Here is a 55253-nt window from a genome sequence, read left to right on the forward strand (position 1 = left end):
GCGCTACCGGCACCTGGGCGCGCTGGATGCGCGGCTCGGCATGCTGTTCGCCCGTACCGTGCAAGCCCTGCTGGACCAGACCGGTCTGGCGCCGAGCGCGATCCGGGCGATTGGCAGTCACGGCCAGACCGTACACCACGCCCCCGACGCCGATCCGCCCTTCACCTGGCAAATCGGCGATCCCTTCCGCATCGCAGAGGCCACCGGCATCGACACCGTGGCGCAGTTCCGGCCGCGCGATATTGCTGCCGGCGGCGAGGGGGCACCACTGGCCTGCGGCTTTCACGCGACGCAGTTCGGATCCACGGACGAGACCCGCGCGGTCCTCAATCTAGGCGGCATCGCCAACATCACCTGGCTGCAGCCGGGTCAGCCCGTGATCGGCTTCGACTGCGGCCCGGCGAATACGCTGATGGACGACTGGAATCGGCGCCACCATCAGACGCCGTTCGATCATGACGGCGCATGGGCCCGCAGCGGCACGCCCGACCCCGAACTGCTGACCCGGCTGCTCCAGGATTCGTTCTTCCAGCGCCCTCCGCCAAAAAGCACCGGGCCCGAATACTTTTCGCCGGCCTGGCTCCGTGCCGGGTCTGGCGACCGCCTGGACCGAGCCCGGCCCGAGGACATTCAGGCCACCCTGGCAGAACTGACCGTGGAGGGCGTGCGGCACGCGCTGGAGCATCTGCACATGCAGCCGCCCGCCCGCTTGCTGGTGTGCGGCGGCGGCGCACACAACCGCCACCTGATGAAGCGCCTCGCCAAGGCCCTGCCCGCGACCCTGGTGGAGACCACCGAACGCCACGGGGTCCCCCCACAGCAGGTGGAGGGTGCCGCCTTTGCCTGGCTGGCCGCGCGAACCCTGGCCGGCGAGCCCGGCAACCTGCCGGAAGTGACCGGCGCGCGCGGCCCACGCGTACTTGGGTGCATCATCCCCGGTGGCCCCCGGGCACCCGGGGGCCACTAGCGCGGGCCGTTCACCCCGACCCGAAACAAATAAGGGCCCGATCCGGAATGCCGGATCGGGCCCTTTCTTAACCGCTTTTCAGCGTCTCTTTAGACCGAGAAGCTGGAACCGCAGCCGCAGGTCGTGGTGGCATTCGGATTGCGGATCACGAACTGCGCGCCCTCAAGACCTTCGGAGTAGTCGATCTCGGCACCCGCCAGATACTGAAAGCTCATCGGGTCGATCAGCAGGGTCACCCCACCATTCTCCACGAGGGTATCGCCATCGCCGACGGTCTCGTCGAAGGTAAAGCCGTATTGAAAGCCGGAACAACCGCCCCCGCTAACGAATACGCGCAGCTTGAGGTTGTCGTTGTTCTCTTCCTCGATCAGCCCCTTCACCTTGGTGGCCGCGGCATCGGTAAAGATCAACGGGCTGGGCATTTCGATGTCCAGTTCCGCTTCGGACGTCATGGGCTCGGACATTCGGGGCCTCCTGTAATAATCATTTTCATTCACGCTACGGAAGACTGAGCCCCGGAGTCAAGAATGCTCATCTTCCGTGGGATTGGTCAGGGCCTGGGTCTCACCCGTCCCCTCCAGCTCGCCCTCGAGGGGATGCTCCACCCGCTTGAGCAAGCCGTCGATCTGCGCGCCCTCTGCCATCTGCAGCACGGTGTAGTAGAGGTTACCGGCCAGACGGGCCGTCTCGCCAAGCTCCACGTGCTCCCCGACATGGACATCGCCACGCACCTCGCCGTTCATCAGCAGGTGCGGAACCGCGACATGGCCCTCGACCACACCCCCGCCCGCGACAATCAGAACGGCCGACGAATCGGTCGCGGCCCGGATATCCCCGATCACGTGGCCTTCGATATGCAGCCCGCCTCCAAACTCGATATCCCCGTGGACCACTGTATGGCGCCCCACCAGGGTATCCACTTTCCGCGCGCGGCGGCCTCGTTTGCGTCCCATCATTGCGTACTCTCCAGCAGGCGATCCCAGTCGGCCCATTCCGAAACCGGTTCAAGATCCTCGTCGTTCGCGGCGCTCGCCCTCAACGTCAACCCGACCGGCTCGAAGCCCTCCGGAAGATGGATCCGGGCGCGCTGATTGCGCAACAACCGAAACCCCTCGACCAGGCGATCGTTCTCCAGCCCCAGCGCGTCGGTCTCCAGGGTGGACAGCGCCTCTTCCCCGCTGGCATAGCCTTCGACCTCCAGCGCCCAGCGCAAATCCACCGAACGACTCAAACCCGGGCGGTAGAGCTGGAACACGACATCAAACACGCCCGACTGCCCCGTGCGCTGCAACTGCAGCGACCGGATACCCAGGGCATCTTCACCCGCACCCTCCGCAAGCCGCCGATAAAACGCCAGGTCCTCGCGCAACTCCAGCAACTCGGCCTCCTGGCGCTCGATGTCGCCAGAAAACGCCGCGAGCTCCGCGGTCTTCATTTCCAGCTGCTGCTCGGCGTGGAGGCGTGCCTCCTCGGCCGCCTGGCGCGCGGCGAGCGCCTGCTCCAGGTCATCCCGCAGGCCCTCGATTCCGCGTTGCGCAGCGACCGTGTCCCGTATGTCCTCGCGCCAGTTCTCGACCAGCCAGGCCCCGCCCGCCACTAACAACAGGATCAGCATCAGCAGCCCCGCGCGCCACCGCCCGCCGCGGCGTCCCGACCCGCTGCGCCGCCGCGCGGGAATGCGCGGAATCCGGGGCAGGCGGGGACGCGGGACAACCGTAGTCATGTGGCAGGCCAGGACATCAGGGGAAAACCGGCAGCCCGTCAAGACCGGCTGTTTCGAACTGGCCGAACATCAGGTTCATATTCTGCACGGCCTGCCCGGCCGCGCCCTTCACCAGGTTGTCGATTACCGACAGCACCATCAGCCGCCCGGAATGCGGCGGCTGCGCCAGCGCAATGCGACAAAGATTGGTGCCGCGCACGCTGGCCGTTTGCGGATGGGCCCCCGGCGGCATCACGTCCACGAACGGCTCGTCGCGATAGCGCTGCTCGAAACAGGCCTGCCAGTCCGCGTCCGCCACCTGCGGGCGCAAATAGAGCGTCGCGTGAATCCCGCGCGTCATCGGCACCAGATGCGGCTGAAAGATCAGCCCGACCGACTGCCCGGCCACGCCACTGAGCGTCTGGTGGATCTCCGGCCAATGCCGATGCCCGCCACTGGCATAGGCACGAAAGTCCTCCTGCACCTCGGCGAAGAGCCCGCCGATCTGCGCCTTGCGCCCAGCCCCACTGACCCCGCTCTTGGCATCCGCGATCACGTCCAGGGGATCGACCAGACCGGCCTCCAGCAGAGGCAGGACCGCCAGCGACACCGCCGTGGGATAGCAACCCGGCACCGCGATCAGTCGCGCATCGCGAATCTGCGCCCGGTTCAGCTCGGGCAGGCCGTACACGGCCTCGTCCAGATACTGCGGCGCACCATGTGCCTGTCCGTACCACTGCGCCCAGAGCTCGGGATCACGGATACGAAAATCCGCCGACAGATCGATAATCCGCACCCCCCGCTCCAGCAGGGGCGCGGCCAATCCGTGCGCTACTCCATGCGGGGTCGCAAAGAAGACAACATCACACTGCCCCAGGGTATTCTCGTCCGGGGCCTGGAACACCGCATCCACCGCGCCGCGCAGGCTGGGGAACAGATCGGCCACCGGCGTGCCCGCCTCGCCACGCGAGGTCACCACCTGAAGATCGGCCGCGGGATGCCGCGCCAGCAGGCGCAGGAGTTCCACGCCGGTGTAGCCGGTGGCCCCGACAACCCCGATGCGGATAGGTTTGCTGTTGGTTGCGTTCGTCATGCTGCGGCATGATACCGCCTTGGCCGGGACCACGGAACGCACGCGGTTTCGGCCAGTCCACAAATGCAGGCTATTCGATCAACGGATCACACCCCTATGAGCAAAGTCAGGATCGACCGCAAGGCCATCTTCGGAGGCATCTTCATCATCGCGCTGGTCGCCGTCGCCGCGACCATCTGGTTGACCGACGACGGCATGCGCCCGGCACCGGCCTTCGCCGCCACCACCCTGGACGGCGAGCCGGTGGCCCTGGAAGACTACGAGGGCCGGCCGGTGATGATCTCCTTCTGGGCAACCAACTGCCCGTCCTGCATCCGCGAAATCCCGGAACTGATCCACCTGCACGACACCTACGCCGACAAGGGCTTCGAGCTGCTGGCGGTCGCGCTGTCCTACGACCCGATCAACCGCGTGGAGGCCATGCGCGAAGATCGCGAAATGCCCTACAAGGTCATCCACGACAGCGACGACGCCTTTTCACAGGCCTACGGCGGCGTGCGCCTGACGCCGACCACCTTCCTGATCTCGCCGAATGGCCGCATCGTCTACCAGAAGTTGGGCGACCCGGACTTCGAACAGATCGAACGCCACCTGGAACGCTGGCTCTCCTGAGCCGCCCCGCGCAGGGACACCGCACCCGCTTCCGAGAAGGACCTCCATGCAAGCCTATAACTGGTTCCTCAGCCTGCACGTGATCTTCATGGTCACCTGGTTCGCCGGGCTGTTCTATCTGCCGCGCCTGTTCGTCTATCACGCAATGACCGAGGACGCCCTCGGTCACGAGCGCTTCAAGGTCATGGAACGCAAGCTGTTCTACGGGATCATGACCCCCGGCGCGCTGATCACCATCCTTTTCGGCGTGATCATGCTGGTGGATCGCTCGTTCTATCTGGCCGAGCCGTGGATGCACTTCAAGTTGACGCTGATCGCGATCCTGGTCGCCTATCACGTCTGGTGCGGCAAGATCGTGCACGACTTCCGCGACGACCGGAACCGGCGCGATCACACCTGGTATCGCTGGTTCAACGAGATCCCGGTCCCGGTCCTGGTGGGCGTGGTCGTGCTGGTGGTCAACCGCTCCATCGTGGATGCGCTCATCGCCATCGGCGTGGTGCTCGGGATCTTCCTCCTGAGTGCGCTGATCGCGCTGTGGCGGGCACGCCGCACCTGAGCTGCGCCCCCGGCCGGCCATGGGTGAGCGCCGCGGTCAGGTCTTGCCGGCGCGCACCAGCCCGCCCAGGCCGGCCTGGACCAGGGCATTGTTGAGCAGTGAGCGGATCTGATCAGCGTTCTCCAGTAGCCGGCACTGCGCCAAAAGCGCCTCGGCGCGGTCGGTGGAAAAGCTGCGAATCACCCACTTCACCCGCGGGATCGAGGACACGCTGACGCTCAGGCTGTCGATCCCCATCCCCAGCAGCAGGATCACCGCGGCCGGGTCGGCCGCCATCTCGCCGCAAACGCTGACCGGCTTGCCCGCCCGGTGCGAACCGTCGGTAATCGTCTCCAGCGCGTGGATGCAGGCCGGGTGCAGGGTGTCGTAGAGATGCGCCACGCGGGCGTTGTTGCGGTCCACCGCCAGGAGGTACTGGACCAGGTCGTTGGTACCCACGGACAGGAAGTCCACCCGCCGGGCAAGCATCTCCGACATGTACACCGCCGCCGGCACCTCGACCATCACCCCGATGCGCGGCATCGGTATGCGGAAACCCTCGTCCAGCAACTCTTCGCGCGCCCGGTTGAGCAGGGTCATCGCGCCCTTCAGCTCGTCCAGCGCCGAGATCATCGGGAACAGGATCTGCAAGTTGTCGTGGGAGCGACTCGCCTTGAGCATCGCCCGCAGCTGAGTCAGGAAGATCTCCGGGTGGTCCAGCGAGATACGGATCCCGCGCCAGCCGAGGAACGGGTTGTCCTCCTTCACCGGGAAATATGGCAGGGCCTTGTCGCCGCCGATATCCAGGGTGCGCAGGGTCACCGGCATCGGATCGAAAGATGCCAGCACCTGCTCGTAGAGCTGGACCTGCTCCTCCTCCCCGGGGAAGCGGTCGCGGATCATGAACGGCACTTCGGTGCGGTACAGCCCGACCCCCTCGGCCCCGGACTCCAGCGACGGCTTGATATCCGCCAGCAGTCCCGAGTTCGCGAGCACCGGCACCGCGACGCCATCGCGGGTCTCGGCCGGGTCCTTGGCCAGCGCGCGCAGGTCCTCCGCCAGTTCGCGCTCCTCGCGCACCAGGCGCTCGAACTCCACGCGCAGCTCGGCGTTGGGGTTCACGAACAGCCGCCCGCGATACCCATCGACCAGGATCTCGCGCCCTTCCAGGCGCCCCACCGGGAGCTCGGACACGCCCATCACCGCAGGGATGTTGAGCGCCCGAGCCAGGATCGCGATGTGCGAAGAACCCGTCCCCTTGGCCGAGACCATGGCCCCCAACCGCTCGATCGGAACCTCCGCAAGATGCGAGGCGGTCAGGTCATCCCCGACCAGGATGCCGCCATCGGGAAATTCGTCCTGGCTGCGATCGGCCGGCAGCAGGTGCGACAGCACGCGGCGACCCAGATCGCGTACATCCGCCGCCCGCTCGCGCAGGTACGGGTCCTCCATGTCCTCGAATACCCGCACGCTCTCACGCACCGTGTCGCGCAAAGCCGCCGGGGCCCATTGCCCGTTACGGATGCGCGTCTGGGTCTTGTGCACCAGAGAGTCGGAACCCAGCAACATCAGGTAGGCATCGAACAGCACCTGCTCGTCCGGCCCCAGGGCCTCGCCCATGCGCTGCTTCAGGTCCTCGATCTCGGTCCGGGTCTCCGCCACCGCCTGCCCGAAATGCTCCAGTTCGTGATCCACCCCGGCGCCTTCGCGATCCGGGATGGAGTCCATGTCCGCCAGGCGGTAGGCCACCACGGCCCGGCCAATGGCCACGCCCGGCGAGCCGGCAATGCCGGTGGCCTCAACGTTCACATGCCCGATCAGCGGGGTCTCGGAAGAGATCTCGTCGTTGAATTCGGCATAGGCAATCGCCCCAGCCAGCTGCGCCGCCAGGGTAATCAGGAAGGAGACATGCTCGTCATCGAACTTGCGCGCCTGGTGCTGCTGCACGACCAGTACGCCCAGCAGGCTGCGCTGGTGGATAATCGGGACCCCCAGAAACGCGAGGAAGTGTTCCTCGCCGGTCTCCGGGAAATAACGAAAACGCGGGTGGTCCTGTGCGCTGTCAAGGTTGACCGGCTCGGCCCGCGAGGCAACCAGACCCACCAGCCCCTCCGACGGATCCATCTCGACCTGCCCGATGGACTCCTCGCGCAGACCCTCCGAGGCCATCAGCACCAGGCGCCCCGACTGCGGCGACTTCAGGTAGATCGAACAGACATCGATCTCCAGCGCCGCCTTCACCCGCGTAACGATGATATGCAGCGCCTCGAAGAAATCCGCGGCACCGTTCACTTCCTGCACCACACGGCGCAGGACCTCGAGCATCGAGGGCTGCTTCGGGACCGTCAACGCGAGGACACCGGCGAACGGGGCTGGGGCTGGGCCGGGCCACGGCGGCCGGAACGTCGCGCGCGCGCCTGCTCGAGCTCCGGGAACATCAGCGGCACCAGCTCGCACAGCGCACGGCGATAGACCTGGCGCTTGAAGTGCACGACCTCGCGTGCCGGACGCCAGTAGTCGATCCAGCGCCAATCATCGAATTCCGGGGTTTCCATCGCATCCAGCACCACGTCGCTCTCGTCTCCGACCATGCGCAGCAGGAACCAGCGCTGTTTCTGGCCGATGCAGACCGGGCGTTGATGGCGCCGGACCATGCGCTCCGGCAGGCGGTAGCGCAGCCAATGGCGGGTACTGCCCAGCACCTCGACGTGCCGGGGGAACAGGCCCGTCTCCTCGTGCAGCTCGCGAAACATCGCCTCCTCGGGCGTTTCTTCCGCATGCACGCCCCCCTGGGGAAACTGCCAGGCCGCCTGCCCGACCCGCTTGCCCCAGAACAGCTGCTGTTCCGCGTTGCACAGGATGATGCCTACGTTTGCGCGATACCCGTCACAATCAATCACTTGCATCAGCCAGACGCTTCTCTATTACTGGCATTGTTCCACAGCCGGTGCCCCGGCGGCAAAGCCCCTACCATGCCTCCGGTGCCGGCCCCAAAAGGGGCCTGTGGCTGCAGCCGACGACGCCCGCCGGTACACTCGCGTCCGATCCAAGCCAACCCGAGAGCACCCTCATGGCCCTGGCCCTGTTCGACCTCGACAACACCCTGCTCGCCGGCGACAGCGATCACGCCTGGAACCAGTTCCTGGCAGAGGTGGGCGCCGTCCACCCGACCTGTCACGCCGAGACCAATGACCGTTTCTACCAGGAGTATGTGGCGGGCACCCTCGACATCCACGAATTCTGCCGCTTCGCCTTCAGCCCACTGGCCGAACACCCGCGCGCGCAGCTCGAAGCCTGGAGGGAGCGCTTCATCGACACGCTGATCCGGCCAATGATCGCCCCCGGCGCCCCGCCCCTGCTGGCCCGACACCGCGAGGCCGGTGACGAGCTGGTCATCATCACCGCGACCAACCAGTTCGTCACCCAGCCGATTGCCGACCTGCTGGGCGTGGACCATCTGATCGCGACCTTGGCGGAGGAAGGCGAGGACCGAGAATTTACCGGCGAATTGGCCGGGGTACCCTGCTTCCAGGAAGGCAAGATCGAACGCCTGCGCCAATACCTCGCGGATCATCCGGATCCCGAGGACAGCATCGCGCAGGCCAGTTTCTACAGCGACTCGCGCAACGACATCCCGCTACTGGAACGTGTGGGGCACCCCGTCGCAGTGGACCCGGACCCGACCCTTTCCGCGCACGCTCACAACCAAAGCTGGCCAGTCATCTCGTTGCGCTAGGGAGCCGCTGATCCATTCGCACGTCCGCGTTGGCGCCCCATTTTTCCCGAGACAAGGCGCGGTGCGCAGTGCCGTAGTCACTCTACGGTCAAGCGGCGCAACGCAGGATCGGGGACAATGGGCCCCCAACCCCTTCAGGGCTCGGCCACCTTTGCCTTCTGGCTTCGGCCCCGCTGGCGGCGTTGCAGCTCGCTCATGTAGCTCGGCTACACTTCGCTCACCGCGCCTTGTCAGCGAGTAAACTCGACCCGAGCGCGGACGTGCGAATGGATTAGCGTCTCCCTGGACGACGGCGTCAGCTGAAGACGCTGGCGATCTCGGCAAGGCGCTGCCCCGCAGGGGTATCCGCCTTGCCGGCCGCCGCGACCGCATCGCGATAGCCGGCAACCAATTCCGGCACCACGGCCACCACCTGCTTGCGCCGCAGGCGCGCAGCACCGGTCACCGGCCAGGTCGCCCGGAAGTCGCAGTTGTCCAGCGCATCGCAGACCCACAGGCTCCATTCGTGGCGGGTCACATCGATCTCGTGCTGACGGATGACCAGCCGATAGACATGCTCGGCCTGCATGTCCTCCATGCCCACCCCGGGACCCACGTGCTCCACCTGCAGCTCCGCCGCGATCCGGTTGACCTCCTGCTCCAGGGCGGCGAGGGCCTGATCGACCTCCGCATTCAGCGTACCGCCAGCCTGGGCGGCGGCCACCAGGGGACGGAGGGACTCGACTTCGAACTCGCTGCTCATGCTGCGTACACTCCCGGAATGCGGAACAAAGAACGCCCCGGGGTGCCGGGGCGCGCGCAACCTTAGCACGGGAGCCCCCATTCATGAATCACCCCCCGATCGCGCTGACCATCGCCGGCTCCGACCCCGGCGGCGGAGCCGGCCTGCAGGCCGACCTCACGACCTTCACCCGGCTTGGCGTACACGGGGCGACGGCCGTAACCGCGATTACCGTGCAGGACACCCGCAACGTGGTGGATTTCACCGTGCTGCCCCCGGAACAACTGCGCGCCCAGATCGAAGTCACCCTGGCCGATCTCGAGGTCGCGGCGATCAAGATCGGCATGCTGGGTTCGGTCGATAACGTCACGTCTGTCTCCGCGCTGCTCGCCGCGCATCCGCATATCCCGGTGGTACTGGACCCGGTGATGGTCGCCGGCGGTGGCGGGGCCCTGGCCACCGAGGCCGTGGTCGACGCCACCCGCGAGGCCCTGCTGCCGCGCGCGACCCTGATCACCCCGAACGGCCCGGAAGCGGCCCGCCTCGCACGCACCGAAGACCCCGCGCAATGGGGGGAACGACTGCGTCAGCTCGGCGCCCGCAACGTCCTGGTCACCGGCGGCCACGAGGGGAGTGGAGACGACCCCATCAGCAACCGCCTGTACCGCGAGGACGGGCACATGCGTCCCTTCGAGCTCCCGCGCCAGCCGGCCGGCTACCACGGCTCCGGCTGCACCCTGGCCGCGGCGATCGCCGCTTTCCTGGCGCGCGGCCGCGACCTGGAACCGGCGGTGATCGAGGCCCAGGCCTTCATGAACGACGCGGTCGCCCGTGGCTACGCCCCGGGTCACGGCCAGCACGTCCCCAACCGGCTGTGCCCGCATGACGACTGAGAGCCGGTCGCCCCTGCGCGGGCTCTACTTCATCACCCCGGCCGTACCCGAGGGGATGGATGCACCCACCGCCCACCTTGGCCACGCCGGTGCCGCGCTGCGCGGCGGCGCGTCCCTGATCCAATTCCGCGACAAGACCCTCGCGGGCAAAGAACGCGAGTCCATCGCCCGTGCCCTGGTCGCCCTCGCCCACGCGCATGACGCGCGCTGCATCATCAACGACGACACCGAGCTGGCCGCCCGCGTCCAGGCCGACGGCGTACACCTGGGGCGCGACGACCCCGACCCGGTGGCTGCACGCCACCGCCTCGGTCCCGACGCGGTGATCGGCGTGTCCTGCTACAACGAACTGGAGCGCGCGCGGACCGCACAGGCCGCTGGCGCCAGCTACGTCGCCTTCGGGACGATGTTCCCGTCCCCGACCAAGCCCGCGGCCGCATATGCCGGACCGGACCTGATCCGCCAGGCCCGCTCCGAACTGGCGCTCCCGATCTGTGCCATCGGCGGGATCACCCCGGAGAATGCGGGCGAGGCCGTCGCCGCCGGCGCGGATCTGGTCGCGGTCATCCAGGGCGTGAGCAATGCACCGGATCCGGAGGCCGCCGCGCGCCGTATCAGCGCGCTGTTCGATTGAGGCGGTCGGAAAACGCCACTCGCGCGGCGTTCCCTTTGCACGACCCGGCGGCCGCCGCTATGGTTGCCGGGCCTACCGAATTCAACGAACCACAGGGACACCGTCATGCAGGAAACCGAGCGTCTGTTCGAGGCCGCCAAAGAACACATCCCCGGGGGCGTGAACTCCCCGGTCCGCGCCTTCAAGGGCGTGGGCGGCACCCCGATCTTCATGGACCGCGCCAACGGTGCCTACATGTGGGACGCCGACGGCCAGCGCTACATCGACTACATCGGCTCCTGGGGCCCAATGGTCGCCGGCCATGCCCACCCCGAGGTGATCGAGGCGGTGCGCGAGGCCTGCAACAACGGCCTGTCCTTCGGCTGCCCGACCCGGCTGGAAAACGACATGGCGGCGAAGGTCTGCGAATTGGTCCCGTCGATGGACCTGGTACGCATGACCAACTCGGGCTCCGAGGCCACCATGAGCGCGATCCGTCTGGCACGCGGCTATACCGGGCGCGACCGCATCGTGAAGTTCGAGGGCAACTACCACGGGCACGGCGACTCCCTGCTGGTGAAGGCCGGCTCCGGCGCCCTGACCCTGGGCCAGCCCAGTTCCCCCGGCGTACCGAAGGAACTGGCCGCGCTGACCAGCACCCTGACCTACAACGACCCCGACGGCGTGCGCGCCTTCTTCGCGGAGAAGGGTGACGAGGTCGCCTGCATCATCGTCGAGCCAATCGCCGGCAACATGAACTGCATCCCGCCGCAGCCGGGCTTCCTCGAGACCCTGCGCGAGGTCTGCGACCAGCATGGCGCGGTGCTGATCTTCGACGAGGTGATGACCGGCTTTCGCGTCTCGAAGAACTGCGCCCAGGGCTATCTGGGCGTGACCCCGGACCTGACCACGCTGGGCAAGATCATCGGCGGCGGCATGCCGGTGGGGGCCTTCGGCGGCAAGCGCGCGATCATGGAACAGCTCTCGCCGCTGGGCCCGGTTTACCAGGCCGGCACCCTGTCCGGGAACCCGATCGCGATGACGGCTGGACTGAAGACTCTGGAGATCCTCAGCCGGCCGGGCTTCCACGACGAGCTCGAAACCCGCACGAAGAAAGTCGTCGCGGGCTTCGAGGACGCCGCGCGCGAGGCCGGCGTGGCCGTGAGCACCAACCAGGTCCCGGGTATGTTCGGGCTGTTCTTCAACGAACAGAAGGTCACCGACTTCGCTGGCGCCACCGCCTGCGATACCGCCGCCTTCGGCCGCTTCTTCCACGCGATGCTGGGCGAGGGCATCTACCTGGCCCCCAGCGCCTTCGAGGCCGGCTTCATGTCCAACGCCCACTCGGACGCGGACCTCGACGCCACCATCGAGGCGGCGCGCAAGTGCTTCAAGGCGCTCTGAGCGCCTTTCCCGTCTCGCCGGGCCGGCCGGCTCCCTACCCGTCGGCCCGGTCCCTGCCTCACGCCCCGATCATCCCGACCCGCTCATGCTCGAGACCCTGACCCAGTCGCCGCTTGGCCTGGGGCTGCTGTTCGTGACCCTCGGTCTGGTCGCCGGCATCCCGGCCGGAATGTTCGGGATCGGTGGCGGGCTGATCCTGGTGCCGGTGTTCGTGGGCGTGTTCAGCCTGCTGGCCTTCGACTCGGCCAGCCTGGTGCAACTGGCGGTCGGCTCCTCGCTGGGCGCGATCATCCCCACCGCAATCCTGTCGGCCCGTGCCCACCACCGCCGCGGGGGCGTGGACGGCGCCGCGGTGCGCCGGCTGCTGCCCGGCATCATCATCGGCGCCCTGATCGGGGCCTGGCTGGCCACGCGCATCGACTCCGACCACCTGGGTCGCATCTTCGGCGCCTTCGAGCTCGCCATCGGCCTCTGGATGCTGCTGAACATTCAACCGCCGGAGGCGCCCGTACCCCGTCGCAGCATCTGGCTGGGCGGCGGTACGCTGATCGGGGCCATCTCGTCGCTGATCGGCATCGGCGGCGGCACGCTGACCACACCATTTCTCGTCAGCCAGGGACTGGAGCTGCGCCGCGCCATCGGCTCGGCGGCCGCGCTGGGCGTGCCCATTTCCATCGGCGCCAGCCTGGTCTTCGCCCTCCCACAGTGGACCGATCCGACCTACCAGGCGCCGGAGTGGGCACTCGGGTATCTCTATCTGCCGGCCATCCTCGGTGTGGTCATCGGCACAGCCGTCAGCGTGCGTGGTGGCGTCTGGCTGACCCATCACCTGCCGGTGGCCACCCTCCGCCGCGGCTTCGCCGGCGTGCTGATCCTCGCCGGCATCCTCATGCTCCTCCGCTAGCACCACGCCTTACCACGCCTGGGGCCAGTTCGTCACCTGGCACCCTGCGGTGCTTTTCGCCTGCATGCTGCCCAGCGCCCACTTACGACGAATTCCTGGTGCCGCGAAGCGGCGCAGCACATTTCCCCTATCGAAATTTCCCGGATCAGCCTGTGCGCCGCTGGGCAAGCGTTGGCTTGATCCAGGCGATGCGGCCTGGGCAGGCGCCACCTGAGGGCGCCGATCGCCATCGAAGCAGTATCACTAGCGTGGCAAACTGTCCTTGACGACGGTGCCGCCCTTCATAATCAGGCGCAGGCTGCCGGCCGGCTCATCGAGCCAGTCCAGATCGGTTTCCGGATCTCCGTCCACCACCAGCAGATCGGCCAACGCGCCTTCGGTGATGGCACCGAGGCGACCGGCGTACGGCGCACGAGCACCGGACAATCCCAGCAGCTTACCCGCCGCGCCAGTGGCCATGTACAGGGCCTCCAATGGGGACATAAAACGCGCGAGCTTGGCGAGCTGGCGGCCCTGGCTGGCTCCGCCCTCGGCACTGAAGAGGATGTCGGTACCAAAGGCCATGGGTACGCCGTGCCGGCGGCCCAGCTCGAAGGCTCGCACCGTGCCCTCGGCCACTTGGCGCTGTTTGGCCTGAGAGGCGGGGTCACTTTGGGGGTTGGCGTCCTCATCCGCCAAGAAGGGTTGGATGCTCCACCACACGCCTTCATCCGACATCATGCGCACGGTGTCCTCGTCGGCCAGTTGGCCGTGTTCGATGGATCTCACCCCGGAACGGATGGCGCGCTGGATACCTTTGGGGGTGTAAACGTGCGCACACACGTAAGTACCCCAGTCTTCGGCGGCTCGTACCGCGGCACGCATTTCCTCCTCCAGATACTGGGTCGCGTCCAGGGGATCATAGAGGCTGGAGACACCACCTCCCGCCATGATCTTGATCTGGCTGGCACCCTTCATGAGTTGCTCCCGAGTGCGGCGTAAAACTTCGTCGACGCCATCGGCAATGGCAGCCACACCGTTGGTCTCCATTTGCCCGGCGGGTGTACCCGGCATCCGTGGCAGCTCATGGATCTGTCGAAAATCACCATGCCCAGAGGTCTGGGAAATCATGGCTCCGGAGGGAAAGATACGCGGGCCGGTGACCACACCCCGATCGATGGCCATCTTCAGACCGAAGGCCGGACCGCCCACGTCGCGCACTGTGGTGAACCCCCGCATCAGGGTCGAACCCGCCTCGCGGCCGGCCATCAAATGCAGGAAGCCCACGTCGGCAGTCATGGCCGCCATCTGACTGACTCCCGCCAGGGTGCTGTGCCAGTGAGCATCTATCAGGCCGGGGATAACCGCACGCCCCCCGCAGTCAATCACCTGGGCATTCTCAGGGCGCTGGTCCAGCAAGGGCAGGGCCACAATGCGGTCACCCTCGATCAGAATGTTTACGTCATCGCGCATCCGAAGGGTCTCACCATCGAACAGGCGTAGTCGGGTCAACAGCAGCGGCCGCCCCGGTGTCTGGGCGCCAAGTGGGTGGGGAGCGAGACCAAAGCCCGCGAACATGCCCAGCACGGCGGCGGCACCACCCAGAAACTGTCGGCGGGTCAGGTCGGCCTCGATGCGGCGGAAGGCGGATTGGGTATGGGATGCACCACAGTGGCAAGGGTTGATGCCATGGGCCGTAGGGCTTGATGCACAGCAGCTTGTACCCATGATCATTTCCTTACCGAATTCTTAAACCGGATCATCGGCTCATTACTGTTGCGTACACAAGACCTTAATCGCCCCTGAGCAAAGGCGAACGAGGCCACGGCATTCACGTAATACCCCACGTGACCTGGCGCCAGTTTCATTATGCGTCTGCACTTGCGTTCGACTCGTCCCGGCGGAACCAGCCGCTCTTTTGGCTGCATCAGGCTCGTCGTCCGGTGTTTCACCCTTCAGCCGGACGAACGAAGGCTAGGGAAACACTGATCAATGTACACACTCGCGCTCGAGTCGCTTTTTCGTGCGAACAAGGCGCGGCGACTGCCGTGCAGTCACTCTGCACAAGGGAGCCGCAAGCCGTGCGCGCGCAAAAGCGGCCGAGCCCTTAAGGGTTGGGACCCCAGGCCCCCCGATCCTGCGTTGCGGCCCTTGCCGGTAGAACCACTACCGGCTGCACGACGCGCCTTGTCTCGGAAAACCTGGGGTACCAACGCGAGTGTGTACATTGATCAGTGCTTCCCTAGGTGTGGAGTCTCACGAGGTTGTCCTCAGGTAGGCCGAGGACGCTGATGGGTGTCTGTTTGTTCAGGCTACCGTGTGGACGGTGCCAGTTGTAGTCATGTAGCCATCGAGGTAGGTGGGCTTTGCGTTCCTCCGAGGTGGCGTAGGAGAAGGCGTAGGCCCATTCCCGCAAGGCGGTCTGGATAAAGCGCTCGGCCTTGCCGTTGGTTCTCGGGGTGTAGGGCCGGGTCCGGCGATGCCGGATCCCCAGCCGGTGGCAGGCCTGGCTGAACGCCCGCGCGTGATAGCAGGGGCCGTTGTCGGTCAGCACCCGCCGGATGGTGATCCCCAGGGCCGCGTAGTAGCGCACAGCCGATTCCAGATGGGCGATCGCATCCTGGGCTCGCTCAGCCGGATAGATCTCGCTGTAGGCGACGCGTGAGCGATCGTCGATGGCCACGTGCACGTACTCGTAGCCCGCGCCGATGGAGTCCTTGGCCCGAACACCGGTCACTCGGTGTCCAGGCTGTCGGAAGCGCGCCAGCTTCTTGATATCGAGGTGCAGCAGATCGCCAGGGTGTTCGTGCTCATAGCGCCGGGGCGGCTCGGCCGGCTCCAAAGCGCTCAGGCGGTTGAGACCCTTGCGCTTCAGGATCCGGCCGACGGTGGCCCGCGAGCGCCCTACGAAATCCGCAATGCGCTGCATCGTCCAGCGTTGTCGGCGCAGGGCCTCGATCTGACGCTGGATGCGGCGCGGCGTTCGGCGCGGCTGCTTGTGCGGTCGGGATGATCGGTCCTGCAGCCCAGCGTACCCCGCCTGTTCGAAGCGCTGGACCCAGCCGCTGACCACTTTGGGATCCACGCCAAAGGCCCGCGCGGTGGCCCGACGACTCCAGCCTTGATCCAGGACACAGCGGACCATGCGCGCTCGACCACGCGGGCCCATTAAGGCATTTTGGTGAAGGTTCACGGGGCGTCCTCCTTGGAATAGCTCAGTCGGCAAACTCAGCATCCTTCGGAGTCGCCCCGTGGACAACCTATTGAGAGATCACACCTAGGCGATGAGCGTCGTGGCGAGGGCGAACCAGAGCGGGAGGGTGATCAGGGACAGCGCCGTGGTCAGTGTGACCGCGGCCGCGTAGAGTCCGGTATCGAGGCGGAAGCGGTCGCAAAAGACCAGCCCCAGGACCATCGCCGGCATCGCCGCCTCCAGCACCGAACCGATGCCGGGCACCCCTTCGAGGCCGGTCCACAGCACCAGCCCCAACGCGAAGACCGGGGCCAGGATCAACTGCACTACCGCCACGACTGCCAGCGGGCGGGCATCCCGGCCACGAAAACGGTTGAAGACCAGCGCCAGACCCAGCGAGAACAACATCAGGGGCGCCACACTGTCGGCGAGGAAGCCGAGAAAGACATCCAGCCAGTCGAGCAACGGGACACCGGCGAGATTCAGGGCCACGCCCACCACCGCCGCCCAGATCGACGGTACCGCCGCCAGCGCGCGCACCGGGCTCCCGCCGCCATACAGACGCACCGCCTCGGGATCGCCATAGCGCCGCGCCAGCAGCACGCCCAGCGTCAGTACCAGTGGCAGGCAGGCAAAAAGGTCGTACTGGATCGCGACGGCGCGACCCGCCTCGCCGAACAGGCTGTCCAGCACCGGGAGCCCGAGGTAGGTGGCATTCGGCCACGCGGCCGCCAGCAACATCGCGCCGATCGCCGCCCGCTCGGCCATGCAGACCCGGCAGGCCAGCAGGGTAACGCCCACCATGGCCAGCACCGTAAGGCCGGCCACCAGGGCGATGCGCAGGGAATCGAGACCCAGTGGCGCGACCCACAGCACCTGCAGGACCAGCGCTGGCAAGAGGAGGTAGTAGACCAGGGTGGTCAGGACCCGCCGGGTGGTATCCGCGTCCAGACCACCGGGTTGCAGGGCCCGCCAGACCACGCCGGCGACAATCAAGGCCCCCATCTGGGTCATCACGGTGAGCATGATCGGCGTGCGTCCTTTCGGGCCCGAGACAGAGTGGCAGATTCCTTTGCGTGGCGAATGCGATATCCGTCCCGCAAAGCGTCATTCTACGAGGGTAACGCGCATCCCACACGCAAAAACCCGGCGAGCACAAGGCTCCACCGGGTTTAGCGGCGCAGGACGATTGGTCCTGCGCGGGAGGGCAGCGGTGCGGAGTGGCTTACGCGGCGCCGCCGGCCTGCTCCTGTTCCTGCTGCTGACGGGCCACGTCAGCACGGACCTGCTCCATGTCCAGCTCGCGCACCTTGCCCAGCACCTCGTCCAGCTGGCCGGCGGACAGCACGCCCGGCTGCGAGAACACGATGATCTGCTCGCGGAAGATCATCAGGGTCGGAATGGAACGAATCTGGAACGCACCCGCGATGCCCTGCTCCTCATCCGTGTTGATCTTGGCGAAGACCACATCGGAGTGCTTTTCGGAGGCCTCCTCGAAGGTCGGGGCGAACTGCTGACACGGCCCGCACCAGGGGGCCCAGAAGTCCATGATGACGATGTCATTCCCGGTGATGGTGGATTCGAAGTTGTCCTGCGTGAGTTCCTGAACGGCCATGTTTGCGGCTCCGATTAAGAGTTTGGTCCGAAACCTTAACAGCCCCGCCGCAGGCTTTCAGGATTTCGATGCTGCGAGCATGGCCGCTCGCAGGCGTTCCAGGCGCTCGATCGGGTCGTCCGCCTCCAGCAGCTGCTGCTTGACCTCGAGATCGATGGGCAGCAATTCGGTCAGGCGCGCCGCCACCCAGGTGGAGTCATCGAAGCGCCGCTCGAGGTGCGACCAGGGCGTACCCAGCTGATCCAGCAAGCGCTCCAGCAAATCCGCCAGCGAGGCGTAGTCGACCGGAAGACTCACCTCGGGATACTCCTGCAACGGCTCCACATCGCCCAGCCACAGGCCGTCGTCGGCCCGCCGCGCGTTCTCGATCACACGGCGTCCCTCGCCCTTGACCAGGATGCCCAGCAAACCATCAGGGCGCTGATCCCAGTCCACGATGACCGCCTCGGTACCAACACCATGGAAGCCCACGGAGGGGTCGGTCTCGGACGGGCGCTCACCGGAGTCGGGCTCCGGTTCCGTGGCGACGATGACAAAGCGACCATCGTCGCGCAGGCAGCGCCGCACCATGTCCAGGTAGCGGGTCTCGAAGATCCGCAGGGGGAGTAATCCCTCGGGAAACAACACCGTGTTCAGCGGAAACAGTGGCAACGTGGTCATGCATCCTCTCCCGGCATCGGTGCCGCGCCCCAGCGCGGCACCAGGGCGTGCTCGACGTCGAGGTGATCCAGCACCCGCGCCACCATGAAATCGATCAGATCGTCGATGGACTGCGGCCGATGGTAGAAGGCCGGATTCGCCGGCATGACCACGGCCCCCATGCGCGCCAGGCGCAACATATTCTCCAGGTGGATCTCGGAGAAGGGCGTCTCGCGCACCACCAGCAGGAGCTTTCGGCGCTCCTTCAGGACGACGTCGGCGGCTCGCTCGATCAACCCGCGCGAGGCGCCGGTCGCGATCGCCGAAACCGTTGCGGTCGTACAGGGGCAGACCACCATTGCCTCCGGCACGGCCGAGCCACTGGCCACCGGGGCCGTCCACTGTTCGGGTCCGTAGCAGTGGATCTGGTCGGGCGCCGCCTGATAGCGCTCGCTGAAGTAGCGTGCGATCTCCACCGGGCGTCCGGGCACTTCGAGATCGGTCTCCAGGCCCAGCACCACCTGGGCCGGCTTCGACAGCATCAGATGCACCTGGATCCCGGACTCGATCAGGCACTGCATCAGGCGCAGGCCATAGGGCGCGCCGGAGGCGCCGGTCAGGGCCAGAGAGATGCTGCGCGGGCGCTCGTTCATGCGGGGGTTCCCTGCAGGGCGTCGATCAGGCGCACGTGCAACCCGTCGAAGCCTCCGTTACTCATGATCACCAGCGTATCGCCAGCGTGCACCGTGGCAAGAATCCCCTGCAACAGGGATTCGATATCGCGCGACACGACCAGGTCGTCACCCAGTTGTTGCTGCAGGCCGTCGGTGGACCAGTCGATCTCGGGGGCATGGTACAGATGCACCGCGTCGGCCTGAGCCAGGGCTGCACCCAGCGCATCGGCGTGCACCCCCATGCGCATGGTGTTGGAACGTGGCTCCAGGATCGCCACCAGACGCCCACCTGGCACGACCTGCCCGCGCAGGCCCTCCAGGGTAAGGCGGATCGCGGTGGGGTGATGGGCGAAGTCGTCGATCACCCGGATACCGTCGATCTCGGCACGCAGTTCCTGGCGCCGGCGCACCCCTGAAAACTCGGGCAGCGCCGCGATACCGGCCGCCAGCGGCACACCGGCATGGCGTGCGGCAGCCAACGCCGCCAGGGCGTTGGCCAGGTTGTGCTGGCCGGTCAACGGCCACTCCACTCGCCCCTGCACCACGCCATCGGCCAGCACCTCGAAGGCCGAGGCCTCGGGGTTCAGGGCGCGCGCGGCCAGTGCGGTAGGCGCGCCGGTATCCGGATCGATACTCAGACGTTCCACCGGGGTCCAGCAGCCCATTTCCAGCACCCGCTCCAGCGCCGCGTCAGCGGACGGCATCAGGATGCGTCCCTGCCCCGGCACCGTGCGCACCAGGTGGTGAAACTGGCGCTCGATGGCGGCCAGGTCGGGGTAGATGTCGGCGTGGTCGAATTCGAGATTATTCAGGACCAGCGTGCGCGGCCGGTAGTGCACGAACTTGGCGCGCTTGTCGAAGAAGGCGCTGTCGTACTCGTCGGCCTCGATGACGAAGAACGGGCTCTCGCCCAGGCGCGCACTGACCCCGAAATTCCCCGGCACGCCGCCAATCAGGAAACCGGGGCTCATGCCCGCGTACTCCAGGATCCAGGCGAGCAGGCTGGCGGTGGTGGTCTTGCCATGGGTGCCGGCGACTGCCAGAACCCAGCGATCCCGCAGGATGTGTTCGGCCAGCCACTGCGGACCCGAGGTGTAATCCAGGCCGCGATCCAGCACCGCTTCGACAATCGGCATACCGCGACGCATCACGTTGCCGACCACGACCGGGCCCTGCTGGGGCAGCATGCTCGGGTCATGCCCCTCGTGGTAGGCAATCCCCGCCTGCTCGAGCTGGTCGCTCATCGGCGGGTACAGCTTCTGGTCGGAACCGGTGACCGTGTAGCCTTGCGCCCGCGCCAACTGGGCGAGCCCGCCCATGAAGGTCCCGCCGATACCGAGGATGTGGAGATGCCTGGGACTCACTGGAAGAGCCCGATCGCGGTCTGGGTGATCACGCTGGAGACCACCACATACCCCAACGCAATCAGCATTCCGATCAGGCGCATGCCCAGCCCCAGCGCCTGCTGCAGGATATGGCCGAACACCAGCAACAGCCAGGCGAGCAGTATCAGCATCCCCAGCACGACGCCGGTCGCAATGTCCTCGGGTTCCCGCCCCGGATCCGGGCCACCCGCCAGCAGCATCAGCAACGCCATCAACAGGCCGAGGATCGCGCCGGTCCCGGCCATCGCGATGAAGGTCTGGCGCCAGCGGTCGGGAACGCCGCGGATACTCAGTAGGATCACGACGAAGGCATACAGGACTACCAGGTCCATCACATTCAGCGCCAGCGCGTGGCCGAAGCCGTACAACGGTATGCCGATCACCATGCCGGCAATCAAGGCAATCCCGATCCAGAAGATCAGGGTCCCGTTATCCGCCGGCAAGTCCTGCGGGCCGGCACGCAGCCGCAGGATATTCAACATCGCCGCAAGCCCGTTCAATGCTCGGCCTCCTCGGCCTCCATCGCCTCCAGGGCCTCGAGCTCGTCCAGCTCGTCGAGCATGGCATCGGCCTCCTCGTCCGACATGCCACCGCGCACGAGGAAATCACGACGCTGCAGGTAGCCCTGGCGCATCGCGATATACGGGTCGTCGGAGAGCTGTGCCAGCATGCGCTCGGTGGAGATCAGCCCGGCCCGCATGTCGATCACATCCAGCGCGATCAGGCCGGCCCACCAGCCCGGGTGATCGTCGCGCAGATTGGTGTGATACAGCGGGCTAACGTACCCGTCCACCAGGCGCGCAGGCGCATCGCGGGCCGTGCTCGGGCCCAGGAACGGTAGCTGAAGATAAGGCCCTCGAGCCACACCCCAGGCCCCCAGGGTCTGTCCGAAGTCTTCGTTGTTCTTGTCGAGGCCCATCGGCGAGGCGACATCGATCAGCCCGAACAACCCGAAGGTGGTATTGAACATTAGCCGACCCGTGTCCGAGGCAGCGTTTTCCAGATTGCCCTGCAGCAGGTTGTTGAACAGGACGACCACATCATTCAGGTTGGAGAAGAAATTCCCGACCCCCGTCTGCACCGGCTGAGGCAGGCGCCGATACTGCACGGCCGCAGGGCGCAGCAAGGACTCGTCGAAATCCTGGTTGAATTCAAACACCGCCCGGTTATAGGACTCCCAGGGGTCGTCGGGGTGACGATCCTCGCTGGGCACCGTCGCACAGCCGGTCAGGGCCAGGACCACCAGGACCAGCAGGCCCGTTCGCAAGCGGGAGACAACAGACATGTGATTCCTTTTTCTGATCGGGCCTGCAGCGGCCACACCGGCGACCGAACGGATGATAATACCGAGTCGGCGGGTCCGCGCCCGGCTCAGGACCCGGTAATGGGATGGATATCCGCCTTGCGGGCGAGCCCGACCTGGCCACGCCCCTGGTCCTTCGCCTGGTAGCAGGCGCGGTCCGCGGCCACGAAGGCCTCGTCCACCCCCGGCACATCCGGCCCCAGCTCGACCACGCCGACCGAGGCCCCAATGGTGACGTCCCGCGCCTCTACCTGCAACGGCCGGTCGGCCAGGGCGGAGCAGATACGCTGCCCCAGTATGCGCCCGTATTCGGCATTGGTGTCCCGAGCAATCACGGCAAACTCGTCGCCCCCAATGCGCGCCACGGCATCGTGGCTGCGGGTCAGCTGGCGCAGCACATGAGCAACCTGGCGCAGCAATTCGTCGCCGACCCGATGGCCATGGCGGTCGTTCACATCCTTGAAGTAGTCGAGGTCCACCAGCAGCAGGCTGGCCACCGCACGATTGTCGCGGGCGGCATGCATGGCAATCTCCAGCTCGCGCTCGAAGGCGCGCCGGTTCAACAAGCCGGTGAGGCCATCGTGGCTCGCCTCGTGCACCAGGCGATCCACCAGCCTGCGTTCCTCGGAGACATCCGTCAGCACCAGCAGGGTCCGCACGGAACTGCCGGCTACCGGGTCAAGCGCGGTACGGGCGATACGCACGATCAGTTCGTGACCGTCACGCCGGACCAGGCGGGCATCCGAACGCTCGCCGAGGGCCTGGTTCAGCGCTTCGCCCCGGGCATCCGCCGGCAGCAGGGGGCGGCCGGTACCCAGTTCGCGCAAGTCGAGCAGTTGATCCAGGGAACAACCCAGAACCTGATCCCGGGTCAGCCCCGCCAGCTCGCGGGCCGCAGGGTTCACGTAGGAGATCCCGCCACGTGCATCCAGGGTGATCACCGCATCCGGGATCGCGTCCATGCTGCGCTCGAGGTTGCGCCCGGAGCGGCGCACCCGGGTGTGGACCCGCGAGACATACAGCAGCGCCAGCAGCGCGACCACTGCCAGCGCCGAGACCAGCCACAGGATGTTGTCACGCAGCCAGACCAGGATATCGAAGGGCTGCGGCGCATACAGGCCAACCCCCAGTTCGTACATCAGCCCGTGAACGTCCTCGTAGGACCGGGGTGCTGCCCAGCCGCCGATGCCGGCCGCCTGACTTGCCGGATGTTCCGCATCCAGCGACAGGGTCGCCAGCAGGATGGCATGCGCCAGCCCGGTATCCAGGTCACCACGCATCGCCAGCGGCCACTCGGGGTACAAACGGGTACTGGCGCGGTAAGTGAACGATGGGAAGGCGCGCTCGCCGACCACCCGGACCTGCTCCACCCGTGGATCGCCACGTGCCTCCAGGTCCTCCAGGATGCCGGTCCGGAAGGTCGCGGCATCGACCTCCCCCTGCAGCACCCAGTCGAGGCCGCGGCCGACCGGAAAGCCGGTAAACACCACCGACGCCAGATCACTCTCTACGTCCAGCCCGGCCGCCTGCAATTCGCGCCAGGTCATCCACCAGCCCCCAAAGGCATCAGGATGCACCGCGGACAAGCGCTGCCCCCGCAGATCGTCCAGCTCCACCAGGTCATCCCGATCGGCTCGGGCGATCACGACGGCCCCGAAACGGTCCTCGTCACGGCCCACCTGGCGCGGCTGCATGGTCGCGATGCGCGATATCCCGTGCTGCTGCTCCAACATCACGTAGGAACCGCTGTTGGTCAGGATCAAATCGAAGCGCTTGTCTGCTACCGCCGCCTGCAACTCGTCGTTGTCCACCGGCTCCAGCACGAAACGGGCCCCGTCGATCTGCTCTGACAGGTACTCGACGAATGGCGTCCAGCGTTGGCGTGCCACATCGTCGCCGCGGTGGGCGAGCACCCCGAGGACCAGCCGCTGCTCGTCCACCGCCGCCGTTTCCTCCGCGAACAAGGGCGCCGAGGGATACAGCAACAGACAACACACCAGGAGCACCGCCAGGCCACCAGACATCCACGCGATTCCCGGGCGCCGGAGCGGGGCAACCCTCAATGAGGAGCGCTGGCGGCCCGCCCCGCTCATGTCATGTCGGCTTGCGGTTGCGGCTGGCGGCGATTCGCAGGCGCAGCGCGTTCAGGCGGATGAAGCCCTCGGCGTCCTTCTGGTCGTAGGCGCCGGCGTCATCCTCGAAAGTGGCGATGGCATCATCAAACAGGGTGTCCTCGGAGCGACGACCCGCGACGATCACGTTGCCCTTGTACAGGCGCAGGCGCACCTCGCCGTTGACCACGCCCTGGGTGTCGTCGATCGCGGCCTGCAGCATGCGCCGCTCCGGGCTCCACCAGTAGCCGTTGTAGATGATGCTGGCGTAGCGCGGCATCAACTCGTCCTTCAGGTGCGCGGCCTCGCGGTCCAGGGTGATGGATTCCAGCGCCCGGCGGGCACGCAAGAGGATCGTGCCACCCGGGGTCTCGTAGCAGCCGCGGGATTTCATGCCGACATAGCGGTTTTCGACGATATCCAGACGGCCGACACCGTGGGCCCCACCGCGCTCGTTGAGCTTCGCGAGCAACTCCGCCGCGCTCAGGCGCTCGCCGTTGATCGAGACCGGATCGCCCTTCTCGAAGCCAATGGTCAGGGTCTCGGATTCGTCCGGCGCGGCCTCCGGGGAGACCGACCAGCGCCACATGTCCTCCTCGGCCTCGGTCCACGGGTCCTCCAGCGGGCCACCTTCGTAGGAGATGTGCAGCAGGTTGGCGTCCATCGAATACGGCGACTTGGTGCCCTGCTTCTTGTAGTCCACCGGGATGTTGTGCTGCTCGGCGTAAGCCATCAGGCGCTCGCGCGAGTTCAGATCCCACTCGCGCCAGGGGGCGATCACCTTGATGCCCGGCTTCAGCGCATAGGCGCCCAGTTCGAAACGCACCTGGTCGTTGCCCTTGCCGGTGGCGCCGTGGGCGATCGCGTCGGCCCCGGTCTCCTCGGCGATCTCGACCAGGCGCCGTGCAATCAAGGGACGCGCGATGGAGGTACCCAGCAGGTACTCGCCCTCGTAGATCGTGTTGGCGCGGAACATCGGGAACACGTAGTCGCGCACGAAGGTTTCGCGCAGATCCTCGATATAGATCTGCTTCACACCCAGGGCCTCGGCCTTGGCGCGGGCCGGCTCGACCTCCTCGCCCTGACCCAGATCGGCGGTAAAGGTAATCACCTCGCAGCCGTACTGATCCTCCAGCCATTTGAGGATGACCGAGGTATCCAGACCGCCGGAGTATGCAAGGACGACGCGCTTGATCGAGGAGCTCATAAGAATTTCTATCCTTTTCCTAAGGTAAAGATATAGTCGTTTTGACGGCTGGCGTCACTACCACGCCGGGGTCGCGGAGGGTGCGGCCGGATCCGGAACGGGGCCGGGGTCGCGGCCCTCGGACCCTTCCGTGACGGCGACGGGAGCGTCACCCGCGTCCGCATCGCCGCTGTCCAGCCACCAGATATCGCTGCGCCGCGAGGCCTGGCGCGCGCCATCGGCGGCCGGGTCGACACCCGGGGCCTCGATCTCGACACCCGCAGCCGGGACACCCGCCTCCACCAGTGCCTGACGTACCACCTCCGCACGATTGCGGCTGAGGGGACGGTTGATCTCCAACGGCCCGGCGGCATCCGTCCAGCCAACGACCCGAACGCGCGGCGTCTCCGTAGCCGCCAGGATGCGGGCCGCGCGCTCCAGAACCTCGCGTGCCTCGGGATCCAGGCGATGGCTGCCGGTTTCGAAGTAAACGCTCCAGCGATCCAGCGCGCCCCCGTCCGGGCTCGCGGCAGGCGCGTCCTGCCCGCCATAGCAGGCGCGGAAATCGCGCGCACGGAGGGCAAAACGAATGCCGCGAAAGTGCGCCGAGTCGTCACCATCGGGAAAATCGATGCGCACATCATGGCCGGCCAGCAGGCGGGCCTTCAAGAGTTGGGCCGACCCCTGAGGCACCCTGAACAAGCGATCGTCACGGGCCTGCAGCCGCAGATCCAGGGGCGGCTGGGTCGTCGGACGCAGCCATTCCGGCGCGCCGGTGCGCAGCCGCGGCGTGACGCCCGCCGGCATCGCGTAGGGGGCCTGCCAGAAGACTGCGGTCAACAGGCCCGGCCGGGCCTCGAAACGCAGCGTACCGCCGTGACGCACGGTCTGTTGGATGCGACAGGTGGCATCTTCCTCGGTCAGCTGCCAGTCACTACGCTCCAGCGGTTCGCTGTAGGGCGCAGCACCCGCCGTGGCCATACCCACCCCCAGCAGCACCATCCCCGGGAGTGCGCAACGCAGCCACTGGCGCAAGCGGGCCACGACCCGCTAGCGCTTTTTCGGCGGCAGGATGTCGGTGATCGAGCCGTGCGCGACCTCGGCGGCGAAGGCCACCGTCTCGCTGAGCGTCGGGTGCGGGTGCACGGTCAGACCGATGTCTTCCATCTCGGCGCCCATCTCCAGCGCCAGCATCGCCTCGCCGATCAGGTCGCCGGCCGACGGGCCGACGATACCGGCTCCGATCACGCGGCCATCCGCATCGAACAGCAGTTTGGTCAGGCCGTCCTCGGCACCCAGCGCGATCGCCCGGCCGGAGGCGGCCCAGGGGAACACGCCCTTAGTGTAGTCGATGCCGTCGGCCTTCGCCTGCTCCTCGGTCATGCCCATCCAGGCGACCTCGGGATGGGTATAGGCCACCGAGGGGATGGCACGGGCGTCGAAATGGACCTTGTGCCCGGCAATCACCTCGGCGGCAACCTTGCCCTCGTGAGTGGCCTTGTGCGCCAGCATCGGCTGACCGACCACGTCGCCGATGGCAAAGATGTGCTCGACGTTGGTGCGCTGCTGGCTGTCGACCTCGATGAAGCCGCGCTCACTCACCTGCACGCCGGCCGCCTCGGCCTTGATCTTCGCCCCGTTCGGGCTGCGGCCCACGGCGACCAGCACGCGATCGAAGGTGTCCTCTTCCGGCAGGCCCTTGGCCTCGCCCTCGAACTGGCAAACGATCCCGGCCTTGGTGGCCTTGGCCTCGGAGACCTTGCTCTTGAGGAAGATATTCTCGAAACGCTTCTTCGCGCGCTTCTCGAACGGGCGCACGATATCGCGATCCGCGCCCGGCATCAGGGTGTCGGACAGCTCCACCACCGTGACCTTCGCACCCAGCGACTCGTACACGCAGGCCATCTCCAGGCCGATGATGCCGCCACCGACCACCAGCATGCGATCCGGGATCTCGGCCAGGTCCAGCGCGTCGGTGGAATCCATCACCCGCTCGTCGTCCCAGGGGAAGCCGGGCAGCTTGATCGCCTGCGAACCGACCGCGATGATCGCGTGCTCGAAGCCGATCACCTCGCGGCCGTCATTGCCCTCCACCGCGATGCTGTTGGCGCCGGTGAACTGGCCGACACCCTGGACCACGCGCACCTTGCGCTGTTTGCACAGCTGCTTGAGCCCGCCGGTCAGCTTCTTGACCGTGCCGCCCTTGTAGCCTCGCAGGCCCTCCAGATCGATCTCCGGTTCGCCGAACTTGATACCCAGCGCGGCGAAACGCTCGGCCTCGTGCAGCACCTCGCCGGCATGCAGCAGCGCCTTGGACGGGATGCAGCCGACGTTCAGGCACACGCCGCCGATCTCCGGGTAGCGCTCGACCATCACCACATCCAGGCCCAGATCCGCGGCGCGGAAGGCGGCGGTATAACCACCAGGGCCGGAACCCAGCACCAGCACCTGGCACTGGCTGTCGGTGTTCGGGTCAGCGGCCGCCTTGGGGGCCGCCGCCTTTTTCGGCTCACTCGCGGCGCCGGACTCCGACTTCGCGGAATCGGCTTTGGCATCACCGCCGGAGGCGCCCTGCTCCTCGGTGCCCGCAGCGTCGCCACTGGCCTCGAGATCCAGGAGCTTCGTGCCCTTGGACACCTTGTCCCCGACCTTCACATGCATCTTCTTGACCGTGCCGGCCTCGGGGGCCGGCACGTCGATGGCCGCCTTGTCGGACTCCAGGGTGATCAGCGGGTCTTCCGGGGCGATCTCGCTGCCCGGCTGCACCAGGACCTCGATAATCTCGACGTCCTTGAAATCCCCGATGTCCGGGACCTCGATGGTCTTGGTCTGGCTCATCCAGTCACTCCGGTTGGCATTCGATTACAACAGCATGCGGCGCATGTCGGACAACAGCCCGCTCAGCGTGGTGGCAAAGCGCGCGCCCAGGGCGCCGTCGATCACCCGGTGATCGTACGACAGTGCCAGCGGCAGGATCAGGCGCGGCTCGAACTCCTTGCCGTTCCAGACCGGCTTCATGCTGGAGCGCGACACGCCCAGGATCGCGACCTCGGGGGCATTCACGATCGGGGTGAACTGGGTGCCACCGATCCCGCCGAGGCTGGAGATGGTCAGGCAGCCGCCCTGCATGTCCGCCGGCTTCAGCTTCTTGTCGCGAGCGCGCTGGGACAGGTCCATCAGCTCGGAGGCGATGTCGACCAGACTCTTGCGGTCCACGTCGCGCACCACCGGGACGACCAGGCCGTCCGGGGTGTCCACCGCGATGCCGAGGTTGTAGTACTGCTTGATGATCAGGTTCTCGCCGGTCGCGTCCAGCGAGGCGTTGAAACGCGGGTACTGCTTGAGCGCGGAGACCACCGCCTTCATCAGGAACGGCAGGAAGGTGACCTTCACGCCCTTCTTTTCGTACTCGGCCTTCAGCGACTTGCGGAAGTCCTCGAGCTCGGTGATGTCGGCCTCGTCGAACTGGGTCACGTGCGGGACGGTGACCCAGTTGCGATGCAGGTTCTTGCCGGTGAGCTTGTTGATCTTCGACAGCGGCTGGGTCTCGGTCGGCCCAAACTCGGAGAAGTCGATCTCCGGCATCGGCTCGACCCCCAGCCCGCCACCGGCGCCCTGGCTCAAGGCGCGCTTGACGAAGCCCTGCACGTCCGCGCGCAGGATGCGCCCCTTGCGCCCGGAGCCGTCGACCTTGCTCAGGTCCACGCCCAGCTCGCGCGCGAACCTGCGCACCACCGGCGAGGCATGCGCCTTGCGGAAGGCCGATTCGTCGCGGATGTGCTCGGTGGGGGACGGGCGCGGCCCGTCGGCCCGGTCGGCAGGCTTCGGCGGCTCGGGCTTCTTCGACGGGTCGGTCGCGGGCCCGGCCTCGGCCTTCGCATCCGAGGACGACGACGCCTCCTGTTTCGGTGGCTCCTCCTTGGCGGCAGTATCTTCGGTGGCACCCTCGTCGGAGGGTTCCAGTTCCAGAATCGGATCGCCCTCGTTGACGCGGTCCCCGGCCTTTACCTTGACTGCTTTCACGGTCCCGCCCTGCGGGGCCGGGATCTCGATGGAGGCCTTGTCCGATTCCAGCGTGATCAGCGGATCCTCCGGGGCGATGGTGTCCCCCGGGCTCACGATCACCTCGATGATCTCGACGTCCTTGAAGTCACCGATGTCCGGTACGTGCACGGTAGTCGTGTTGCTCATGTCTGCTCCTGCCTCGGTACCGGCGGCCTCAGGCCTGCAAGGGGTTGGGCCGTTCGACGTCGATCTTGTACTTCTTGATCGCCTCACTGACGGTCTTGGCCTCGACGGTCCCGGCGTCGGCCAGGGCCTTCAGGGCCGTGACCGCGATGTGGTAACGATCGACCTCGAAGTGCCGCCGCAGCGCCGCGCGGGTATCCGAGCGGCCGAAGCCGTCGGTTCCCAGCACGCGGTAGTCGGCCGGCACGAAGGCGCGGATCTGGTCGGCGTAGGCCTGGACGTAGTCGGTCGCGGCGATGACCGGGTCGTCCGAACCACCCAGACACTCCTCCACCCAGGACTTGCGCGGCTTGGCCTCCGGGTTCAGGCGCGCATGGCGGTCGACATCGCGGCCGTCGCGGGCCAGTTCGTTGAAGCTGGTCGCGCTCCATACCTCGGCGGCCACGCCGAAGTCCTGGTCCAGCAGTTCCGCGGCGGCAATGGCCTCGCGCAGGATGGTGCCGGAGCCCAGCAGGCGCACCTTCTTTTTCTTGCGCCCGCCCGCCTGGAAGCGATACAGCCCGCGGCGAATGCCTTCCTCGGCACCCTTCGGCATGGCCGGCTGCGGGTAGTTCTCGTTCATCACGGTGATGTAGTAGAAGACGCTTTGCTGCTCCGCGTACATGCGGCGCATGCCGTCCTGCACGATCACCGCCAGCTCATAGGCGAAGGTCGGGTCGTAGGCGATGCAGTTGGGGACGTTGGCCGCCATCATCTGGCTGTGGCCGTCGTCGTGCTGCAGGCCCTCGCCGGCCAGCGTGGTGCGCCCAGCGGTCGCACCCATCAGGAAGCCGCGCGCGCGCATGTCGCCGGCGGCCCAGATCAGGTCGCCGATGCGCTGGAAGCCGAACATCGAGTAGAAGATGTAAAACGGCACCATCGCCACGCCGTGCGTGGAGTAGGAGGTCGCGGCCGCGATCCAGGAGGACATGGAACCGGCCTCGTTGATCCCTTCTTCCAGGATCTGGCCCTTCTTGTCCTCCTTGTAATACATCACCTGGTCCTTGTCCTGCGGCTCGTAGAGCTGACCGACCGAGGAGTAGATCCCCAGCTGACGGAACAGCCCTTCCATGCCGAAGGTGCGGGCCTCGTCGGGGACGATCGGAACCACGTTCTTGCCGATCTTCTTGTCGCGGGCAAGCAGGGTCAGCAGCCGCACGAAGGCCATGGTGGTCGACATCTCGCGCTCGCCGGAGGCCTCCAGCAGGCCGTTAAACGCATCCAGCCCGGGCACTTCGAGCGGCGTGGCCAGCGGCCGGCGCACGGGCAGATGCCCGCCCAGGTCGTTGCGCCGCGCGTTCATGTACTTCATCTCTTCGGAGTCGGGATCCGGCTTGATGTATTCGGCCTTTTCCACCTGCTCGTCGGACAGCGGGATATTGAAGCGGTCGCGGAACTGCTTCATGTCGTCCGAATCCATCTTCTTCTGGCTGTGGGTGCGGTTCTGGGCCTCGCCCGCCGCGCCCATGCCATAGCCCTTCACGGTGTGCGCAAGGATCACCGTCGGCTGGCCCTTGTGCTCGGCCGCCGCCTTGTAGGCCGCATAGACCTTGACCGGGTCGTGGCCCCCGCGATTCAGGCGCCAGATATCCTCGTCGGACATGTTGGCCACCATGCGCTGGAGCTCGGGGTACTTGCCAAAGAAGTGCTCGCGCACGTAGGCGCCGTCGCGCGACTTGTAATTCTGATAGTCGCCATCGACCGCCTCCATCATGCGTTTTTGCAGAAGGCCGTCGGTGTCCTTGGCCAGCAGCGGATCCCAGTAGCGGCCCCACAGGACCTTGACCACATTCCAGCCGGCGCCGCGGAAGATGGCCTCCAGCTCCTGGATGATCTTGCCGTTACCGCGCACCGGGCCGTCCAGGCGCTGCAGGTTGCAGTTCACCACCCAGGTCAGGTTGTCCAGCTTCTCGCGCGAGGCGAGGGTGATCGCCCCCAGGGTCTCCGGCTCGTCGACCTCGCCGTCGCCAACGAAACTCCACACACGGCGGTTCTTGGTCTCCGCCAGGCCGCGATCTTGCAGGTAGCGCATGAAGCGCGCCTGGTAGATGCTCATGATCGGACCCAGGCCCATGGACACGGTCGGGAACTGCCAGAAGTCCGGCATCAGCCACGGGTGCGGATACGACGACAGGCCCTTGCCATCCACCTCGCGGCGGAAATGGTCCAGCTGCTCCTCGCTCAGGCGTCCTTCCATGAATGCGCGGGCGTAGATGCCCGGCGAGGAATGCCCCTGGGCAAACAGCAAGTCACCGCCGTGGTCGTGCGCAGGGGCGTGCCAGAAGTGGTTGAAGCCGACGTCGTACAGCGTCGCGGCGGAGGCGAAGGTGGCGATATGCCCGCCCAGCTCGGCAGAGACCCGGTTGGCCTTCACCACCATCGCCATTGCGTTCCAGCGGATATAGGAACGGATGCGATGCTCCACCGCGCCATCGCCCGGATATTCCGGCTCGAGGTGCGTGGGGATGGTGTTCACGTAGGCAGTGTTGGCGGAGTACGGGAGGTAGGCCCCGCTGCGGCGCGCCTTGTCGACCAGTCGCTCGAGGAGAGCATGGGCCCGTTCCGGGCCATCCGTCTCCAGCACGGAGGCCAGGGCGTCGATCCACTCCTGGGTCTCCTGCGGGTCGATATCGTGTTCGGTCGCGTTCGGGTCCATGCGCTCTACCCCTGAAAACGGGTTGGGAATCGGGTTGCCACTACGGGGCCGGGCCACCGGGCAGGCGGGCATTTGCTACCATGCGCCGGTGTTGGGCGGGCATAAAAGGCGCAAGTATCCCGACTGTCCCGCCAACAGGTCAAGCCAAAGCCCGCTATGGCGCCGATCGTCGGGGAAATCTGCGGGAACGTGCGCAAACCGCGCGCAACCCGCCTGACCAGCCGGAACACGGGCCAATCCCCCGCCCGGCGCCGCCGACAGCCCGAACCACCGCCCCACCCGAAACCGAGTACCCCAATGCCCGAAACCCTGCAGCTGGACCCCAATCACCGCCCGATGGCGAACCGCTTCCGCGGCTTCCTGCCGGTGGTCGTCGACGTGGAGACCGGCGGCTTCGACTGCCGCCGGCATGCCCTGCTGCAGATCGCTGCGGTATTTCTGCGCCGCGACGCGAACGATCACCTGGTGCGCGACCGCACGGTCAGCGTGCATGTGCGGCCGTTCGAGGGTTCGGAAATGGACCCGAAATCGCTGGAGGTCAACGGCATCGACCCCTACCACCCGCTGCGCGCGGCCTACCCCGAGGATCAGGCAATGGGCAAGGTGTTCAGCGAGGTGCGCCGGGAGGTGAAGGTCAACCACTGCAAGCGCGCGGTGCTGGTGGGGCATAACGCCCACTTCGATCTGGGCTTCGTGCACGCGACGGCCGAGCGCTGCGGCATCAAGCGCAACCCGTTCCACCCGTTCAGCAGCCTGGACACGGTATCCCTGGCAGCACTGGCCTTCGGCCAGACCGTGCTGGCGCGCGCGGCGGACGCCGCGGGACTGGGCTGGGACACCGAGTCGGCGCACAGCGCGGCCTTTGATGCGGAAAAGACGGCGGACATCTTCTGCCAGATCACCAACCGCTGGCAGGACGGGATCGGGGTGCCGCAAAACGCCCTGCGCCTGCCCGACCCGGAAGAACTCCCGCCCGGGAGTTGAACGCAAAAAACCCGCCGCCCGAGCCGCCACAAGGGCGCCCGGGTGACGGGTCATATGACGGACAGCCGTATGGCCGCCGGGCCGCTTCAGCCTAGCTGGCCGCGCGCTTGGCGTGGGCCTCGTCGACCATCTTCTTCAGCTCGCCGCTTTCGAACATCTCGAGGGTGATGTCGCAGCCCCCGACCAGTTCGCCGTCGATATAGACCTGCGGGAAAGTCGGCCAGTCGGCGAAGCGCGGCAGATTCTGCATGACTTCCTGATCCGCGATCACGTTCACGTAGCCAAATTCCTGGTCGCAGCGCTTGAGCGCCTCCACCGCACGGCTGGAGAACCCACACATGGGGAACTGCGGGGTGCCCTTCATGAAGATCACCACCGGATTATCTTCCACCTGCTGGCGGATGCGGTCCATTACGTCCATTACTGTACTCCCGAAATTTGGTGCCAAAACAGGGCGCAGCCGCGCATCGCGGCACACCCCAAACTTATTTCCTAGTATAACGCTCAGACATTGAAGCGGAAATGTACCACGTCGCCCTCTCTCAGCACGTATTCCTTGCCTTCGAGGCGCCATTTCCCCGCGTCCTTCGCGCCCTGCTCGCCGTTGTATCCAACGAAGTCGTCGTACCCCACCACCTCGGCACGGATGAAACCGCGCTCGAAATCCGTGTGGATCGCCCCCGCCCCCTGCGGCGCAGTGGAGCCCTGGCGCACAGTCCAGGCACGCACCTCCTTCTCGCCCGCGGTGAAGAAGGTCTGCAGGTTCAACAGGCGGTAGGCCGTCCGGATCACCCGGTCCAGCCCCGGCTCCTCGAGACCCAGGTCGGCCAGGAACTCGGTACGCTCCTCGGGATCCAGCACCGCGATCTCGGCCTCGATGGCGGCGCAGACGCTGACCACTTCGGCGCCCTCCTCGGCCGCCTTCGCCTGCACGGCCTCGACCATGGCATTGCCGCCGACCAGCGAGGCCTCGTCCACATTGGCAATGTACATCGCCGGCTTGAGGGTCAGAAGGTGCAGGTCGTACAGGGCCCGTCGCTCGTCCTCGTCCAGGCCCTGCGCCCGTGCCGGAATGCCCTGATCCAGGCCCGCCGACACCTTCTCGGCCGCCTGCAACTGGGCGATGGCGGTCTTGTCCTGCGACTTGGCCGCACGTGCCAGACGGGAAAGCGCCTTGTTCACGGTCTCGAGGTCCGCCAGCATCAACTCGGTGCTGATGGTCTCGATATCCGCCAGCGGATCGACCTTGCCGGCGACATGCACGATGTCGTCATCCTCGAAACAACGCACCACCTGGGCGATCGCATCCGTCTCGCGGATATGCGCCAGGAACTGGTTGCCCAGCCCCTCGCCCTGAGCGGCGCCGGCGACCAGGCCGGCGATGTCCACGAATTCGACCGTGGTCGGCAGCGTGCGCTGGGGCTTCACGATCTCGGCGAGCCGCGTCAGCCGCGGATCCGGGACCTCCACCACGCCCACGTTCGGATCGATGGTGCAGAAGGGATAGTTCTCCGCCGCGATGTCCGCGCGCGTGAGGGCATTGAACAGGGTGGACTTGCCGACATTCGGCAGGCCCACGATCCCGCATTTCAGACTCATCGGGCTTCCTCGGAGTTCTTGGGGCCGGCCGGCTTCGACCCACCCCCATGCAGATTGCGCACGGCCTCGTCCCAGCGCCCGGCCACCAGGGCCGGGATCTGGTCCAGGGCCGTATCGATGGCCTCCTCGATGGCCCGGGCATCATCCCGCCCAGGGCGATCGAGCACGAACGGCACCACGTCATCGCGATGCCCCGGGTGCCCAATACCAACCCGCAGCCGGGCGTAGTCCGGCCCGCCCATGTGGCGGTGCAGATCACGCAGCCCGTTGTGTCCACCATGGCCGCCGCCCAGCTTCAGCCGCACTACGCCGGGATCGAGATCCAGCTCGTCATGCACGACCAGGATGGCCGCGGGCGGGATGCGGTAGAAATCCGCGCACTTGCGTACCGGGAGGCCACTCTTGTTCATGAAGCTCATGGGCTTGAGCAGCCAGCAGTCGCCGTCCGGCAGGGCCAGACGTGCCGCTTCACCATCGAAGCGACTCTCGGGGCGGAACTCCGCGCCATGGCGGCGGGCCAGGGTGTCCACAAACCAGAAACCCGCGTTATGCCGGGTTTCGGCATAACGCGGGCCCGGATTCCCCAGCCCGACCACCAGACGGATCGGTTCGGGTTGGATCGCCATCAGTCAGGCGGCAAGCCGCAAGGCTTACTCCTTGTCCCCGGACTCCGACTCGTCGCCGGAAGCGGCCTCGTCGCCACCCTCGGCTTCTGCGCCACCTTCGGCTTCCGCGGCTTCGCCTTCGAGCTCTTCCTCTTCCGCCTTGGCGGAACGCGGCAGCAGCACGCTGACCACGGCGTAGTCGTATTCCTCGCCGTGCATCAGGGCCACGCTCTGCACGCCTTCCGGCAGTTTCAGCTCGGAGATGTGCACGGTGTCACCGACATCCAGCTCGATCACGTCGAGATCGATGGACTCGGGCAGGTCGCCCGGCAGACACTCGACCTCGAGCTCGTTGATCATGCGGCTGACCATGCCACCGCCCAGCTTCACGCCCTTGCACTCTTCCTCGTTGTGGAAGTGCAGCGGCACGCTGACGCGGATCGGCTGATTGGCGCTCACGCGCATCAGGTCGACATGGTAGATGGTCGGCTTGAACGGATGGCGCTGTACATCACGCAGGATCGCCTTCTCGGTCTTGCCGCCCAGCTTCACGCTCAGGATGTGCGAATAGAACGCATCTTCCTTGAGGTTGTGGACCATCGCGTTGTGATCCAGGGTAATTGACACGGGGTCCTTGTCCGCCCCGTACAGGATGGCGGGCAGCTTGCCGGCACGACGCAGGCGGCGGCTCGCACTCGAACCCTGTTCGTCACGCTTCTCGGCTTCAATGGTAAAGCTCATGCTCATTGCTACGGTCTCCAAAATGAAAGGCGCTTCACCCGAAGCGCCTTGAACACACCCCGCCCGCGACCAGGCGGGGCGCTGAAGGGAGGCAAGCCTCCCGAAATCGGTTATCGCCGGTCCACAGCTCCAGCCCACACGAGGCTAGTCCATGAACAACGAGCTGACAGACTCCTCGAGGTTGATGCGACGGATGGTCTCCGCAAGCATCTCCGCGACCGACAACTGGCGAATCTTTTCGCAGGCCTGCGCATTGGGCTGCAGGGCCAGGGTGTCGGTCACCACCAGCTCGTCAAGCGCCGAACCGTTTATGTTATCAATTGCCGCGCCGGAAAGCACGGGGTGCGTGGCATAGGCCATCACCGAGTGCGCCCCGTGCGCCTTCAGGGCCTTCGCAGCCTGGCAGAGCGTACCGGCGGTATCCACCAGGTCGTCGATGATGATGCAGGACTTGCCGCGCACATCCCCGATGATGTGCATCACCTCGGACTCGTTGGCACGCGGGCGGCGCTTGTCGATGATCGCCAGATCGGCGTCATCCAGCCGCTTGGCGATGGCGCGGGCCCGCACCACCCCGCCGACATCCGGCGACACCACGGTCAGATCGCCCGAGACATGCCGCCAGACGTCGCCCAGCAGCACCGGCGAGGCATAGATGTTGTCCACCGGGACGTTGAAGAAACCCTGAACCTGGTCGGCGTGCACGTCGATGGTCAGCACGCGATCCGCGCCCACCGCCTCGATCATGTTGGCGACCACCTTGGCCGAGATCGGCACCCGCGCCGAGCGAACCCGGCGATCCTGGCGCGCATAACCGAAATACGGGATCACCGTGGTGATGCGTCCGGCCGAGGCACGGCGCAGCGCATCCACCATGATCACCAGCTCCATGATGTTTTCGTTGGTCGGCTGCCCCGTCGGCTGGATCAGGAAGACGTCGCGGCCGCGCACGTTCTCCAGCAACTCGACCTGCACCTCGCCATCGCTGAAACGCCCCACGATGGCCTTGCCCATCGGCAGCCCCAGGTGTTCCGCAACGGCCTGGGCGAGACGCGGGTTGGCATTGCCCGCGAAGATCATCATGCGATTCTTGTCGACCACGGTTTTTCCCGGTCTGAGTGAAGTGGAGCGGGCGGACTGGACGCCCGAGCCTTCAACTATAGACCCCAGCTGGAGGCCGGGGTCTTTTGTGGTTGTGCCTCGCGCTCGACTGGCACGGGACATCATTTGTATGGCTGGGCCGGCAGGATTCGAACCTGCGCATGGCGGGATCAAAACCCGCTGCCTTACCGCTTGGCTACGGCCCAATATCTCGCTGAACTCTCAAATTGTATTGCCCGAGCCGGGATCGTGCCCGACCTTACCGCGGATCGGCGGGGCCGATCCGGGCCGGCAGGATGATGGCGCTACGCGCCACCCTTACGGGCCGTCACCTTCGGCGACGGTCGGTCGCGGCTTCGCCGCTCGCGTCGAACCTGCGCATGGCGGGATCAAAACCCGCTGCCTTACCGCTTGGCTACGGCCCAATATCTCGCTGAACTCTCAAATTGTACTGCCGAAGCCGGACTCGTGCCCGAGCGTACGCGGATCGGCGGGGCCGATCCGGGCCAGCAGGATGATGGCGCTGCGCGCCACCCTTACGTGAACTTATTCTTTTTCGGTGTTACCGCCGCACGGCGGTAACCAGGCCTGCAAGGGTGACGTGTTCTGCAACGTCGTCACCCAACTTTTCCACGGGGCGGGCTGCGCGGACTGCGCTGCCCGGGCCGCCCCCTCATCGGGAAACATCCCGAACACACAGCCGCCACTCCCGCTCAAATGCGCCCGGGGGCTTTGATCCGCCAGCCAGGCCAGCGCGTGATCGACCTCCGGATAGCGCGCCCGAACGACCGGTTCGAACACGTTCACGAACCGCTCGGCATCGATCGCGGACGAAATTGTCTCGGTGGCGCAGTCGCGTGTCAATTCCGCACACCCGAACATGGCCCCCGTGGCAACCGAAACACCCGGGTCGATCAGCAGAATCCAGCCGGTGTCCGGGGCCACGGGCGCAAGTCGTTCGCCCACCCCCTCGGCCCACGCCGCATGCCCGGCAATAAACACCGGCACATCGGCGCCCAACTCCAGCCCGATCGCCGCCAGTTGCTCGACTGGACACCCCAGATCGAACAGGTAATTCAGGGCCACCAGCGTGGTGGCGGCATCGGAGCTGCCGCCACCCAGGCCGCCGCCCACCGGGATCCGCTTGTCGAGGCGGATGCGCACACCAAAGGACTTGTCCGCCACCTCGGCCAGGCGCCGGGCCGCCCGCAGGCAGAGGTTGTCCAGCCCATCGATGGCCTCGCCGGCCATCTCGAAGCGCCCCTCGGGCAGGGGATCGAAGCGCAGGTGGTCTTCCAGCCCGAGGAACTGGAACACCGTCTGCAGCTCATGATAACCATCCGGCCGGCGGCCGGTGATGTGCAGGAAACGGTTGATCTTGGCAGGGGCCGGAAAGGGCATCCCGAACCTCCCACTCGTCGCCGCACTCACCACGTCTCGTCCGGCCCTAGCTGCCACCGGCCGATGCGCGCGCGCAACTCGACCTCCTCGCGTTCGAGGACCATGGCAACCGGCATCGAAACGCCGTCAACCTCCTCGAACTCGGTGTATTCGATGGCCCAGCCGGACTGCAGGATCTCCAGGGGGCGGCCGTCCGCATCGATATCCAGCTGGTAGGAGGCCTCCGGGTGCAGCAGGCCGCGCACCCAGTAGATCATTCCGCTGACCGGGATGGATTCGCCCAGCACCCGGGCCACCAGGGTATCCGGGTCCTGCGCCTGGAAGCGCTCGCCGGACCGCGTGACCAGCAGCGCGCGCCCGTTATCCGAGAGCGTCAGACGCCCGCCGCCGCGCCCCATCGGGCCGGACAGGTCCAGCACATGCTGGCCTTCCTGCACCCGCCAGTTGAGCTGGGCCGACCAGTATTCCTCCCCGGAGGCAAGCCCGAGACGTGCCACCAGCCGCCAGCTGTCCAGCGCCGCCAGCTGCTCGGTGCGCTCCTCGAAAGCCGCCTCGGCCGCTGGCGAAGTGTCCGCCTCGGGCAGAGGGGCAGCACAGCCCGCGAGCAACAGCCCCCAACCACCCACCAGCCCGGCCAGCCACCCCGTGCCCCGGATCCGTCGCGGCGGTCGCGTCGCCCCGTGCCCGTTCATTCGATCAGATCGTTGCGCACGCGCTGCAGGCGCTCATGCCCCGGCTCGCGTTCCAGCGCGGCCTCGAGGAGCTCCCGGGCTTCTGCACGCTCGCCGCGCTCCCACAACACCACCGCTAGGTTGCTGGCGATCTCGCCGTCCTCCGCCAGCGAGTAGGCTCGCCGCAGCTGGGTCTCGGCCTCTTCGAGACGGCCCAGGCGGTACAGGACCCAGCCATAGCTGTCGATGATCGCGGCGTCATCCGGCTCCCGCTCGTAGGCGCGCAGGATCAACTCGTAGGCCTCGTCATAGCGATCGGTTCGATCCGCCAGGGTGTAGCCCAGGGCATTAAGCGCAGCGACATTCTCCGGATCGGACTCGAGGATCGTGCGGAAATCGGCCTCGGCCGCCGCGATGTCGTCCTCGCGCTCGTGCACCAGTCCGCGCAGGTACAACAACTGCGTATTCCCGGGAAACTGCACCAGGCCGCGGTTCAAACGGCTGCGGGCGTCGGCATACTCGCTCAGCTCGCGCAGGGCGTTCGCCTCGGCCAGATAGGCGCGCCGGGCCAGATCCTCATCCACGCCTTGCTGCATGGGGTCGAAAAGGTCACGAGCGGCCTCGGCCCCGTCTTGTTTGAGCGTCAGGCGCGCGCTGCGCAGGCGAGCATCCTCGGCATGGTCTCCGGCCTCCACGCGGGCGTAGGCGTCCAGGGCGGCCTCCGGCTCGTCGGCCATCTCGTGCAAGCGCCCCAGGTAGTACGCGACGTCGTTCTCGCGCTCGCCCAGGGCATCCAGGCGTTCGAGGTAATCCCGCGCGGGGCCCAGCTGCTCCGCCTCGAGATTCATCAACGCCAGTGCCAGCAGGAGCTGGGTATCCTCCGGCGCCATCTCCACCAGGCGGTCCATCTCTTCGCGGGCGAAGACATCATCCTCCATCTCGGTCAGGACCCGCGCGTATCCCAGACGGGCCTCGCGACTGTCCGGGTGCGCCGCCACGGTCGCGCGCAGGGTCTCGACCGCCGCATCGTCATGCCCGGCCTCGCTCTGGGCCCGTGCATGCAGCAAACGCAGCTGGACCGATTCCGGGAAGCGCTCGGCGGCCCGCGCGGTCACCGCAAGCACCTCCTCCCCTGGCTCACCAAAGCGCAGCGCGGCCTCGGCCTGCACACGATGCACGCCCACGTCGTCGCGGCGACGCTCGGCCAGCAGGTGCATGGTCTCCATAGCCGCCTGCTGGTCCTGAGCCTGACCAATCACACCCCCCAGGGTCGCGTAGGGGTCGCCGCCCTGCACCACGACGCGATTCATCAGCGAATCCAGCTGTTCAGCCGCCTGCCCGGCATCACCGGCGTTGATCCGCAGGACCGTTGAAACCTGGCTGGCATCGGTGCTCTCGGGGGCCAGACGCAGCCAACGGTCGGCCGAACGCTGTGCGTGTTCCGGCTCGCGCGCGAACAAGGCGATCCGGGTGGCACGCTCGGCGATGGCCGGATCGTCGCTCAGCAACGCCGCGGCTCCGTAATAGCGCGCCGCCTCGGCATGCTCGCCGGAACGCACCGCGATCTCGGCGGCCAGGACGCTGAACATCAGCACAGCCTCCGGATCCTGGGTCTGCATCAGGGGCAGCACCTCGGGGCGATCCGACTCCGGCGGTTCGGAGGCGTCCAGCTGGGTATGCGCACAACCCGCCAGGGAGAACACGGCGGTGAGCGCGAGCAGGCTTCGAATCATGTTGTGTCCAATCGGGATCATTGCGGCCATATCGGATGGGACGGGGCAGCGGCCCCAGGGTTCCACAGCTCGGGCTCCACACAACGGGTATACGGATACGCCCGGCCGGCGCGCGCCACCTCCTGCTAACCGTACAGCACAGTACACTATCGGGAAATTCGGCCACGCGCCCGCGTTTTCCGGCACAATACGCGCCAGCATGCTGTTCACTCTCGGGATCAATCACAAGACGGCTCCGGTCGCCATTCGCGAACGGCTCTCCGTCAACGAGCACGAACTCGGCGAGGCCCTGCACTCGCTGCGTTCCGGCGTGCTATTGCCGGAAACCGCGATCCTGTCCACCTGCAACCGCACCGAGGTGTACTTCCGCGAGGACGATCAGCAAAGCGAGCAGCGCGTCATCGACTGGATCGGCGGCTACCACGGCATCGACCGCGACGAACTGAAACCCTACCTCTACCTGCACCACGATGGCTCGGCCGTGCGTCACACTCTGCGCGTGGCCAGCGGACTGGATTCCATGGTCCTCGGCGAGCCGCAGATCCTGGGGCAGATGAAGACTGCCTACCAGCACGCCCACAACGCCGGCACGCTGGGACGCTCGCTTGAACGCCTGTTCCAGCACGCCTTCGCCACCGCCAAGGACGTGCGCACCCAGACCGCCATCGGCCAGAGCGCGGTCTCGGTCGCCTTCGCGGCGGTGTCACTGGCACGCCAGATCTTCGGCGACCTGAAGCCGCTGACCGCCCTGGTGATCGGCGCTGGCGAGACCATCGAGCTGGCCCTGCAGCACCTCTCCGGGGGCGGCATCGGCAACGTGATCGTCGCCAACCGCACGGTGGAGCGCGCCCGCGCCGTGGCCGGACGCTTCGATGCCGAGGCCATCAGCCTCGACCAGCTCCCCGATCGCATGGCCGATGCCGACATCGTGATCTCCTCCACCGCCGCACCCTTGCCGATCCTGGGCAAGGGCGCGGTGGAACGCGCGCTGCGCAAGCGCCGGCACAAACCGATGTTCATGGTGGACATCGCCGTGCCGCGCGACATCGAGCCCGAGGTCGGCCAGCTGGAGGACGTCTACCTCTACACCGTGGACGACCTGCAGGAGGTCATCGACGAGAACATGGCTTCGCGCCAGGCCGCTGCCGAACAGGCCGAAGAGATCATCACCCAGCGCGCCGGCGAGTTCATGCGCTGGCTGCGTGCCCGCGACTCGGTGGACAGCATCCGCCAGCTGCGCCAGCGCGCCGACAGCGTGAAGGCCGAGGCGCTGGCCAAGGCCAAAGCCATGCTGCGCGCCGGCAAGTCGCCCGAGGAGGCCATGCAGCTGCTCGCGCACAACCTGACCAACAAGCTGATGCATGCCCCCTGCAAGTCGCTGAACACCGCCGCGCACGAGGGCGACGCCCGCCTGCTGGAGGCCGCACACCGGCTGTTCCAGCTGCCCGCCCCGGAAGACGACCCCGGCGACGATTCCGACTCCGGCACCCGTTCGTGAAGGCCTCGTTCCGCACCAAGCTCGAGGGCCTGACCGAACGCCATGCCGAGATTGCGCAGCTGCTGGCCACCCCCGACGCCGCCGAGGACCCGGACCAGCTGCGCCGACTGTCACAGGAATACAGCCAGCTGGAACCGGTGGCCGAGGCCTGGAAGGCCTGGCACGATAACCACGCGGCGCTGGAAGAGGCGCGCGCGATGCTCGAGGACGACGACGCCGATCTGCGCGTCATGGCCGAGGCCGAGATCGAGTCCCTGACCGAACAAACCGAGGCACTGGAGGCGGAGCTCTACCGCCACCTGATCCCGACCGACCCGCACGACAACGCCAACGTGTTCCTGGAGATCCGGGCCGGGACCGGCGGTGACGAGGCCGCGATCTTCGCCGGCGACCTGCTGCGCATGTACACCCGCTACGCCGAGAATCAGCGCTGGAAGCTGGAGATCCTCAGCGCCAGCGAGGGCGAACACGGCGGCTACCGCGAGGTCATCGCGCGCCTGGCAGGGCAAGGCGCCTACTCGCGACTCAAGTTCGAATCCGGCGCCCATCGCGTGCAGCGCGTCCCCGAGACCGAATCCCAGGGCCGCATCCATACCTCCGCCGCAACGGTCGCCATCCTGCCGGAACTGGAGGAGGTCGAGATGCCGGAGATCAACCCGGCCGACCTGCGTGTGGACACCTTCCGCGCCTCCGGCGCCGGCGGACAGCACATCAACAAGACCGACTCCGCCGTGCGCCTGACCCACCTCCCCACCGGCATCGTGGTCGAGTGCCAGGAAGAACGCTCGCAACACAAGAACCGGGCCAAGGCGCTCACCTACCTGGCGGCGCGCATCTTCGAGACCGAGCGCGAGGCCCAGGCGGCCGCGCAGAGCGCCGAACGCAAGGGTCTGGTCGGCAGCGGCGACCGCTCCGAACGCATCCGCACCTACAACTTCCCGCAGGGCCGTATCACCGACCACCGCATCAACCTGACCCTGTACAAGCTGGAACAGGTGATGGCCGGTGACCTCGACCCGGTCATCGACCCGCTGATCCACGAATACCAGGCCGAGCAGCTCGCCACCCTCGCGGAGGCGTAATGGAGGCCCCACCCACGCTGGATACCCTGTTGCAGGGCCTGCGTACCCGCCTTCAGCAGGCGGGCGTCGAGAGCCCGGGGCTGGAGGCGCGCATGCTCCTGAGTGCCGCCACCGGCCTCGACACCGCGCAGCTGATCGCGCGCGGTAGCGACCCCGCCAGTACCGCACAGGCCGCCCACGCCGAAGCGCTTTGCCAGCGCCGCTGCGCCGGCGAGCCCATGGCGCACATCCTGGGGCGCCGCGCCTTCTGGACGCTGGAGCTGGGCGTCTCCCCCGCCTGCCTGATCCCACGCCCCGAGACCGAGCTGCTGGTGGAACAGGCGCTGGCCGTGATCAACGAGCTGGACACCGACGCACCCCGCGTACTCGATCTGGGCACCGGCCCCGGCACCATCATCCTGGCGCTGAAGAGCGAACGCCCGGACATCCAGGCCTTTGCCAGCGACCGCAGCCACGGTGCGCTGCAGCAGGCGCAGACCAATGCGCACGCGCTGGGGCTCCCGGTTCAGCTCTGGCAGGGCGACTGGCTCGACGCACTGACCCCGCAGCCGCACTTCGACGTCATTGCCTGCAACCCGCCCTACATCGATCCAGCCGACCCGCACCTGACGCGCGGCGACCTGCGCTTCGAGCCACGCACCGCCCTGGCTGCGGCGGAACACGGCCTCGCCGACCTGCACCGGGTAATCGACAACGCCCGCCCCCACCTGAAGCCCGGCGGCTGGCTGCTCCTGGAACACGGCTTCGACCAGGGCGAACGCGTTCGACAACGGCTGCAGCAGGCAGGCTATCGGGACGTCCACACCCAGAAGGATCCCGCCGGCCACGAACGGACCAGCCTGGGGAGACACTGAACAACGTCAACGTGACGCGCATGACCCGACCACAAAAAAGGCCCCGGCCAGATGGCCGGGGCCCAGCGTGTGACAGTCGCTCTCGGGTCAGAACGGCAGACGCAGATGCAGGTTGACCGAGCCACTGGGCGAAGACCGGTGGCGGTAGCGGCTCGAACGATTGTCGTAGTAGTGATAGTGATGATGCTCGTGACCACGTGAATGCTTTTGATGGCCACGCCCACGACTTTTCGCGCGCTTCGCCTGCTTGTGCCCGCGCGCGCCGGGATGGCCACGGTAGTCCTTGTGCCCGCCCGAATGGCCGTGACGCACGTGCTGCAGGGCACCCGCATCGAAGGTCGAGGCACCCGCCGCCGCGACCGGATGGGCCGCATGCGTCGGGGCGGACAGGACGAATGCCAACAGCGCGGCCGGCGCCAGAATGGCGAGTCGTTTCATGAGGGATCCCTCCTTCCATGCAGGCCGCCTTGAGAGAGCATCGACGGCCCGGGGTTGTGGCAGGATTGCCAGGATCAAGCGTATGCAGCGTTCCTGAATGGCTCCTAACTGAGCCCGTCCACGAGCGTGACGCCGGTTACAATTTCGGCCTTACCCCGGAGATTGCCCCATGGATGACGACCAACTCCTGCGCTACAGCCGCCAGATCATGCTCCCCGGCGTGGGCATCGAAGGGCAGGAATCCCTGCAGCAGGCGCATGCAGTGATCATGGGGCTCGGCGGGCTGGGCTCCCCGGTGGCCGCCTACCTGGCCGCAGCCGGGGTGGGCCGGCTGACGCTGGTCGACCCGGATCATGTGGAGGTGACCAACCTGCAGCGCCAGATCCTGCATACCGATGCGGACATCGGCCGCGACAAGGTGGCCTCGGCCGCCGATCGCGTGGCGGCCATGAACCCCCGCTGTCAGGTAGAGACGCGCGTCGAGCGCCTGGATGACGCGGCGATGACCCGGCTGTTCGCCAGCGCCGACGTCGTGCTGGACGGGACGGACAACTTCGCCGCGCGCGGGGCCATCAGCCGCGCCGCACTGGCGGCCGGCACGCCGCTGGTCTCCGGAGCGGTGATCCGCTTCGAGGGACAGCTGACCACCTTCGACTACCGCGATCCGGAGGCCGCCTGCTACCACTGCCTGTACGGCGAGGGGGGCGGCGACGAGGACACCTGCGCCGCCAACGGCGTGCTGGCCAGCCTGCCCGGTGTGGTCGGCAGCCTGCAGGCGACCGAGGCCCTGAAGCTGCTCATGGGGCTACCGATCCTGAGCGGCCGGCTGCTGATCCTCGACGGGCTCGCCATGCAGTTCCGCGAGATCCGGCTGCGCCGCGACCCCGCCTGCCCGGCGTGCAGCCACCGCCACACCCCGGCCTGAAACGAACGGATACGCGCGGATCAGGCGCAGGAGCGGGGATGAAAGGGCAGGACCTTGCCACGCGAGGGCGGTGGGGCAGTTTCGGCAATCGCCGCGCTCAGCTCCGCCTCCATCGCAGACAGCGTGCGGTTCATCACCATGCTGGCCATGGCATGGAACAGCAACAGCTCGCAGGCCACCGGGCGATGAAGGCTGCGCCGACCACGGGAATGGAAGGCCGTCCAGGCAACCACCGGCATGTCGTTCAGCACCCGGTCCACGACGATCCAGGCATCGCGCTGGAGGATCAGGTCCAGTTGTTTGAGCCCCGACGGCGACAGGCGGATCTCCGGTCCCAGCCGAGCCAGGGCGCGACGCACCTGGTTGAAATAGCGCGCCTCCACCAGCCAGCCGGGGCGGACATCCAGGGTCGGGATTTCGGTGTGCCGGGAATACATCGCGCCCTCGTCTGCAGACTGCTGCAAGGTCAGTCTGTTCTATAGCAAGGCCGGGGGACGATGGGGACCACGGGTCCCTGTGGCAGAGTTGCCGAACGTCACGACAGGCTAACGAGGGGAGTCCGGGAAAGGCTTCGGGATCGGGGCACCCCGGAAAGCCCTGTCTACTGGCGGGTGTCCGGGATCGGCGGCTGGGCAACCTCGGGCGCACAAAGGGCCTCGGCGTCGACCGGATCGAAGTGGTAATGCGCGTTGCAGAACTCGCAGGTCACCTCCACCGCGCCCTGCTCCTCGATGATGCTGCGAATCTCGTCACGCCCCAGACTGCGCAGGGTTTCGGCGATGCGCTCGCGCGAGCAGGGGCAATGAAAAGTCACCGGCGTGCCGTCGAACAGGCGCACCCGCTCTTCGGCGAACAACCGGCCCAGCAGGGCACCAGCGTCCAGCTTCAGCAACTCGTCGGCGGTGGTGGTCTCGGCCAGGATCGTGGCGCGGTTCCACTCCTCCGAGTCGCGCGTCACCGCATTGCCACCCTCGGCCGGCAGCGCCTGCAACAGCAGACCGGCGGCGGACTGCGCCCCGCTCGCCAGCCACAACCGGGTCGGCAGCTGTTCCGAGCGCTCGAAGTAGACGTTCATCGCCTCCGCCAGCGAGTCGCCCTCCAGCTCCACGACGCCCTGATAGCGCTCGCTGCCATCGCCCGGGTCCAGCGTCAGCATCAGCCGTGCGTCCTCGCCGGCGCATTCGGCCAGGGTCGCGCCCTCCGGCGGGGTCTCGCGAAAGCGCGCCAGGCCACGCAGCCGCCCCTGGCCATCGGCCTGGGCGACGATCATGTGCACCGGCCCGGGGCCGGTGATCTGCAGGATCAGCGAGCCGTCGAACTTGAGCGTGGCGGCGGTCAGGGCAACGGCCGCATAGGCCTGGCCCAGCAAGTCGCGCACCACGGGCGGGTACTCGTGCAACTCCAGCAGGGCCTGCCAGGAGGCGTCCAGGTGCACCCACTCGCCGCGTACCCCGGCCTCCTCCAGCATGAAGCGGTGGAGGGTATCAGTCTCACGCATGGTGGCAGGACTCCGAAATACGCAACGGCATCAACCGTCCAGCTTGGACTTGAGGCGCTCGTTGACCTGGGCCGGGTTGGCCTTGCCCTGGGTCGCCTTCATCACCTGGCCGACAAAGAAGCCGAACAGCTTGTCCTTGCCGCCGCGATACTGCTCGAGCTGCTGCGGGTTGTTGGCCATGACCTCGTCGATGATGGTATCGATCGCGCTGGTATCGGTGATCTGCTTGAGCCCCTTGGCCGCGATCACGGTATCGGCGTCGCCTTCGCCGTTCCACATCGCCTCGAAGACTTCCTTGGCGATCTTGCCGGAGATGGTCTCGTCCTGAATGCGCGCGAGCAGGCCGGCCAGACCCTCGGCATTGACCGGGGCATCCGACAGCTCGACCTCGGAGCGGTTCATCGCGGCGGAGAAGTCGCCCATCACCCAGTTGGCGGCCAGCTTGGGCGCATCGCAGCCGGCGGCCACGACCTCGTAGAAATCGCCCATCTCGCGCGCTGCGGTCAGTACGCCGGCGTCGTAGTCGGACAGGCCGTACTGTTCGACGAAGCGCTCACGCTTGGCATCCGGCAACTCGGGCAGCTTCTCGCGCACGGAGTCGATGAACGCGTTGTCCACGACCAGCGGCAGCAGGTCCGGATCGGGGAAGTAGCGGTAGTCGTTCGCCTCTTCCTTGCTGCGCATGGAGCGCGTCTCGTCGCGATCCGGGTCGTACAGACGGGTCTCCTGCACCACCGAACCACCCCCTTCGATCAGGTCGATCTGACGCTCGACCTCGAAGTTGATGGCGCGCTCGACGAAGCGGAAGGAGTTCAGATTCTTCAGCTCCGCGCGGGTGCCGAACTCGGTCTGGCCCTTGGGCCGCACCGAGACGTTGGCGTCACAACGGAAGCTGCCTTCCTGCATGTTTCCATCGCAGATATCCAGATAACGCACCAGCGAGTGCATCTTCTTCATGTAGGCAACGGCCTCCTTCGCGGAGCGCAGCTCCGGTTCGGAGACGATCTCGATCAGCGGGGTGCCGGCACGGTTGAGGTCAATGCCGGTCATCGCCTCGAAACCCTCGTGCAGGCTCTTGCCAGCGTCCTCCTCGAGGTGCGCGCGGGTCACGCCAACGCGCTTGATGGTGCCGTCTTCCAGTTCGATATCCAGATGGCCCAGGCCCACGATCGGCAGTTCGAACTGCGAGATCTGGTAACCCTTGGGAAGGTCCGGATAGAAGTAGTTCTTGCGCGCGAACACCGAGCGCGGGGTGATCTCGGCATTGATCGCCAGGCCCAGCATCACGGCCCGCTCCACCGCGCCCTGATTCAGCACCGGCAGTACGCCGGGCATGCCCAGATCCACCGGGCAGGCCTGGCGGTTGGGCTCGGCGCCGTAGGCGGTGGGCGCCCCGGAAAAGATCTTGGAGACGGTATTGAGCTGGGCGTGAATCTCCAGCCCGATGACGGTTTCCCATTCCATGTTCAGGGCCCTCAGGCGAAGGCCGCCGGCACGCGGGCGTGCCAGTCGGTCTCTTGCTGATACTGGTGAGCAACGCCCAGCAGGCGCGCCTCGTCGAAATAGTTGCCGATCAGTTGCAGCCCGACCGGCAGGCCGTCGATCTCGCCGGCCGGCAGCGACATCGCCGGCAGCCCCGCGAGGTTCGCGGCGATGGTGTAGATGTCCGACAGGTACATGCTGACCGGGTCGGCCTTGGCACCCAGCGCGAACGGCAGCTCCGGGGTGGTCGGCGCCAGCAGCACGTCGACGTCCTCGAAGGCGCGACGGAAGTCGTCGGCGATGATGCGCCGGACCTTCTGCGCCTTCAGGTAGTAGGCGTCGTAGTAGCCGGCGGACAGCACGTAGGTGCCGACCATGATGCGGCGTTTCACCTCGTCGCCGAAGCCCTCCCCGCGCGAGCGGGTGTAGAGGTCCATCAGGTCCTCGGGATTCTCGCAGCGGTAGCCGTAGCGCACGCCGTCGAAACGCGCGAGGTTGGAGGAGCACTCGGCCGGGGCGACTACGTAGTAGGCCGGCACCGACAGGTGGCTGTTCGGCAGGCCGACCTCGCGCACCTCGGCGCCGCGGCCCTTGAGCACCTCGATGGCGGCATCGATCACGCCGCGCACGCGCTCATCCAGTCCGGCCTCGCCGAAGAATTCCGTCGGCAGGCCGATGCGCAGGCCCTTCAGGTCCTGCTCCAGTCCGGCGGTGAAGTCCTCTTCCGGGCGCTCGACGCTGGTGGAGTCGCGTTCGTCGAAGCCGGCCATGGCGTTCAGCATCCGACCGCAGTCCTCGGCGGTCGCGGCCATCGGGCCACCCTGGTCGAGACTGGAGGCGAAGGCGATCATGCCGTAGCGCGAGACGCGCCCGTAGGTCGGCTTGAGCCCGGTGATGCCACAAAATGCGGCTGGCTGGCGGATCGAACCACCGGTGTCGGTACCCGTGGCGCCCGGCACCAGGCGCGCCCCCACCGCGGCGGCAGAGCCGCCGGAGGACCCCCCCGGGACGCGTTCGGTATCCCAGGGGTTGCGAACGGGACCATAGAAACTCGTCTCGTTGGACGAGCCCATCGCGAACTCGTCCATGTTGGTCTTGCCCAGCATCACCGCGCCGGCGGCATTCATGCGCTCGACGACGGTGGCGTTGTAGGGCGAGACGAACGGATCCAGCATGCGCGAGCCGCAGGAGGTGCGCACACCCTCGGTGCAGAAGATGTCCTTCTGCGCGACCGGCACGCCCAGCAGCGGGGTCTTTTCACCCTTCGCCAGGCGCGCATCGGCGGCATCGGCCTGCGCCAGCGCCTGCTCGGCGGTCACGGTGATGAAGCTGTTCAACTGCGGATCGAGACGCTCGATCCGGTCCAGATACAGCTGGGTCAATTCGCGCGAGCTGATCTCGCGGGCCTGGAGCTTGCGCACCCAGCCGGACAGGGTTTCCTGGGCCATGGTTTCGGGGACTCTTGCTGGCTAGAAGCGTGACGGGTTCAACAGAACGGCGACCGCGCGGATCATTCGATGACGCGCGGGACCAGGTACAGACCACCCTCGACCGCCGGGGCGATGGCCTGGAAGACCTCACGCCGATCCGGCTCGGTCACCGCATCCGGGCGCAGGCGCTGCTCTGCGTCCAGCGGGTGGGCCATCGGCTCGACACCCTCGATGGCCGCACCATCCAGTTGTTCGACAAAGTCAAAGATGTCGCTCAGCCCCCCCGCGAAATCCCGGGCCTGGTCATCGTTCATGGCCAGACGGGAGAGATGGGCGATGCGCCGGACTTCGGAGGTATCGACGGACATGGCAGGGAAGGTCCTGTAGCGTTCGGATTCATTGGGTCAAACGGAGCGCAAACTTACCACAAAGCCGTTGTTGCCCAAACCCCGGGCGCTTGCTAGAGTCGACGGCTTTCCCGCCCGCCCACTCAAGCAGGTTTCTTCTTCATGTTCAAACGCCTTCTGGGGTTGTTCTCCAACGACATCTCCATCGATCTCGGCACCGCCAACACCCTCATCTATATGCGCGGCCAGGGCATTGTCCTGAACGAACCCTCCGTGGTCGCCATTCGTCAGGACCGCGGCCCGGGCGGCCCGCGCTCCATCGAGGCCGTGGGGATCGAGGCCAAGAAGATGCTCGGCCGCACGCCGGAGCACGTGGTGACGGTGCGTCCGATGAAGGACGGCGTCATCGCCGACTTCACCACGACCGAGAAGATGCTGCAGTACTTCATCAAGAAGGTGCACGAGCGGCGGATCTTCCGCCCCAGCCCGCGCGTGCTGGTCTGCGTGCCCTGCGGCGCCACCCAGGTGGAACGCCGCGCGATCCGCGAATCCGCCTTCGGCGCCGGGGCACGCAAGGTCTACCTGTTGCAGGAACCCGTGGCCGCAGCCATCGGCGCCGGCATCCCGCTGGACGAGGCGGTCGGCTCCATGGTGCTGGATATCGGCGGCGGGACCTCCGAAGTCGCGGTGCTGTCGATGAACGGCATTGTCTATTCCGAATCGGTGCGCATCGGCGGCGACACCTTCGACGAGGCGATCATGGCCTATGTACGCCGCAACTACGGCGTACTGATCGGCGAGGCCACCGCCGAACGCATCAAGCACACCGTCGGCTCGGCCTATCCGGGCAAGGAACTGCTGGAGATCGAGGTCAAGGGCCGCAATTTGGCCGAGGGCGTGCCGCGCTCGTTCACCCTGAACTCGAACGAGATCCTGGAAGCGTTGCAGGATCCGCTGTACGGCATCGTCTCCGCCGTACGCACCGCCCTGGAGCAGACCCCGCCGGAACTCGGCGCGGACGTCGCCGAGCGCGGCATTGTGCTGACCGGCGGCTCCGCCCTGCTGCAGCAGCTGGACCGGCTGATCATGGAAGAGACCGGCATCCCGGTGGTCATCGCCGACGACCCGCTGACCTGCGTCGCCCGCGGCGGCGGCCGGGTGCTGGAGATGCTCGACGAGAAACGGGTCGACTTCCTCGCAATGGAATAAGGCCGGACCACCCCGCCCGCGTCGCCACGGCGCGGGCCTGGTTCGGGTTACACTCCGGGCCGCAACAGGTCGGCAAAGCTGCACGGGACGGGGTTCCGCAGCGGCTTTGCCTTGTCGACGCGATCCGGAACCGGAGGTCACGCCATCAGCAAGCCGCTGTTCAGACTGGGTGTCTCGCCCACTCTGCGCCTGCTCGCGGTGATCCTGCTGGGCCTAGCGCTGATGGCGCTGGATCACCGCGTCAACGAACTGCAGTTTGTCCGCGGCGCCCTGGCCACCGTCACCTACCCGCTGCAGGTCGCGGTGGACGCACCGGTCCGCGCGGTCAGCCGGGTGTTCGAATCGTTCACCAGCCGCGAAGACCTGATCACCGAGAACCGCATCCTGCGCAGCGAGAATGCCGAGCTGCGCGCGCGTCAGCTGCGCTTCGAGGCCCTGCAGCTGGAAAACGACCGCCTGCGCGCCCTGCTGAATACCGCCGAGCAGGCCGAAGAGCGAGTCGAGATCGCCAAACTGCTGGCCGTGGATCTCGACCCCTTTCGCCAGCAGATCGTGCTCAACAAGGGGCGCAATGACGATGTCTATGCCGGCCAGCCGGTCATCAATGCTGACGGCGTGATCGGTCAGGTTCTGTCGACCCGTCTGACCAGCTCGATCGCTCTGCTGATCTCCGACCCCAGCCACGCGCTGCCGGTACTGAGCGCGCGCACGGGGCTGCGCGGTCTGGTGGTCGGCACCGGCAACCCGCAACGCTTGGAGATGCGCCATGTCCCGCTGCAGGAGGATGTGGAGCCCGGCGACCTGCTGCTGACCTCGGGGCTCGGCGGACGTTTCCCGGCCGACTACCCAGTGGCCCGGGTCACCTCGGTCGAGCGGCCACAGGGCCAACCATTCCTGAGCATCGAGGCCGAACCGCTGGCGGCCCTGGACCGCTCCCGCGAGGTCCTGTTGCTGTGGACCGACGGTGCCATGTCAGCGATCGCCCCGCTCAATCTGGGCAACGACCTGGAGACGGCCCCGGGCGCGCTCGAGTCAGAACCGGACGAAGGGACACCGTGACCCGCGCCATCGGCATCCCCTGGCCGGTGGCGTTGACCCTGCTGGCAGCTCTCGCCCTCGCCATCGTGCCGGTCCCGGATATCCTGCGCCCGGCGCGCCCGGAGTGGCTGGCGCTCATCCTGATCTACTGGGCCATGGCCTTCCCGTCGCGCATCGGAATCCTGACCGCCTTCGTCGCCGGCCTGTTGCTGGACACCCTGCAAGGCCAGCTACTGGGACAGAACGCCATCGCCCTGGCAGTGGTCATCTACATCGTGCTGCAGATCCACCCACGCCTGCGGGTCTATCCGGTCTGGCAACAGATGATGGTGGTCGCCATCCTGATGGCCCTGTTCAAGCTTCTGGCCCTGTGGCCACAGGGCATCACCGGGTTTCCGCCGGGCAGCCTCTGGTACTGGGCGCCGGTCCTCACCAGCGCCCTGGTCTGGCCCCTGATCTTCTCCCTGCTGCGCGACCTGCGTCGGCGCTGGCTGCTGCACCTCACTTGAGGAAAACGCCAAATCCATCCCGGTCGAAGCAACCCGGGGCTGTGACGCATACTGTGCCCGAACCGAAACAAGGAGCCTTGCATGGACCCGAACAAGCAAACCGAGATCGAATCCGCCGTGTTGCGACGCCTGCTGCAGCACCTGGACGAACGCAAGGACGTACAGAACATTGACCTGATGAACCTGGCCGGCTTCTGCCGCAATTGCCTGTCAAAATGGTACGTGGTCGCCGCCGAAGAACGCGGCGAATCCATCGACTACGAGGGTGCCCGCGAGATCGTCTACGGCATGCCCTACAGCGAGTGGAAAGAGCGCTACCAGAAGGAGGCAACGCCGGAGCAGAAGGCGGCCTTCGAGGCCAGCCAGAAATCGCCCCATGCATGATCACGGCCTGATCGAGACCCCGGAGGCCCTGCAGGGTTTCCTCGACACCATCGCCGGGACCGACTGGATCGCGCTGGATACGGAGTTCATGCGCGAGAAGACCTACTACCCGCGCCTGTGCCTGATCCAGCTGGCAACCCTGGACCAGATCGCCTGCGTCGACCCGCTGCAACTGGACATCAAGCTGCTTGAACCGCTGCTGTTCGATGCCGACGTGACCAAGGTCTTCCACTCGGCCTCGCAGGATCTCGAGGTGCTCTATCGCGAGCTCGGGCGGGTGCCGACCCCGGTGTTCGACACCCAGATCGCTGCCAGCATGCTCGGCCACGGCGAGCAGATCGGCTACGCCAACCTGGTCAAGGCGATCCTCGATCGCGACCTCGACAAGAGCCAGACCCGCACCGACTGGGCACGCCGTCCACTGAGCAAGGAACAGATCCTTTACGCCGCCGATGACGTACGCTTCCTGGCCACCGTGTTCATGCGCCTGCTGCACGAACTGGAAAGCCATGACCGCATGCACTGGCTACGCCCGGAGATGGAGGCCCTGAGCAACCCGGCCCTGTACGAACCGAACCCTGAGGCGGCCTGGCAACGGGTCTCCGGGGTCAAGCGGCTCAAGCCCCGCGAACGCGGCGTACTCAAGGCCGTCGCCGCCTGGCGTGAACGCGCCGCGCAGGAGAGCGACCGCCCGCGCCGCTGGATCCTGGCCGACGACATCCTGATCGATATCGCCCGGCGCACGCCGGAGGACGCCGCCGCCCTGCACCAATTGCGCGGCTTCCCCGACGGCATGAAGCCGCCGCGTCAGGAAGAGCTGCTGGAGGCGATCCGCGAAGGCCAGGCCCTGCCCCGCGAGGAATGGCCACAACTGCCGGACAAGGCCAAGCTGACCGAGGCGGAAGAGGTCCTGGCGGACATCGGCATGGCCCTGCTGCGCGAGTGCGCGCGACGCAACCAGATCACCGCCGGCGCGATTGCGCAGCGCAAGGATGTCATCGAGCTCCTGAAGGGCGACGGCACGCGCGGCCGCCTGGGCAGCGGATGGCGCCACGAGATCGCGGGAAAGACCATCGCCCGCTGGTTTGCGGGCGATGGTGAGCTGACACGCACGGAGGAAGGGCTGCAGATCCGCCCGTGACCGCCGTCCTGGCGGATCTGCAGCCGTAGCGTCAGGCGGCCTTGTAGATCCCGCGGCGCGGCGAGGTCAGGCGACCCTGGCGCTTCAGGTAGGCCAGGGTCTGGCTGATGTTCTTGGTATCCAGGCCGGCCTTCTCGGCCTGTGCCTTGATCTCCTTGATCCCCATCTCCGGCTGAGTGGCGACGATGTCGCACAGCTTCTGGCTGATGGACTCGCCACCGGCCCGGCGCCCGCGACGTCCGCCGCCCGCGGTACGGCCCACGCGCCCGCCCAGTTCACGGATCTGGCGCTCGAGCTCGCCGAGTTCCTTGCGATGCCGTGCCACCATTTCCTTGCGCTTTTCCATCAGCTTCTCGCGCTTCTCGCGGCGTTCGGCTTCCTTGCCCTCGGCTTCTTCCTTTTCCCGCTGGCGCGCGAGGGCGTACAGTTCTT

Annotated in this window: 55 protein-coding genes and 1 tRNA gene (2 of these 56 only partly in view); 18 read left to right on the plus strand and 38 right to left on the minus strand. The window is 66.8% G+C overall.

Going from position 1 to position 55253, the window contains the following annotated elements:
- Window positions 1-967, plus strand: the 3' portion of a protein-coding gene (locus tag F816_RS0110725; RefSeq protein ID WP_019594720.1) for an anhydro-N-acetylmuramic acid kinase. It extends 170 nt beyond the left edge of the window; only the last 967 of its 1137 coding nucleotides appear in the window; its start codon lies off the left edge, out of view; the stop codon is at window positions 965-967.
- 89 nt (window positions 968-1056) lie between these two features.
- Here the strand turns inward: F816_RS0110725 and erpA are convergent, their stop codons facing one another.
- The 4 genes from erpA to argC form a co-directional block, all read right to left on the minus strand.
- Window positions 1057-1431, minus strand: a complete 375-nt coding sequence (erpA, locus tag F816_RS0110730) for an iron-sulfur cluster insertion protein ErpA (protein WP_018145294.1) — start codon at window positions 1429-1431, stop codon at window positions 1057-1059.
- Window positions 1432-1488: 57 nt separating this feature from the next.
- On the minus strand, window positions 1489-1923 hold the full coding sequence (locus F816_RS0110735; RefSeq protein WP_019594721.1) for a polymer-forming cytoskeletal protein: 435 nt from the start codon (window positions 1921-1923) through the stop codon (window positions 1489-1491).
- Window positions 1920-2582, minus strand: a complete 663-nt coding sequence (locus F816_RS0110740) for a DUF6776 family protein (protein ID WP_019594722.1) — start codon at window positions 2580-2582, stop codon at window positions 1920-1922. Before F816_RS0110740 ends, F816_RS0110735 begins: the two co-directional genes overlap by 4 nt.
- A 124-nt stretch (window positions 2583-2706) precedes the next feature.
- Window positions 2707-3762 carry an N-acetyl-gamma-glutamyl-phosphate reductase gene (gene argC / locus F816_RS0110745; protein ID WP_019594723.1) on the minus strand — a complete coding sequence of 352 codons (1056 nt, stop codon included), beginning with the start codon at window positions 3760-3762 and terminating at the stop codon, window positions 2707-2709.
- Window positions 3763-3858: 96 nt separating this feature from the next.
- Between argC and F816_RS0110750 the strand changes: the two genes are divergently transcribed.
- Together F816_RS0110750 and F816_RS0110755 are read left to right on the plus strand one after the other, a co-directional pair.
- The gene (locus F816_RS0110750) at window positions 3859-4374 is read left to right on the plus strand and encodes a peroxiredoxin (protein WP_019594724.1); all 516 of its coding nucleotides are present in this window, start codon (window positions 3859-3861) and stop codon (window positions 4372-4374) included.
- A 46-nt stretch (window positions 4375-4420) separates the two neighbouring features.
- Complete coding sequence (locus F816_RS0110755) at window positions 4421-4933, plus strand: CopD family protein (RefSeq protein WP_019594725.1); 513 nt, start codon at window positions 4421-4423, stop codon at window positions 4931-4933.
- Between the two features lie 36 nt (window positions 4934-4969).
- Here F816_RS0110755 and ptsP read toward each other — a convergent pair whose 3' ends face one another.
- Both ptsP and F816_RS0110765 read right to left on the minus strand, forming a co-directional pair.
- On the minus strand, window positions 4970-7237 hold the full coding sequence (gene ptsP / locus F816_RS0110760) for a phosphoenolpyruvate--protein phosphotransferase (protein ID WP_018145288.1): 2268 nt from the start codon (window positions 7235-7237) through the stop codon (window positions 4970-4972).
- Between the two features lie 20 nt (window positions 7238-7257).
- Entirely contained in the window at window positions 7258-7818 is a 561-nt protein-coding gene (locus F816_RS0110765; RefSeq protein ID WP_018169060.1) for an RNA pyrophosphohydrolase, read from the minus strand.
- 164 nt (window positions 7819-7982) lie between these two features.
- Here F816_RS0110765 and F816_RS0110770 point away from each other — a divergent pair, with 164 nt between their 5' ends.
- On the plus strand, window positions 7983-8648 hold the full coding sequence (locus F816_RS0110770) for an HAD family phosphatase (protein WP_019594726.1): 666 nt from the start codon (window positions 7983-7985) through the stop codon (window positions 8646-8648).
- A 295-nt stretch (window positions 8649-8943) separates the two neighbouring features.
- Here F816_RS0110770 and F816_RS0110775 read toward each other — a convergent pair whose 3' ends face one another.
- Window positions 8944-9390, minus strand: coding sequence for a hypothetical protein (locus F816_RS0110775; RefSeq protein WP_019594727.1), 447 nt, complete (start codon window positions 9388-9390; stop codon window positions 8944-8946).
- Window positions 9391-9473: 83 nt separating this feature from the next.
- Here F816_RS0110775 and thiD point away from each other — a divergent pair, with 83 nt between their 5' ends.
- From thiD to F816_RS0110795, 4 genes are all read left to right on the plus strand, one after another.
- Window positions 9474-10262 carry a bifunctional hydroxymethylpyrimidine kinase/phosphomethylpyrimidine kinase gene (gene thiD / locus F816_RS0110780; RefSeq protein ID WP_019594728.1) on the plus strand — a complete coding sequence of 263 codons (789 nt, stop codon included), beginning with the start codon at window positions 9474-9476 and terminating at the stop codon, window positions 10260-10262.
- On the plus strand, window positions 10252-10896 hold the full coding sequence (gene thiE / locus F816_RS0110785; protein ID WP_026333234.1) for a thiamine phosphate synthase: 645 nt from the start codon (window positions 10252-10254) through the stop codon (window positions 10894-10896). Before thiD ends, thiE begins: the two co-directional genes overlap by 11 nt.
- Window positions 10897-11001: 105 nt before the next feature.
- Window positions 11002-12279: a glutamate-1-semialdehyde 2,1-aminomutase gene (gene hemL / locus F816_RS0110790; RefSeq protein ID WP_019594730.1), complete on the plus strand. Its 1278-nt coding sequence runs from the start codon at window positions 11002-11004 to the stop codon at window positions 12277-12279.
- Window positions 12280-12364: 85 nt separating this feature from the next.
- Window positions 12365-13183, plus strand: coding sequence for a sulfite exporter TauE/SafE family protein (locus tag F816_RS0110795; RefSeq protein WP_019594731.1), 819 nt, complete (start codon window positions 12365-12367; stop codon window positions 13181-13183).
- Between the two features lie 243 nt (window positions 13184-13426).
- Here F816_RS0110795 and F816_RS0110800 read toward each other — a convergent pair whose 3' ends face one another.
- The 15 genes from F816_RS0110800 to aceE form a co-directional block, all read right to left on the minus strand.
- Window positions 13427-14890, minus strand: coding sequence for an amidohydrolase family protein (locus F816_RS0110800; protein ID WP_019594732.1), 1464 nt, complete (start codon window positions 14888-14890; stop codon window positions 13427-13429).
- A 514-nt stretch (window positions 14891-15404) separates the two neighbouring features.
- Window positions 15405-16355, minus strand: coding sequence for an IS481 family transposase (locus F816_RS14130; protein ID WP_081622695.1), 951 nt, complete (start codon window positions 16353-16355; stop codon window positions 15405-15407).
- An 84-nt stretch (window positions 16356-16439) separates the two neighbouring features.
- Window positions 16440-17381 (minus strand): AEC family transporter, encoded by a 942-nt coding sequence (locus F816_RS0110810; RefSeq protein WP_019594734.1) that lies wholly within the window; start codon window positions 17379-17381, stop codon window positions 16440-16442.
- 199 nt (window positions 17382-17580) lie between these two features.
- Window positions 17581-17970 carry a thioredoxin gene (gene trxA, locus F816_RS0110815; RefSeq protein WP_018142101.1) on the minus strand — a complete coding sequence of 130 codons (390 nt, stop codon included), beginning with the start codon at window positions 17968-17970 and terminating at the stop codon, window positions 17581-17583.
- 57 nt (window positions 17971-18027) lie between these two features.
- A complete protein-coding gene (locus tag F816_RS0110820; RefSeq protein WP_019594735.1) occupies window positions 18028-18630 on the minus strand; it encodes an LON peptidase substrate-binding domain-containing protein in 603 nt (200 codons plus the stop codon).
- Window positions 18627-19262: a flavin prenyltransferase UbiX gene (locus F816_RS0110825; RefSeq protein WP_019594736.1), complete on the minus strand. Its 636-nt coding sequence runs from the start codon at window positions 19260-19262 to the stop codon at window positions 18627-18629. Before F816_RS0110825 ends, F816_RS0110820 begins: the two co-directional genes overlap by 4 nt.
- A complete protein-coding gene (gene mpl, locus F816_RS0110830) occupies window positions 19259-20647 on the minus strand; it encodes a UDP-N-acetylmuramate:L-alanyl-gamma-D-glutamyl-meso-diaminopimelate ligase (protein ID WP_026333236.1) in 1389 nt (462 codons plus the stop codon). The genes F816_RS0110825 and mpl overlap by 4 nt, the downstream gene beginning before the upstream one ends.
- A complete protein-coding gene (locus tag F816_RS0110835) occupies window positions 20644-21168 on the minus strand; it encodes a hypothetical protein (RefSeq protein ID WP_019594738.1) in 525 nt (174 codons plus the stop codon). Before F816_RS0110835 ends, mpl begins: the two co-directional genes overlap by 4 nt.
- The gene (locus tag F816_RS0110840; protein WP_019594739.1) at window positions 21165-21953 is read right to left on the minus strand and encodes a VacJ family lipoprotein; all 789 of its coding nucleotides are present in this window, start codon (window positions 21951-21953) and stop codon (window positions 21165-21167) included. The genes F816_RS0110835 and F816_RS0110840 overlap by 4 nt, the downstream gene beginning before the upstream one ends.
- 86 nt (window positions 21954-22039) lie before the next feature.
- Window positions 22040-23995 (minus strand): diguanylate cyclase domain-containing protein, encoded by a 1956-nt coding sequence (locus F816_RS0110845; protein WP_019594740.1) that lies wholly within the window; start codon window positions 23993-23995, stop codon window positions 22040-22042.
- 70 nt (window positions 23996-24065) lie between these two features.
- Window positions 24066-25289, minus strand: a complete 1224-nt coding sequence (locus F816_RS0110850) for an argininosuccinate synthase (protein WP_018169045.1) — start codon at window positions 25287-25289, stop codon at window positions 24066-24068.
- A gap of 57 nt (window positions 25290-25346) precedes the next feature.
- On the minus strand, window positions 25347-26312 hold the full coding sequence (locus F816_RS0110855) for an OmpA family protein (protein WP_026333238.1): 966 nt from the start codon (window positions 26310-26312) through the stop codon (window positions 25347-25349).
- A 6-nt stretch (window positions 26313-26318) separates the two neighbouring features.
- Window positions 26319-28106 carry a dihydrolipoyl dehydrogenase gene (gene lpdA, locus F816_RS0110860; RefSeq protein ID WP_019594742.1) on the minus strand — a complete coding sequence of 596 codons (1788 nt, stop codon included), beginning with the start codon at window positions 28104-28106 and terminating at the stop codon, window positions 26319-26321.
- 24 nt (window positions 28107-28130) lie between these two features.
- Complete coding sequence (aceF, locus tag F816_RS0110865; RefSeq protein WP_081622696.1) at window positions 28131-29546, minus strand: dihydrolipoyllysine-residue acetyltransferase; 1416 nt, start codon at window positions 29544-29546, stop codon at window positions 28131-28133.
- On the minus strand, window positions 29488-32151 hold the full coding sequence (aceE, locus tag F816_RS0110870) for a pyruvate dehydrogenase (acetyl-transferring), homodimeric type (RefSeq protein WP_019594744.1): 2664 nt from the start codon (window positions 32149-32151) through the stop codon (window positions 29488-29490). The genes aceF and aceE overlap by 59 nt, the downstream gene beginning before the upstream one ends.
- Before the next feature lie 297 nt (window positions 32152-32448).
- Here aceE and rnt point away from each other — a divergent pair, with 297 nt between their 5' ends.
- Entirely contained in the window at window positions 32449-33135 is a 687-nt protein-coding gene (rnt, locus tag F816_RS0110875; protein ID WP_019594745.1) for a ribonuclease T, read from the plus strand.
- A gap of 91 nt (window positions 33136-33226) precedes the next feature.
- Here the strand turns inward: rnt and grxD are convergent, their stop codons facing one another.
- The 9 genes from grxD to F816_RS0110925 all read right to left on the minus strand — a co-directional run bounded on the left by grxD (window position 33227) and on the right by F816_RS0110925 (window position 41016).
- Complete coding sequence (gene grxD / locus F816_RS0110880; protein ID WP_018145267.1) at window positions 33227-33556, minus strand: Grx4 family monothiol glutaredoxin; 330 nt, start codon at window positions 33554-33556, stop codon at window positions 33227-33229.
- Window positions 33557-33639: 83 nt separating this feature from the next.
- Entirely contained in the window at window positions 33640-34734 is a 1095-nt protein-coding gene (gene ychF, locus F816_RS0110885; protein WP_019594746.1) for a redox-regulated ATPase YchF, read from the minus strand.
- Entirely contained in the window at window positions 34731-35360 is a 630-nt protein-coding gene (pth, locus tag F816_RS0110890) for an aminoacyl-tRNA hydrolase (RefSeq protein ID WP_019594747.1), read from the minus strand. Before pth ends, ychF begins: the two co-directional genes overlap by 4 nt.
- 24 nt (window positions 35361-35384) lie before the next feature.
- Entirely contained in the window at window positions 35385-36086 is a 702-nt protein-coding gene (locus F816_RS0110895; protein WP_019594748.1) for a 50S ribosomal protein L25/general stress protein Ctc, read from the minus strand.
- 138 nt (window positions 36087-36224) lie between these two features.
- Complete coding sequence (locus F816_RS0110900; RefSeq protein ID WP_196799408.1) at window positions 36225-37163, minus strand: ribose-phosphate diphosphokinase; 939 nt, start codon at window positions 37161-37163, stop codon at window positions 36225-36227.
- Window positions 37164-37312: 149 nt separating this feature from the next.
- Window positions 37313-37387: transfer RNA gene (locus F816_RS0110905), tRNA-Gln, on the minus strand.
- A gap of 340 nt (window positions 37388-37727) precedes the next feature.
- On the minus strand, window positions 37728-38582 hold the full coding sequence (gene ispE, locus F816_RS0110915; protein WP_019594750.1) for a 4-(cytidine 5'-diphospho)-2-C-methyl-D-erythritol kinase: 855 nt from the start codon (window positions 38580-38582) through the stop codon (window positions 37728-37730).
- Window positions 38583-38608: 26 nt separating this feature from the next.
- Window positions 38609-39274, minus strand: a complete 666-nt coding sequence (lolB, locus tag F816_RS0110920; protein ID WP_019594751.1) for a lipoprotein insertase outer membrane protein LolB — start codon at window positions 39272-39274, stop codon at window positions 38609-38611.
- Window positions 39271-41016: a tetratricopeptide repeat protein gene (locus F816_RS0110925; protein WP_019594752.1), complete on the minus strand. Its 1746-nt coding sequence runs from the start codon at window positions 41014-41016 to the stop codon at window positions 39271-39273. The genes lolB and F816_RS0110925 overlap by 4 nt, the downstream gene beginning before the upstream one ends.
- A gap of 169 nt (window positions 41017-41185) precedes the next feature.
- On the opposite strand from F816_RS0110925, the gene hemA reads away from it, so the two are divergent.
- The 3 genes from hemA to prmC are packed head-to-tail and all read left to right on the plus strand — an operon-like array spanning window position 41186 to window position 44420.
- A complete protein-coding gene (gene hemA / locus F816_RS0110930) occupies window positions 41186-42484 on the plus strand; it encodes a glutamyl-tRNA reductase (RefSeq protein ID WP_019594753.1) in 1299 nt (432 codons plus the stop codon).
- On the plus strand, window positions 42481-43566 hold the full coding sequence (prfA, locus tag F816_RS0110935; protein ID WP_019594754.1) for a peptide chain release factor 1: 1086 nt from the start codon (window positions 42481-42483) through the stop codon (window positions 43564-43566). The genes hemA and prfA overlap by 4 nt, the downstream gene beginning before the upstream one ends.
- Window positions 43566-44420 (plus strand): peptide chain release factor N(5)-glutamine methyltransferase, encoded by an 855-nt coding sequence (gene prmC / locus F816_RS0110940; protein ID WP_019594755.1) that lies wholly within the window; start codon window positions 43566-43568, stop codon window positions 44418-44420. The genes prfA and prmC overlap by 1 nt, the downstream gene beginning before the upstream one ends.
- 87 nt (window positions 44421-44507) lie before the next feature.
- Here prmC and F816_RS0110945 read toward each other — a convergent pair whose 3' ends face one another.
- Window positions 44508-44858, minus strand: coding sequence for a hypothetical protein (locus F816_RS0110945; protein ID WP_019594756.1), 351 nt, complete (start codon window positions 44856-44858; stop codon window positions 44508-44510).
- 169 nt (window positions 44859-45027) lie between these two features.
- Between F816_RS0110945 and F816_RS0110950 the strand changes: the two genes are divergently transcribed.
- Entirely contained in the window at window positions 45028-45783 is a 756-nt protein-coding gene (locus tag F816_RS0110950) for a molybdopterin-synthase adenylyltransferase MoeB (protein WP_019594757.1), read from the plus strand.
- Between the two features lie 20 nt (window positions 45784-45803).
- Here F816_RS0110950 and F816_RS0110955 read toward each other — a convergent pair whose 3' ends face one another.
- The 5 genes from F816_RS0110955 to gatC all read right to left on the minus strand — a co-directional run bounded on the left by F816_RS0110955 (window position 45804) and on the right by gatC (window position 50561).
- Window positions 45804-46220, minus strand: a complete 417-nt coding sequence (locus F816_RS0110955; RefSeq protein ID WP_019594758.1) for a hypothetical protein — start codon at window positions 46218-46220, stop codon at window positions 45804-45806.
- Window positions 46221-46384: 164 nt separating this feature from the next.
- Window positions 46385-47281 (minus strand): Hsp33 family molecular chaperone HslO, encoded by an 897-nt coding sequence (gene hslO / locus F816_RS0110960; protein WP_018145251.1) that lies wholly within the window; start codon window positions 47279-47281, stop codon window positions 46385-46387.
- A 30-nt stretch (window positions 47282-47311) separates the two neighbouring features.
- Window positions 47312-48745, minus strand: a complete 1434-nt coding sequence (gene gatB, locus F816_RS0110965) for an Asp-tRNA(Asn)/Glu-tRNA(Gln) amidotransferase subunit GatB (protein ID WP_019594759.1) — start codon at window positions 48743-48745, stop codon at window positions 47312-47314.
- An 11-nt stretch (window positions 48746-48756) separates the two neighbouring features.
- Window positions 48757-50211 (minus strand): Asp-tRNA(Asn)/Glu-tRNA(Gln) amidotransferase subunit GatA, encoded by a 1455-nt coding sequence (gene gatA, locus F816_RS0110970; RefSeq protein ID WP_018951645.1) that lies wholly within the window; start codon window positions 50209-50211, stop codon window positions 48757-48759.
- A 62-nt stretch (window positions 50212-50273) separates the two neighbouring features.
- On the minus strand, window positions 50274-50561 hold the full coding sequence (gatC, locus tag F816_RS0110975; RefSeq protein WP_018169027.1) for an Asp-tRNA(Asn)/Glu-tRNA(Gln) amidotransferase subunit GatC: 288 nt from the start codon (window positions 50559-50561) through the stop codon (window positions 50274-50276).
- Window positions 50562-50702: 141 nt separating this feature from the next.
- Between gatC and F816_RS0110980 the strand changes: the two genes are divergently transcribed.
- From F816_RS0110980 to rnd, 5 genes are all read left to right on the plus strand, one after another.
- The gene (locus F816_RS0110980) at window positions 50703-51749 is read left to right on the plus strand and encodes a rod shape-determining protein (protein ID WP_018142132.1); all 1047 of its coding nucleotides are present in this window, start codon (window positions 50703-50705) and stop codon (window positions 51747-51749) included.
- Between the two features lie 111 nt (window positions 51750-51860).
- The gene (gene mreC / locus F816_RS0110985) at window positions 51861-52808 is read left to right on the plus strand and encodes a rod shape-determining protein MreC (protein ID WP_019594760.1); all 948 of its coding nucleotides are present in this window, start codon (window positions 51861-51863) and stop codon (window positions 52806-52808) included.
- Window positions 52805-53296: a rod shape-determining protein MreD gene (mreD, locus tag F816_RS0110990; RefSeq protein ID WP_018169025.1), complete on the plus strand. Its 492-nt coding sequence runs from the start codon at window positions 52805-52807 to the stop codon at window positions 53294-53296. Before mreC ends, mreD begins: the two co-directional genes overlap by 4 nt.
- 81 nt (window positions 53297-53377) lie before the next feature.
- The gene (locus F816_RS0110995; RefSeq protein WP_019594761.1) at window positions 53378-53680 is read left to right on the plus strand and encodes a DUF1244 domain-containing protein; all 303 of its coding nucleotides are present in this window, start codon (window positions 53378-53380) and stop codon (window positions 53678-53680) included.
- On the plus strand, window positions 53673-54821 hold the full coding sequence (gene rnd, locus F816_RS0111000) for a ribonuclease D (RefSeq protein WP_019594762.1): 1149 nt from the start codon (window positions 53673-53675) through the stop codon (window positions 54819-54821). Before F816_RS0110995 ends, rnd begins: the two co-directional genes overlap by 8 nt.
- Window positions 54822-54852: 31 nt before the next feature.
- Here the strand turns inward: rnd and F816_RS0111005 are convergent, their stop codons facing one another.
- Window positions 54853-55253: the 3' portion of a hypothetical protein gene (locus tag F816_RS0111005; protein WP_018145243.1), read on the minus strand. It continues 40 nt past the right edge of the window; 401 of the gene's 441 nt are visible here — the last part of the coding sequence; its start codon lies beyond the right edge, outside the window; the stop codon is at window positions 54853-54855.

Source organism: Thioalkalivibrio sp. ALM2T, assembly GCF_000381505.1.
Classification (GTDB): domain Bacteria; phylum Pseudomonadota; class Gammaproteobacteria; order Ectothiorhodospirales; family Ectothiorhodospiraceae; genus Thioalkalivibrio; species Thioalkalivibrio versutus.

Excerpts from the sequence above, each read along its gene's own strand:
- erpA (WP_018145294.1), bottom strand. The coding sequence starts at position 1,431 with ATGTCCGAGCCCATGACGTCCGAAGCGGAACTGGACATCGAAATGCCC.
- F816_RS0110845 (WP_019594740.1), bottom strand. The coding sequence starts at position 23,995 with ATGTCTGGTGGCCTGGCGGTGCTCCTGGTGTGTTGTCTGTTGCTGTAT.
- F816_RS0110810 (WP_019594734.1), bottom strand. The coding sequence starts at position 17,381 with ATGCTCACCGTGATGACCCAGATGGGGGCCTTGATTGTCGCCGGCGTG.
- gatC (WP_018169027.1), bottom strand. The coding sequence starts at position 50,561 with ATGTCCGTCGATACCTCCGAAGTCCGGCGCATCGCCCATCTCTCCCGT.
- ispE (WP_019594750.1), bottom strand. The coding sequence starts at position 38,582 with ATGCCCTTTCCGGCCCCTGCCAAGATCAACCGTTTCCTGCACATCACC.
- F816_RS0110770 (WP_019594726.1), top strand. The coding sequence starts at position 7,983 with ATGGCCCTGGCCCTGTTCGACCTCGACAACACCCTGCTCGCCGGCGAC.
- rnd (WP_019594762.1), top strand. The coding sequence starts at position 53,673 with ATGCATGATCACGGCCTGATCGAGACCCCGGAGGCCCTGCAGGGTTTC.
- aceE (WP_019594744.1), bottom strand. The coding sequence starts at position 32,151 with ATGGACCCGAACGCGACCGAACACGATATCGACCCGCAGGAGACCCAG.
- rnt (WP_019594745.1), top strand. The coding sequence starts at position 32,449 with ATGCCCGAAACCCTGCAGCTGGACCCCAATCACCGCCCGATGGCGAAC.
- gatA (WP_018951645.1), bottom strand. The coding sequence starts at position 50,211 with ATGGCCCAGGAAACCCTGTCCGGCTGGGTGCGCAAGCTCCAGGCCCGC.
- argC (WP_019594723.1), bottom strand. The coding sequence starts at position 3,762 with ATGACGAACGCAACCAACAGCAAACCTATCCGCATCGGGGTTGTCGGG.
- F816_RS0110795 (WP_019594731.1), top strand. The coding sequence starts at position 12,365 with ATGCTCGAGACCCTGACCCAGTCGCCGCTTGGCCTGGGGCTGCTGTTC.
- F816_RS0110820 (WP_019594735.1), bottom strand. The coding sequence starts at position 18,630 with ATGACCACGTTGCCACTGTTTCCGCTGAACACGGTGTTGTTTCCCGAG.
- lpdA (WP_019594742.1), bottom strand. The coding sequence starts at position 28,106 with ATGAGCCAGACCAAGACCATCGAGGTCCCGGACATCGGGGATTTCAAG.
- grxD (WP_018145267.1), bottom strand. The coding sequence starts at position 33,556 with ATGGACGTAATGGACCGCATCCGCCAGCAGGTGGAAGATAATCCGGTG.
- pth (WP_019594747.1), bottom strand. The coding sequence starts at position 35,360 with ATGGCGATCCAACCCGAACCGATCCGTCTGGTGGTCGGGCTGGGGAAT.
- F816_RS0110925 (WP_019594752.1), bottom strand. The coding sequence starts at position 41,016 with ATGGCCGCAATGATCCCGATTGGACACAACATGATTCGAAGCCTGCTC.
- prmC (WP_019594755.1), top strand. The coding sequence starts at position 43,566 with ATGGAGGCCCCACCCACGCTGGATACCCTGTTGCAGGGCCTGCGTACC.
- F816_RS0110900 (WP_196799408.1), bottom strand. The coding sequence starts at position 37,163 with ATGATGATCTTCGCGGGCAATGCCAACCCGCGTCTCGCCCAGGCCGTT.
- F816_RS0110740 (WP_019594722.1), bottom strand. The coding sequence starts at position 2,582 with ATGCTGATCCTGTTGTTAGTGGCGGGCGGGGCCTGGCTGGTCGAGAAC.
- lolB (WP_019594751.1), bottom strand. The coding sequence starts at position 39,274 with ATGAACGGGCACGGGGCGACGCGACCGCCGCGACGGATCCGGGGCACG.
- hemA (WP_019594753.1), top strand. The coding sequence starts at position 41,186 with ATGCTGTTCACTCTCGGGATCAATCACAAGACGGCTCCGGTCGCCATT.
- hemL (WP_019594730.1), top strand. The coding sequence starts at position 11,002 with ATGCAGGAAACCGAGCGTCTGTTCGAGGCCGCCAAAGAACACATCCCC.
- F816_RS0110950 (WP_019594757.1), top strand. The coding sequence starts at position 45,028 with ATGGATGACGACCAACTCCTGCGCTACAGCCGCCAGATCATGCTCCCC.
- ptsP (WP_018145288.1), bottom strand. The coding sequence starts at position 7,237 with ATGCTCGAGGTCCTGCGCCGTGTGGTGCAGGAAGTGAACGGTGCCGCG.
- ychF (WP_019594746.1), bottom strand. The coding sequence starts at position 34,734 with ATGAGTCTGAAATGCGGGATCGTGGGCCTGCCGAATGTCGGCAAGTCC.
- trxA (WP_018142101.1), bottom strand. The coding sequence starts at position 17,970 with ATGGCCGTTCAGGAACTCACGCAGGACAACTTCGAATCCACCATCACC.
- thiE (WP_026333234.1), top strand. The coding sequence starts at position 10,252 with ATGACGACTGAGAGCCGGTCGCCCCTGCGCGGGCTCTACTTCATCACC.
- F816_RS0110840 (WP_019594739.1), bottom strand. The coding sequence starts at position 21,953 with ATGTCTGTTGTCTCCCGCTTGCGAACGGGCCTGCTGGTCCTGGTGGTC.
- F816_RS0110755 (WP_019594725.1), top strand. The coding sequence starts at position 4,421 with ATGCAAGCCTATAACTGGTTCCTCAGCCTGCACGTGATCTTCATGGTC.
- F816_RS0110825 (WP_019594736.1), bottom strand. The coding sequence starts at position 19,262 with ATGAACGAGCGCCCGCGCAGCATCTCTCTGGCCCTGACCGGCGCCTCC.
- F816_RS0110750 (WP_019594724.1), top strand. The coding sequence starts at position 3,859 with ATGAGCAAAGTCAGGATCGACCGCAAGGCCATCTTCGGAGGCATCTTC.
- F816_RS0110775 (WP_019594727.1), bottom strand. The coding sequence starts at position 9,390 with ATGAGCAGCGAGTTCGAAGTCGAGTCCCTCCGTCCCCTGGTGGCCGCC.
- F816_RS0110850 (WP_018169045.1), bottom strand. The coding sequence starts at position 25,289 with ATGAGCTCCTCGATCAAGCGCGTCGTCCTTGCATACTCCGGCGGTCTG.
- F816_RS0110895 (WP_019594748.1), bottom strand. The coding sequence starts at position 36,086 with ATGAGCATGAGCTTTACCATTGAAGCCGAGAAGCGTGACGAACAGGGT.
- F816_RS0110800 (WP_019594732.1), bottom strand. The coding sequence starts at position 14,890 with ATGGGTACAAGCTGCTGTGCATCAAGCCCTACGGCCCATGGCATCAAC.
- F816_RS0110735 (WP_019594721.1), bottom strand. The coding sequence starts at position 1,923 with ATGATGGGACGCAAACGAGGCCGCCGCGCGCGGAAAGTGGATACCCTG.
- F816_RS0110955 (WP_019594758.1), bottom strand. The coding sequence starts at position 46,220 with ATGTATTCCCGGCACACCGAAATCCCGACCCTGGATGTCCGCCCCGGC.
- gatB (WP_019594759.1), bottom strand. The coding sequence starts at position 48,745 with ATGGAATGGGAAACCGTCATCGGGCTGGAGATTCACGCCCAGCTCAAT.
- F816_RS0110765 (WP_018169060.1), bottom strand. The coding sequence starts at position 7,818 with ATGCAAGTGATTGATTGTGACGGGTATCGCGCAAACGTAGGCATCATC.
- thiD (WP_019594728.1), top strand. The coding sequence starts at position 9,474 with ATGAATCACCCCCCGATCGCGCTGACCATCGCCGGCTCCGACCCCGGC.
- F816_RS0110980 (WP_018142132.1), top strand. The coding sequence starts at position 50,703 with ATGTTCAAACGCCTTCTGGGGTTGTTCTCCAACGACATCTCCATCGAT.
- F816_RS0110945 (WP_019594756.1), bottom strand. The coding sequence starts at position 44,858 with ATGAAACGACTCGCCATTCTGGCGCCGGCCGCGCTGTTGGCATTCGTC.
- hslO (WP_018145251.1), bottom strand. The coding sequence starts at position 47,281 with ATGCGTGAGACTGATACCCTCCACCGCTTCATGCTGGAGGAGGCCGGG.
- F816_RS0110995 (WP_019594761.1), top strand. The coding sequence starts at position 53,378 with ATGGACCCGAACAAGCAAACCGAGATCGAATCCGCCGTGTTGCGACGC.